Source organism: Gilliamella sp. CG22 (genome assembly GCF_046635725.1).
GTDB classification, from domain to species: domain Bacteria; phylum Pseudomonadota; class Gammaproteobacteria; order Enterobacterales; family Orbaceae; genus Gilliamella; species Gilliamella apicola_I.
Genome location: NZ_JBIDFK010000006.1, coordinates 1 through 57,671 on the forward strand (window position 1 = coordinate 1; position 57,671 = coordinate 57,671).

General features: G+C 35.6%; 50 protein-coding genes and 1 pseudogene (1 of these 51 running past the window's edge). 24 read left to right on the forward strand and 27 right to left on the reverse strand.

Features of this window, described 5'->3' with window-relative positions:
• Window positions 1-85: 85 nt before the first annotated feature.
• The 6 genes from ACGH46_RS06720 to ACGH46_RS06745 form a co-directional block, all read right to left on the reverse strand.
• Window positions 86-766 (reverse strand): hypothetical protein, encoded by a 681-nt coding sequence (locus tag ACGH46_RS06720; protein ID WP_411604918.1) that lies wholly within the window; start codon window positions 764-766, stop codon window positions 86-88.
• A gap of 9 nt (window positions 767-775) precedes the next feature.
• A complete protein-coding gene (locus ACGH46_RS06725) occupies window positions 776-1,468 on the reverse strand; it encodes a hypothetical protein (RefSeq protein ID WP_411604920.1) in 693 nt (230 codons plus the stop codon).
• A 19-nt stretch (window positions 1,469-1,487) separates the two neighbouring features.
• Complete coding sequence (locus tag ACGH46_RS06730; protein WP_411604923.1) at window positions 1,488-5,801, reverse strand: toxin VasX; 4,314 nt, start codon at window positions 5,799-5,801, stop codon at window positions 1,488-1,490.
• A 449-nt stretch (window positions 5,802-6,250) separates the two neighbouring features.
• The gene (gene mnmE / locus ACGH46_RS06735; protein WP_267361478.1) at window positions 6,251-7,612 is read right to left on the reverse strand and encodes a tRNA uridine-5-carboxymethylaminomethyl(34) synthesis GTPase MnmE; all 1,362 of its coding nucleotides are present in this window, start codon (window positions 7,610-7,612) and stop codon (window positions 6,251-6,253) included.
• A gap of 124 nt (window positions 7,613-7,736) precedes the next feature.
• On the reverse strand, window positions 7,737-8,324 hold the full coding sequence (locus ACGH46_RS06740) for a YdcF family protein (protein WP_411604926.1): 588 nt from the start codon (window positions 8,322-8,324) through the stop codon (window positions 7,737-7,739).
• A 12-nt stretch (window positions 8,325-8,336) separates the two neighbouring features.
• The gene (locus ACGH46_RS06745; RefSeq protein ID WP_411589896.1) at window positions 8,337-8,900 is read right to left on the reverse strand and encodes a DNA-3-methyladenine glycosylase I; all 564 of its coding nucleotides are present in this window, start codon (window positions 8,898-8,900) and stop codon (window positions 8,337-8,339) included.
• A gap of 234 nt (window positions 8,901-9,134) precedes the next feature.
• Between ACGH46_RS06745 and ACGH46_RS06750 the strand changes: the two genes are divergently transcribed.
• Window positions 9,135-10,487, forward strand: coding sequence for an MFS transporter (locus ACGH46_RS06750; protein WP_411604929.1), 1,353 nt, complete (start codon window positions 9,135-9,137; stop codon window positions 10,485-10,487).
• 68 nt (window positions 10,488-10,555) lie between these two features.
• On the opposite strand, the gene gorA is transcribed toward ACGH46_RS06750, so the two are convergent.
• The 10 genes and pseudogenes from gorA to ribE form a co-directional block, all read right to left on the reverse strand.
• Window positions 10,556-11,908: a glutathione-disulfide reductase gene (gorA, locus tag ACGH46_RS06755; protein WP_411604931.1), complete on the reverse strand. Its 1,353-nt coding sequence runs from the start codon at window positions 11,906-11,908 to the stop codon at window positions 10,556-10,558.
• A 429-nt stretch (window positions 11,909-12,337) separates the two neighbouring features.
• Window positions 12,338-13,084: a twin-arginine translocase subunit TatC gene (tatC, locus tag ACGH46_RS06760; RefSeq protein ID WP_267352306.1), complete on the reverse strand. Its 747-nt coding sequence runs from the start codon at window positions 13,082-13,084 to the stop codon at window positions 12,338-12,340.
• Window positions 13,084-13,419: pseudogene (gene tatB, locus ACGH46_RS06765) on the reverse strand (Sec-independent protein translocase protein TatB); the annotation flags it as partial. The pseudogene tatB and the gene tatC, both read right to left, overlap by 1 nt.
• A gap of 3 nt (window positions 13,420-13,422) precedes the next feature.
• On the reverse strand, window positions 13,423-13,644 hold the full coding sequence (tatA, locus tag ACGH46_RS06770; protein ID WP_267352308.1) for a twin-arginine translocase TatA/TatE family subunit: 222 nt from the start codon (window positions 13,642-13,644) through the stop codon (window positions 13,423-13,425).
• Between the two features lie 69 nt (window positions 13,645-13,713).
• Entirely contained in the window at window positions 13,714-15,255 is a 1,542-nt protein-coding gene (gene ubiB, locus ACGH46_RS06775; RefSeq protein WP_411604934.1) for a ubiquinone biosynthesis regulatory protein kinase UbiB, read from the reverse strand.
• 13 nt (window positions 15,256-15,268) lie between these two features.
• A complete protein-coding gene (gene ubiE / locus ACGH46_RS06780) occupies window positions 15,269-16,045 on the reverse strand; it encodes a bifunctional demethylmenaquinone methyltransferase/2-methoxy-6-polyprenyl-1,4-benzoquinol methylase UbiE (protein WP_220216630.1) in 777 nt (258 codons plus the stop codon).
• Window positions 16,046-16,106: 61 nt separating this feature from the next.
• Window positions 16,107-17,042, reverse strand: coding sequence for a multifunctional transcriptional regulator/nicotinamide-nucleotide adenylyltransferase/ribosylnicotinamide kinase NadR (nadR, locus tag ACGH46_RS06785; RefSeq protein ID WP_411599029.1), 936 nt, complete (start codon window positions 17,040-17,042; stop codon window positions 16,107-16,109).
• A gap of 161 nt (window positions 17,043-17,203) precedes the next feature.
• Window positions 17,204-18,262 carry a TrmH family RNA methyltransferase gene (locus ACGH46_RS06790; protein ID WP_267352311.1) on the reverse strand — a complete coding sequence of 353 codons (1,059 nt, stop codon included), beginning with the start codon at window positions 18,260-18,262 and terminating at the stop codon, window positions 17,204-17,206.
• A 21-nt stretch (window positions 18,263-18,283) separates the two neighbouring features.
• Window positions 18,284-18,703, reverse strand: a complete 420-nt coding sequence (gene nusB, locus ACGH46_RS06795; protein WP_065558858.1) for a transcription antitermination factor NusB — start codon at window positions 18,701-18,703, stop codon at window positions 18,284-18,286.
• Between the two features lie 4 nt (window positions 18,704-18,707).
• Window positions 18,708-19,178 carry a 6,7-dimethyl-8-ribityllumazine synthase gene (gene ribE / locus ACGH46_RS06800; RefSeq protein WP_411589901.1) on the reverse strand — a complete coding sequence of 157 codons (471 nt, stop codon included), beginning with the start codon at window positions 19,176-19,178 and terminating at the stop codon, window positions 18,708-18,710.
• A 384-nt stretch (window positions 19,179-19,562) separates the two neighbouring features.
• Between ribE and lpcA the strand changes: the two genes are divergently transcribed.
• The gene (lpcA, locus tag ACGH46_RS06805) at window positions 19,563-20,141 is read left to right on the forward strand and encodes a D-sedoheptulose 7-phosphate isomerase (protein ID WP_267352312.1); all 579 of its coding nucleotides are present in this window, start codon (window positions 19,563-19,565) and stop codon (window positions 20,139-20,141) included.
• A complete protein-coding gene (locus tag ACGH46_RS06810; RefSeq protein ID WP_267352313.1) occupies window positions 20,142-20,921 on the forward strand; it encodes a class II glutamine amidotransferase in 780 nt (259 codons plus the stop codon).
• Between the two features lie 427 nt (window positions 20,922-21,348).
• Here the strand turns inward: ACGH46_RS06810 and ACGH46_RS06815 are convergent, their stop codons facing one another.
• From ACGH46_RS06815 to pncB, 5 genes are all read right to left on the reverse strand, one after another.
• Entirely contained in the window at window positions 21,349-21,807 is a 459-nt protein-coding gene (locus ACGH46_RS06815) for a methylglyoxal synthase (protein WP_267352314.1), read from the reverse strand.
• A gap of 134 nt (window positions 21,808-21,941) precedes the next feature.
• Complete coding sequence (locus ACGH46_RS06820) at window positions 21,942-23,084, reverse strand: porin (protein ID WP_267352315.1); 1,143 nt, start codon at window positions 23,082-23,084, stop codon at window positions 21,942-21,944.
• A gap of 293 nt (window positions 23,085-23,377) precedes the next feature.
• The gene (locus tag ACGH46_RS06825; RefSeq protein WP_267352316.1) at window positions 23,378-24,505 is read right to left on the reverse strand and encodes a porin; all 1,128 of its coding nucleotides are present in this window, start codon (window positions 24,503-24,505) and stop codon (window positions 23,378-23,380) included.
• A gap of 287 nt (window positions 24,506-24,792) precedes the next feature.
• Complete coding sequence (asnS, locus tag ACGH46_RS06830; RefSeq protein WP_065558865.1) at window positions 24,793-26,196, reverse strand: asparagine--tRNA ligase; 1,404 nt, start codon at window positions 26,194-26,196, stop codon at window positions 24,793-24,795.
• A 163-nt stretch (window positions 26,197-26,359) separates the two neighbouring features.
• Window positions 26,360-27,553: a nicotinate phosphoribosyltransferase gene (gene pncB, locus ACGH46_RS06835; protein WP_411604937.1), complete on the reverse strand. Its 1,194-nt coding sequence runs from the start codon at window positions 27,551-27,553 to the stop codon at window positions 26,360-26,362.
• A gap of 251 nt (window positions 27,554-27,804) precedes the next feature.
• On the opposite strand from pncB, the gene pepN reads away from it, so the two are divergent.
• Window positions 27,805-30,441, forward strand: a complete 2,637-nt coding sequence (gene pepN, locus ACGH46_RS06840; RefSeq protein WP_411604940.1) for an aminopeptidase N — start codon at window positions 27,805-27,807, stop codon at window positions 30,439-30,441.
• Window positions 30,442-30,578: 137 nt separating this feature from the next.
• Window positions 30,579-30,908, forward strand: a complete 330-nt coding sequence (locus ACGH46_RS06845; protein WP_411605098.1) for a rhodanese-like domain-containing protein — start codon at window positions 30,579-30,581, stop codon at window positions 30,906-30,908.
• A gap of 33 nt (window positions 30,909-30,941) precedes the next feature.
• Here ACGH46_RS06845 and ACGH46_RS06850 read toward each other — a convergent pair whose 3' ends face one another.
• On the reverse strand, window positions 30,942-31,790 hold the full coding sequence (locus ACGH46_RS06850) for a MetQ/NlpA family ABC transporter substrate-binding protein (protein ID WP_411604943.1): 849 nt from the start codon (window positions 31,788-31,790) through the stop codon (window positions 30,942-30,944).
• A gap of 182 nt (window positions 31,791-31,972) precedes the next feature.
• On the opposite strand from ACGH46_RS06850, the gene ACGH46_RS06855 reads away from it, so the two are divergent.
• The 19 genes from ACGH46_RS06855 (at window position 31,973) to ACGH46_RS06945 (ending at window position 52,868) form a co-directional block, all read left to right on the forward strand.
• Window positions 31,973-33,109: an amidohydrolase gene (locus tag ACGH46_RS06855; protein WP_411604946.1), complete on the forward strand. Its 1,137-nt coding sequence runs from the start codon at window positions 31,973-31,975 to the stop codon at window positions 33,107-33,109.
• 13 nt (window positions 33,110-33,122) lie between these two features.
• Window positions 33,123-34,166: a methionine ABC transporter ATP-binding protein gene (locus ACGH46_RS06860; protein ID WP_411604949.1), complete on the forward strand. Its 1,044-nt coding sequence runs from the start codon at window positions 33,123-33,125 to the stop codon at window positions 34,164-34,166.
• Window positions 34,167-34,865: a methionine ABC transporter permease gene (locus ACGH46_RS06865; protein ID WP_267352323.1), complete on the forward strand. Its 699-nt coding sequence runs from the start codon at window positions 34,167-34,169 to the stop codon at window positions 34,863-34,865. It abuts the gene before it with no gap.
• A gap of 263 nt (window positions 34,866-35,128) precedes the next feature.
• A complete protein-coding gene (gene mlaF / locus ACGH46_RS06870; RefSeq protein ID WP_267352324.1) occupies window positions 35,129-35,941 on the forward strand; it encodes a phospholipid ABC transporter ATP-binding protein MlaF in 813 nt (270 codons plus the stop codon).
• A gap of 3 nt (window positions 35,942-35,944) precedes the next feature.
• A complete protein-coding gene (gene mlaE / locus ACGH46_RS06875) occupies window positions 35,945-36,724 on the forward strand; it encodes a lipid asymmetry maintenance ABC transporter permease subunit MlaE (protein ID WP_065558871.1) in 780 nt (259 codons plus the stop codon).
• Between the two features lie 11 nt (window positions 36,725-36,735).
• Complete coding sequence (gene mlaD, locus ACGH46_RS06880) at window positions 36,736-37,320, forward strand: outer membrane lipid asymmetry maintenance protein MlaD (RefSeq protein ID WP_267352325.1); 585 nt, start codon at window positions 36,736-36,738, stop codon at window positions 37,318-37,320.
• Window positions 37,321-37,332: 12 nt separating this feature from the next.
• On the forward strand, window positions 37,333-37,977 hold the full coding sequence (mlaC, locus tag ACGH46_RS06885) for a phospholipid-binding protein MlaC (protein ID WP_065558873.1): 645 nt from the start codon (window positions 37,333-37,335) through the stop codon (window positions 37,975-37,977).
• Between the two features lie 6 nt (window positions 37,978-37,983).
• Window positions 37,984-38,256, forward strand: a complete 273-nt coding sequence (locus ACGH46_RS06890) for an STAS domain-containing protein (protein WP_065558874.1) — start codon at window positions 37,984-37,986, stop codon at window positions 38,254-38,256.
• An 86-nt stretch (window positions 38,257-38,342) separates the two neighbouring features.
• Window positions 38,343-38,600 carry a BolA family protein gene (locus tag ACGH46_RS06895; RefSeq protein WP_220216609.1) on the forward strand — a complete coding sequence of 86 codons (258 nt, stop codon included), beginning with the start codon at window positions 38,343-38,345 and terminating at the stop codon, window positions 38,598-38,600.
• An 89-nt stretch (window positions 38,601-38,689) separates the two neighbouring features.
• Window positions 38,690-40,717: an oligopeptidase A gene (gene prlC / locus ACGH46_RS06900; protein ID WP_411589910.1), complete on the forward strand. Its 2,028-nt coding sequence runs from the start codon at window positions 38,690-38,692 to the stop codon at window positions 40,715-40,717.
• Complete coding sequence (locus tag ACGH46_RS06905) at window positions 40,704-41,441, forward strand: class I SAM-dependent methyltransferase (protein WP_411604951.1); 738 nt, start codon at window positions 40,704-40,706, stop codon at window positions 41,439-41,441. The genes prlC and ACGH46_RS06905 overlap by 14 nt, the downstream gene beginning before the upstream one ends.
• Window positions 41,442-41,454: 13 nt before the next feature.
• Window positions 41,455-42,147, forward strand: a complete 693-nt coding sequence (rsuA, locus tag ACGH46_RS06910; RefSeq protein WP_411589912.1) for a 16S rRNA pseudouridine(516) synthase RsuA — start codon at window positions 41,455-41,457, stop codon at window positions 42,145-42,147.
• Window positions 42,148-42,270: 123 nt separating this feature from the next.
• A complete protein-coding gene (locus ACGH46_RS06915; protein ID WP_411604954.1) occupies window positions 42,271-43,518 on the forward strand; it encodes a Bcr/CflA family multidrug efflux MFS transporter in 1,248 nt (415 codons plus the stop codon).
• Complete coding sequence (locus tag ACGH46_RS06920; RefSeq protein WP_411589914.1) at window positions 43,515-44,036, forward strand: gamma carbonic anhydrase family protein; 522 nt, start codon at window positions 43,515-43,517, stop codon at window positions 44,034-44,036. Before ACGH46_RS06915 ends, ACGH46_RS06920 begins: the two co-directional genes overlap by 4 nt.
• A gap of 102 nt (window positions 44,037-44,138) precedes the next feature.
• Window positions 44,139-47,102, forward strand: coding sequence for a DNA translocase FtsK 4TM domain-containing protein (locus ACGH46_RS06925; protein WP_411604956.1), 2,964 nt, complete (start codon window positions 44,139-44,141; stop codon window positions 47,100-47,102).
• 125 nt (window positions 47,103-47,227) lie between these two features.
• Complete coding sequence (gene citG / locus ACGH46_RS06930; protein WP_267352332.1) at window positions 47,228-48,112, forward strand: triphosphoribosyl-dephospho-CoA synthase CitG; 885 nt, start codon at window positions 47,228-47,230, stop codon at window positions 48,110-48,112.
• Between the two features lie 102 nt (window positions 48,113-48,214).
• Complete coding sequence (locus ACGH46_RS06935) at window positions 48,215-50,659, forward strand: autotransporter outer membrane beta-barrel domain-containing protein (RefSeq protein ID WP_411604959.1); 2,445 nt, start codon at window positions 48,215-48,217, stop codon at window positions 50,657-50,659.
• Between the two features lie 242 nt (window positions 50,660-50,901).
• Window positions 50,902-51,033: a hypothetical protein gene (locus ACGH46_RS06940; protein ID WP_411589918.1), complete on the forward strand. Its 132-nt coding sequence runs from the start codon at window positions 50,902-50,904 to the stop codon at window positions 51,031-51,033.
• 215 nt (window positions 51,034-51,248) lie between these two features.
• Window positions 51,249-52,868: an ATP-binding protein gene (locus ACGH46_RS06945; protein WP_411604961.1), complete on the forward strand. Its 1,620-nt coding sequence runs from the start codon at window positions 51,249-51,251 to the stop codon at window positions 52,866-52,868.
• 102 nt (window positions 52,869-52,970) lie between these two features.
• Here the strand turns inward: ACGH46_RS06945 and yfbR are convergent, their stop codons facing one another.
• From yfbR to ACGH46_RS06970, 5 genes are all read right to left on the reverse strand, one after another.
• Entirely contained in the window at window positions 52,971-53,564 is a 594-nt protein-coding gene (gene yfbR, locus ACGH46_RS06950; RefSeq protein ID WP_411599046.1) for a 5'-deoxynucleotidase, read from the reverse strand.
• A gap of 81 nt (window positions 53,565-53,645) precedes the next feature.
• On the reverse strand, window positions 53,646-54,560 hold the full coding sequence (gene lpxC / locus ACGH46_RS06955) for a UDP-3-O-acyl-N-acetylglucosamine deacetylase (protein ID WP_267352337.1): 915 nt from the start codon (window positions 54,558-54,560) through the stop codon (window positions 53,646-53,648).
• A 67-nt stretch (window positions 54,561-54,627) separates the two neighbouring features.
• Entirely contained in the window at window positions 54,628-55,767 is a 1,140-nt protein-coding gene (gene ftsZ, locus ACGH46_RS06960) for a cell division protein FtsZ (RefSeq protein WP_065558885.1), read from the reverse strand.
• 81 nt (window positions 55,768-55,848) lie between these two features.
• Complete coding sequence (gene ftsA / locus ACGH46_RS06965; protein WP_065558886.1) at window positions 55,849-57,102, reverse strand: cell division protein FtsA; 1,254 nt, start codon at window positions 57,100-57,102, stop codon at window positions 55,849-55,851.
• A 21-nt stretch (window positions 57,103-57,123) separates the two neighbouring features.
• Window positions 57,124-57,671, reverse strand: the 3' portion of a protein-coding gene (locus ACGH46_RS06970) for an FtsQ-type POTRA domain-containing protein (protein WP_065558887.1). The gene runs 286 nt beyond the window's last position; only the last 548 of its 834 coding nucleotides appear in the window; the start codon falls outside the window, past its right edge; it ends in the stop codon at window positions 57,124-57,126.

Here is a 57,671-nt window from a genome sequence, read left to right on the forward strand (position 1 = left end):
GTTTTTCTTTGTTATAACAACCCAATAGTGAACAGGTGATTAATGTCAGTAAGGTGAATTTAGTTAATGTTTTCATTGCATACTTCTAAGGTTTAATCATTAAATGAGTTAAGGGTTCATGATATAATTCACCGTCATCGCCTTTGATAAAAGTGATCTCATCAATATAAGTTTTTCCGGGTACTTTTACCTTTATAGGATCATACAAAGCATTGAGTTTATCTTCCCCATTTAATGCCCAATCAGGGGTATCCAATACTTGATAATCGATATCGACATACACATTTGTCTGATTTTTTCGATATAACCCACTTTCATACGTTTTTTCTGTTATATCCGTTACTTTTACTATTTTTTTGGGGCCATAACAAAAAGAGCTATAGTAAATAGTTTTCTTACCATTATTATTAATATATTGATACCAATATTCACGCCCCAAATCGGTTAAATCATAGCGATAAATGCCTGATTGCCCTTCTACTGGCATTTGGTTTAATAAACCTAATTCAGCAAACAGTGGTAAGGTTTTCGCTAATTTACCTTTATTCCAACTCGCCCATTGAGTATCACTTTCTAATACCGGTTCATCGGTATACGGAAATTTAACCGCGCCTAAATAATAACAAAAATTGCCTTTGGTTTTGGTTAACGACATTGACCTTTCATATTGTTTTTGAATGAGCTCCCTTAGTTTTTCTTTGTTGTAGCAACCTAACAGTGAACAGGTGATTAATGTCAGTAAGGTGAATTTAGTTAATGTTTTCATTGTGTGCTTCTAAGGTTTAATTAGTAAATAGGCTAAGGGTTGATGATATAATTCACCGTCATCACCTTTTATAAAGACAACAGTTTCAGGATAATTTTTTCCTGGCAATTTCACATCCACTTGTGTATATAAAGCATTGAGTTTATCTTGCGCATTCAACGCCCAATCAGGGGTATCCAATACCTGATAATCGATTTTTACATTAACTTGTGTTTCCTTTCTTCCTGTAAAACGACCTTTTTCATACGTTTTTTCTGTTATATCTTTTACTTTTACTATTTTTTTAGGACCATAGCAAAATGAACTATTGTAAAAAGGTTTCCTTCCGCTATTCCCTCTATTATCAATAAATTGATGCCAATATTCACGCCCCAAATCGGTTAAGTCATAGCGATAAATGCCTGATTGCCCTTCTACCGGCGTTTGGCTTAATAAACCTAATTCAGCAAACAGTGGTAAGGTTTTCGCTAATTTACCTTTATTCCAACTCGCCCATTGACTGTCACTTTCTAATACTGGTTCATCCGTATACGGTAGTTTTACTGAACCAAGAAAATAACAAAAGTCGCCTTTAGCTTTATTTATGGCTCGTGATTCATCATATTCTTTTTGAATATGCTCCCTTAGTTTTTCTTTATTATAACAACCCAATAGTGAACAGGTGATTAATGTCAGTAAGGTGAATTTAGTTAATGTTTTCAATGTGGTTCTCCTGATATTCTTAAAATCCGCCCAATTTGGAGTGATGATGTTTGTAACTGTCAATAAACACCAACGGTTTATTGGTGACGGTTTGATTTTTGCTATTTGTCGACGTTTTGCCCTGTGGCCAGTAATTAATTTGTAAATAAAGCTCTTCAATGCCGTCATAACAAAACTCGCCCATTTTATAAAAAATTTCAAAATAACCAAGATTTTCACGGGTTTCTTTATTTATTGCATCACCATAGGCTTCAACTTTACCTATTTGGTTTATTTCTAATTTATCTTCATCTGTTTCAGGCTTTAATGGGACTTCCCGTTTAATTAATAAATCCGTGGCTGAGCTATCGGCAAAGGTTAAAATCGGGTATTCCTCTCCTTTGCTTATATGCAAGGTAATGGGCTCTTGATAGTCATAATTATAAGTGCGAAGCACCCCTTCGTAATGGCTCACGTCAGAATCATAATGAGGCAATGCCACCGACAGATAAATTTCGCGACTTCTGGCTTTAACACCCATTGCTTTTATTCCTGCAAGGTCAGGACAATCTTTATTTTTATATATGACTTTATATTGGTCTTTATATTTGTCTTTAATTTTGTCAATAATGTTGACACCTTCTAAATATTGACGCATTTTTTTGACATAATAAATCTTCTCTTCTTCTAACTGAATAGCAACATTAGCACCAAACATGGCAACCATAAAGTCATTAATTGCCATTGCCATACTGTCAAACGTAGGTAAATAAGGTAGACCTTTATCCGGGTGTTCATTTAAACCCAATAAACAGCGGTTAAACCAAAGTTGCATTTTATCCCATTTGTCTGATTTATCTTCAAAGATAATGAGTAAAATGACTGATACTACCCCCGCAATTAAACCTAACACAAAAATCCCCACCCCTAGCGGCCCTAAAAAAGCGGTTATTTGTAACCACGTACCTATCGTGCCGGCTAAGCTTAATACACCAGCCAGTACCTGAAGCCCTCCTGCTACACAATACGCTGTTTTGGTTGCCCCACTTTTTTGTTGTCCTTTGGCAATTAAGAAAATACCCTCCATTATCGATATCGCACTACCTAATACACCCACGACACCCGCCACCATGGCAGAGGTTTTAAACACCCCATTGACTAAAAGACTGAGATTGGCTCGGTTTGCAATAAACGACCCGGCTAAATGAGGTAACCCCATATTGATAAAGGTTAAAACTTCGTTGACTAACAGTGCAAAACTTGCTCCAACTTTATATATGCCAAACTGTAAATCGCGTTTAATTTCATAACGCAGGGTTTCGCTTAAGTTTGCATCTTCCAGTTTTTGCAAGTTTTCTTTGTAGTTGATGTAGGTGGCGGCTGATTGTAATCCGGCTGAAATCGATTTAACAAAAGCTATGCTACCGCCAAATGCCGTCATTTTAGCCGTCGGGTCAAAACCGGCATTTTTTATACTGTCTAAGATTGACTCGCCTTGTAGTTTGGCTATCCGATTATATATTGACACACCGGTATTTTTTAATGTTCGGGCAGGAAATATTGAATTCGAATTTATGCCTGAAAATCTATCGAGTATATAGTTTTCTAATCGTTGAAATAATACCGAGCCATTTCTCAGCACGGTACGGTCATTGATGACATCGACTAGTTTTAAGCCAATATCGATATAGTCGTTGGCTGTTATCACAAAATTCCAATCAACCACCCCATTTTGACTTTCTTCTGTTTGCGAATAAGCCGGATAAGGTGAACTTGTGCTACTGTATCGCAACGGTTCGAAATATTGATTAAATTCACGTAACTCTAACACCGGAATATTTTTCATTTGAAAATGAAAAATCAATTCGCCATTTATCACCAACCCGCTTTCAGTAATCAACTGTGATAATCGTTTTTGAATAACCAGATAAGATGATAGGGCTAGGTCTTTTTCTGTAAAGTTGGAATGCCATGAAAGTACACGTGATATGAGTATCGAATAAAGCTTCAACATAAGCTCGCCTTTTTCACAGAAGAATTTTTTATCTAATTGGTTTGTCTTTGTTTCCGCTTCCAGCTCTTGTAATATCGTTTTGGTTTCCTGCAATCGCTTCGCTTTCGCCTTTAATTCTTTTTCTTCCGCTTCGCCTAGATATTGCGCTATTTGTTCGTCGGATTTGTCTTCTATCGGCGAGTATAAATTACTGTGCGCTTCCAGCTCTTGTTTCATGATGTTAAGGCGTTTTTTTATGATTAACTCCCAAAAACTGTTACTTCGTCCATCAAGCAGATGATAAAAAATACCATCGTCATACTTGATTAAGTTCTCCCATAATGCTATTTGTATTGGGTTCGTCACGCCACCTATACATGTAAAATCAATGATTGCTAAAAAATCTGAAAGATAACCTACATGGTTGTTAGAGCAATTTGTATCACACTCTATAAACCAAAATTTGCAACTATTAAATCGGATCATTTTGTCCGGAGTATGTTTTGACAAGATTGGATATCCCAATAACCATAGCAAATAATACAAATAGTCCTGCGAAAAATGATTAATCGAACTGATTATAGCGTTATATCTGTTTTTTTCTAAATTGGTAAATTGAGTTTCAGCACCCGGTTTTAATAGTTTTTCATATTTTTCCAAATGTTTGCTGGTTCTCATTAAAGCATCGAGTTCGGCACGACCATTTATTATGCTGTTATGTTTAAAAGCTTTGACATCGAAATATTCAGCTTTTTTAAAAAAACCATCCTTTTTATTAATTTTTTTCAGATGGTTAATTTTTTCTTCAGCTGTCATCGGAACTTCAAAATATCCCTTTGATAGTAAGTATTCTGTTTTTGGCCAAACACTAGTTTGCCTGTTAATTCCTATCCTGGATTCTGATATATAGTCATACTCTAGCTCTTCTCGTGCTTTTGATAATTCTATTGCTTTGATTTGATTGCGATATTCATTTATCAATGATAACGTTTTACGTTTATGCAGTGTTTTTTCTCTAAAATAATCTGCATTTACTCCCGCAGCCAAAGTCGCATTGTAATAGTAATTATAATCTTGGCTTATCATTATGTTATTTGAATTTGGGGTATTTTTGGGTTGATTGACATTTTCATCATTGTCATCTTCATGACTTGGTATATCCACACGTTTAGATCCCAAGATTTTATTGAAATGTTCATCAATTTTTTGGTTATAAATCTCTTCGGATTTGATCACCAGTTGCGCTATGGGCTCAATCCTTAATTGTCGTTGTAAGCTCAGTTCTTCCGCTATACCAAACGTATCTTCCAGAACCACAACAGGGACTTTGTATTCACGCGTTTGTTCTAATTTCTCAATTTGCGCATCTAATACAAAGCTTGTCGCTAAAAACTCTTTATTATTTGCGTTTGACCTGTCTCGTAATGAGTTAAATTTGTGGGCTGTGATAAAGTTTTTCGAACTTAACAAACGTTTTTTACCGTCATGTGTGATGATAAATCGTGGATCAGCAGCCAGCTCTAATAATGAATTATCGGATTTGAGTTTTTGAAACTCAAAACTTCGCTTGCCCCCGTCAGTTAATTTGCTTGGATCTTTGTATGCTTCTTGATTCAGGTTAATTTTAGTAAAACGTTTAATCGCTTCTTCTAAAAGAATATCTCTCTCAAAATGTTCTTTTGTCGAAGAATCACCGGTTGTCGAAGAAGATCTTTTTCTAGAAGGTACTTCAATTGTGATCGACGATTCATTCATTAATTTTAGGTATTTTTCTATTGTACTGTTTTTACCTTGAGACCAGGCTCGACGAGTGTAAGCAATGTAGGCTTCGCCTTCATATATTGAGGTGTCAATATTGATAAAAGAACCGGGTATATGGTGATTGCCGTCTTTGGTACAACTTTCTGGGATCTCTTTAATGTTTCGCTCTTTTAAGTCAGTAATGGTTTTATGGCGAAATACGCCTGAAGGCGTCACTTCATATCCTAAAAACTCCCACCCTTTCGTTTTATGTTTGACTAAGATATAAACGTAACCCACGCGTAAGGTTCGATAGACATATTTGTGGGTGACTAAATCAATGGGTGGCTCTCGATTGTCTTCCAATAATTTAATGGTTTCACCCATTTTTTGGGCTAAGTTGAAATTTTTACTAATCGGCGCTTTTCTGACCAGAAAAATGGGAAATCCTTGACGTTCGCAAACGCCACAACCACCATTTGCTAAAGCTGAACGAGAATCTTTGCCATCCTTGTTTGCTTCAGCATAAATAATGCGATCTTCGAGTTCAGCGGCTTGCTCTTCTTTTTGTTTTTGAAGTTGTTCTTCTTTTGTGGTTTTGGTGGTTGTATGCTTTTCCATTTAATTCATTCCAATTTTTTTTTAATATTCCTTTTAACTCAACTTGGTGTGAGTTATTTCCATGTGATAAATATAAAAATATTTATTTTGCGATATTTTGAATAAGATATTGTTAAAATTGAAGCGATGAGTGTGAAGTTTACAATGTGGCAGGTTTTTACCTATTAATATATCTGACCTTAAGGCAAGATATTATGATTTATTTTGTATTCACAAATTAAGCTTAATTGATTTAATATTAGTTAAAAAATCAATAATCTAAAAATTTTTCTAGTTTTTCAGTTACTGCTTTCAAATTTATACAATTTTATATTTTAAATATTCTTTAAAAATTGTTAACAATATCTAAACGTAAAATTACCCTTTTTTTGAACATTTTGCAATAGTTAATTTTAAAGAGTAACACTATGAAAATTCATTAAATTTAAATGCAGTAACCTAGTTAAGTCTTATTTTCCAATACAAAACGAACTGAAGATACGACCTAATAAATCGTCTGAAGTAAATTCGCCAGTGATTTCGCTTAGCGCTTCTTGGGCAAGTCTGAGTTCTTCGGCAAGAAGTTCACCAGCATGGAAAGCCGTCAGTTGGTACTTACCATTGTTGAGGTGTTCTGACGCTTTTTCGAGTGCTTGCAGGTGTCGTCGACGTGCTAAAAAGCCGCCTTCAGTACTACTGGTAAAACCCATGGCTTGTTTTAAGTGATCACGAAGTAACGTTACCCCTTCCCCTGTTCGTGCAGAAAGTTGGATAAGTGAGTAACCATTGACTTGATTGTAACCTAATGCTTCACCAGTTAAATCTGCTTTGTTGCGTATGACTGTAACAGGCATATTTTTGGGTAGCCGTTCTATAAATTCTGGCCATAACTTTTCGGGATTGGTTTCGGTTGTGGTGGTGCTATCGACCATAAATAGTACCCTATCTGCTTGTTCAATTTCTTGCCAAGCTCGTTCAATACCAATGCGTTCAACTTCGTCACTGGCATCACGTAAACCCGCAGTATCAATAATATGTAGGGGCATACCATCGATATGAATATGTTCACGTAATACGTCACGCGTTGTGCCTGCAATATCGGTAACAATCGCCGCATCACGACCCGCCAGCGCATTCAGTAAGCTTGATTTACCGGCATTTGGACGACCAGCTATCACCACTTTCATCCCTTCTCGTAACAGTGAGCCTTGTTTTGCTTCTTGGCGAACTTCGTTTAAGCGAGTAATCACTTCATTAAGTTGTGCTTCTATTTTGCCATCTGATAAAAAGTCGATCTCTTCTTCAGGAAAGTCTATTGCGGCTTCGGTAAAAATGCGTAAATGAATTAATGATTCAACCAATTCATTAATTTTTTTCGAAAACACGCCTTGCAAAGATGAAATCGCTGATTTTGCAGCTTGCTCAGAACTTGCATCAATTAAATCGGCTATGGCTTCGGCTTGGGCTAAATCTAATTTATCATTCAAAAAAGCACGCTCTGAAAATTCACCCGGCTTTGCAATACGGACGTTAGCAATCTCTAATACCCGTTTTAAAAGCAAATCTAAAATGACAGGCCCACCATGCCCTTGTAACTCTAGTACATCTTCGCCCGTAAAAGAGTGAGGATTAGGAAAAAATATCGCTATTCCTTCGTCTAAGGTTGTGCCGTCAGAAGCTAGAAAAGGAAGATACTCCGCATAGCGAGGTTTTGGTATTTTACCGAGTATCGCTTGCGCAACGGTTTGCGCCTGTGGCCCCGAAATTCGCAAAATGCCCACACCACCTCGACCGGGTGGCGTTGCTTGTGCAACAATGGTATCTGTTTTCATATATGTTTGTAGCTGATTTAAATTTGAATGCCTAATAATAGCATGGACGCACGGCAAAAACAGTAGTGACTATGGGTTTTGCCGTTATTCATTGATTATTTAAGTGATAGAATCAGTCGGCTGATTATTCATCTTTCTTTGGATGATCGAATAACCAAGAATTTGCCAATGCTAGGGGTTCTCGGATTAATGCGACATATTTTTCTTCATTTCCCCACCCTAATGGTGCCGATAAACCAGATATTTCGTTAAAGCCTGAACGTTTAGCCAGCATTAGCGAACGCAGTATATGAAAATCATTAGTTACCACAACTGTCTTGCCTAACGGCAATACACGATTGGCATACACAAATTGTTGAGCTGTTCGCGTCGATTTATCTTCTTGGTATACCCGTTTTGGATCAATACCTTTATTAATTAGATATTGTGCCATCACACTTGCTTCGGTCGCCGACTCATTATTACCTTGTCCCCCACACACAACAACTTTCGTTCGTGGATTACGTTGTAAATAATCGTAGGCAACATCTAATCGTTGGGCTAAGGTGTAATGAGGAACAGCAGGCTTACCTACAACAAGTGCGCCTAATACAACTAAGGTGTCGGCATCTGGCTCTGGCTTTTGTTTAGAATAAAGATAAATAACGATGTTAGTGATAACAAAATAAGTCAAGATTAACGCTAAGCCATACTTAAATAATTTGGCGATCATTTCTTTTAACTCCTATTTTTTATAACAATGTTCAAAATGGTCATTGACTAATCCCATTGATTGCATAAAAGCGTAACAAATTGTTGACCCAACAAAAGAAAAGCCTCGTTTTTTTAATGCCTTTGATAGTTTATCAGATATATCGGTACTGACAGGCACTTCACTAAGGTCTTTGTAGTGATTGATAATTGGTTTACCGTCGACAAAAGACCAAATAAATGTCGAAAAATCTTCATTATTACTTTTCATTGTTAGATAAGCTTGTGCATTTTTTATAATACTATTTAGTTTTAATCGATTTCGAATCAGTCCTTTGTTTTCGAGTAAACGTTCAACATCTTTTTGGGTTAACGTAATAATTTTTTCAGGGTTAAAATCAAAAAAACAGCGCCGATATTCTTCACGTTTTTTCAATACGGTGATCCAAGATAATCCCGCTTGTTGTCCTTCTAAACAGATTTTTTCAAATAATTTTAGACTATCATACTGGGCAATTCCCCATTCGTTGTCGTGATAATTTATGTATAAAGGATCGTTTGAAACCCAGTCACAGCGTATTTTTGTTTTAGTCATCATCCCCAAATTCATCCTTAGTTAAAATAGTTTATTGATAGTACAACATAAAATAATTAAATGTTTTAATTATTATAAATCAAATGTTCAGTTTTACCGCATTCATTAAATTTTTTTATGATGAAATTAAATACAATTTTTTATGGCAGAATGTTATTTTTATAACAAGTTTTAGTTATAAAAGAGTCATTTTCTTTATTTTCTATTTTATATTAACCATACAATTAAGGTTTTTTCATGAGTCAATCTGAAATTAACGCAGAATGGCAGCCTGCTACAAGGCCATTAAACAGTAAAGATTTAAAAACATTAGTTTTGTCTTCTTTGGGGGGAACGTTAGAATTTTATGATTTTGTCATCTATGCCCTGTATATCGATACGATTGTCAAACCTCTTTTTTTACCTCATACGTTATCACCTTTAACATTAGATCTTTTTGCATGGGGAATTTTTGCTGCTGGCTACTTGGTTCGCCCTGTTGGCGGTATCATTATGGCTCATTTTGGCGATAAAGTCGGTCGCAAAAAAATGTTCACACTTAGCGTGGCAATGATGGCTTTACCCACATTTATTATTGGTATTTTACCCACCTACGAAACCATTGGAATTTTTGCACCGTTGTTATTATTAGTGATGCGTATGTTGCAAGGAGCAGCCATTGGCGGTGAAATGCCGGGCGCTTGGGTTTTTATTGCTGAACACGTGCCAAAACAACGTTATGGCTTTGGTGTCGGAACCTTAACTTCGGGTATTACTGGGGGTATTTTACTTGGTTTTATTGTGACCATTATTATTGATCTTTGTTTTAGCCACCAAAATATTTTAGATTATGCTTGGCGGATCCCTTTTATTGTTGGTGGTATTTTTGGTGTCATTTCGGTTTATTTGCGTCGGTTTTTATCCGAAACCCCTATTTTCAAAGAATTAGCTGCCCGTAAGGCAATTGAAAAAAATATTCCTGTCATCTCTGTTTTAAAAAATCATAAAACGGCGTGTTTGATTGTAGCACTTTTAACTTGGTCATTATCCACTGCGATTATGGTGGGTATCTTAATAACGCCTGGTCGTATTGTTGGTGGGATGTATCATTTTGCTAATCTGGATTGGCGAATTGGTGGTTGTATTGCAGCATTAACCTTAACTATCGGTTGTGTTATTTCTGGTTGGTTAGAAGACAAACTGGGGACAACAAAAACAGTGATCATAACATGGGGTGGTTTGGCTGTGATGAGTATCTATTTTTATAGTACTTTGTCACCAACAATTTCACTTACTGAATTATATTTAACTTGGGCAATATTTGGTTTATTTATTGGCGCTGTCGCCATGACACCAATCATTGGTACAAGAACTTTTCCACCTGCGATTCGTTATTCGGGTTTATCGTTTTCTTATAATTTAGCCTACGCTTTATTTAGTGCCATTACACCCACTTTAACTATTTATCTTTTAAGCCCCGACCATTTACTGGGTCATTATAGTTATCTTGGTGCAGGTATTTATATCTCGTTTGTCGCGTTAATTGCAGTTGCGGTGGGTTTTTATCCGTTAGCAAAAAAAGGTTGGTCAAATAAAGCCAATAATAAATAATTCTATCAATAAAAAAGCAGGATGTTTCCTGCTTTTTTATTCTATTTTAAATCCAGACAAATCGACATTTACCGCATGGTGACAAATTCTTCTGCGGCGGTTGGATGAATGGCTATGGTGTTATCAAAATCTTTTTTGGTTGCGCCCATTTTGAGTGCTACCGCAAAACCTTGTAATATTTCATCCATACCATAACCGATACCATGAATACCGATAATTTTTTCTTCATCACCAACACAGACTAATTTCATTCGACAAGGTTGGCGATGCTGTGTTACAGCTGTATACATCGCGGTAAATGTTGATTTGAAGACTTTAACGTTTTCTTGTCCATATTGCAAAATCGCTTCAGGTTCTGTTAATCCAACAGTACCAATTGCAGGATGCGTAAAGACAACAGTTGGAATATTGTTATAATCTAGATGTTCATCAGGTTTATTATTAAATAACCGTTCAGATAAACGACGTCCTGCAGCCACAGCAACAGGGGTTAGGGCTGTTGCGCCTGTATCATCGCCAACCGAGTAAACACCGGCAACATTAGTGTTTTGGTACTTGTCTACAACAATAAATCCATTATCGTTAACCTTAATACCTGCCGCTGCTAAATTCATATTTTGTGTTGCAGGTTCACGACCAATTGCCCAAATTAGACAATCAACAGTATAACTTTCTCCATTTTCAAGGTGTAATGTTAACGAGTTATCACTATTTTTAGTCACTGATTTTGGTATCGCAAACGTGTGGAGTTGTTGACCTTCGCTGGCTATGACTTCCATTAAGGTTTCAATGATGAGTGGATCAAAACTGCGTAATGGTGTCGCTTGGCGTATAAATTGATGAGTTTGAGAACCTAATGAATGTAATACGCTGGCTATTTCACAAGCAATATACCCAGCCCCCACGACAGCTACACGTTTAGGTAAAGCTTTGAGTGCAAAAAAACCATCCGATGTAATACCATATTCCGCACCAGGAATATTTGGTATACTCGGTTTTCCACCAACGGCTATTAATATGTGATCGGCGGTATATTGTTCGCCATTAACGTCAATAGTGTGAGAATCAACAAATTTGGCATAACCATAAATGACATCAACTTTATTATTAGTTAGTACACGGTCATAAGATTGATGTATTCGGTCGATGTAGGCGTTTCGGCTAGCCAGTAGTTTATCCCAACTAAATTGATTGATAGTCGTATCGAATCCATAATCAGAACCATAATGATTGATTGCTTCAGCAATTTGAGCGCCATACCACATGATTTTTTTGGGCACACAACCCACGTTCACGCAAGTCCCACCTAAAGATTTTGCTTCGATGATTGCGCATTTTTTGCCATATGAAGCCGCTCGGTTTACCGATGCAATGCCACCACTACCACCACCGATTGCAATATAATCATAATGTTTAGTCATTAAATTTCCTTCGTGCTGATTACTAAAATTAGCTATTAGCTTTGCATAAAGTGAAAAATAAAAAAAGTATTTATTTTAAAATTTAACAATAGTTATTAACGATTAATAATCATAATTATTAAATTTTTATTTAATAAATCATTTTTCTAATGGGTTAATTTTTAATAATAATTTATTGGTTTTAAATGATTTTTTAACAGCGTTGTTTCCCAGTTATTGTGATAGGTTTTTTAGTAATACATAAAAATATCAAAAATTAGGGACTATGTTAAAGCGTTCGTTTTTTGTCGGTATTGGTCGATGCCGCCCTTAGGATCGGTTTATAGAAGGGACAAGTGTTCCCATTGTTGACGTAATTTTATGCCAGTCTCAATATTTGTATTTTTGTGCTTTCTTTGCTTGCATCAAAGCCCGTATTTATTGTGTTTGTTATTCATTATTTTCGTCTTCATCATGTTTACGGGGTTGATAAAAACGGGCGAAAAAAGTCCCAATTTCGAAAAGTAAACAAATTGGTATCGCTAATAATATTTGTGAAAATACATCAGGTGGGGTAACAAACATAGCAACGGCGAACACAGCCACAATGATGTAAGGTCTTTTTTTCCGTAAACTTTTTGGTGTGGTCACGCCAGTCCAACAGAGTAGTATAATGGCGACAGGGACTTCAAAAGCGAATCCAAATACCACAAACAAAGTCATGACAAAATCTAGATATTTTGTGATATCGGTATTGATTGCAACATCAATCGGTGCTGTGTGGATAAAAAAGTAAAATGCAAGTGGGAATACCACAAAATAAGCAAAAGCAATACCTATATAAAATAGCACTGTGCTTGATATAATCAGTGGCACGACTAAACGTTTTTCATTTTGATATAACGCGGGTGCAACAAATCCCCACACTTGATAAAGTACATAGGGAATAGAAATAAATATCGCCACCACTGCCGTTAATTTAATGGGTGTAAAAAAAGGGGCTGCAATATCAGTTGCAATCATGCTACTACCTGTAGGTAATTGACTAATTAACGGATTAGCAACGATGTGATAAATATCATTAGAAAAGTAAAGTAGACAAATTAAAACCAATAAAATGCAGATAATACAACGTAAAAGTCGTGTTCTAAGTTCAACAAGATGTCCAATTAAAGGTTGAGATGCGTCGTCTGTCATGGTTTGTCTTTATTTGGGTTTTCAATATCGGTTTGGGTTGCTGAATCAATCTCTTTTTGTAACGATTCTGTCACACGTTTTAAATCATCAATTGATTCTTGAATTTCAGGTGTTAAGTTGGTTAAACCACTTTGTTCTGCTTTTTTTAAACTATCTTGTAACTCTTGCAGTTTTAGCTCTTTGTTGAGTTCAAGTTGGACCGTTGCCGACATTCGTCGTAATACTTTAATCCAACCTGCAACGGTTTTAATTGCAATAGGCAAACGCTCTGGCCCTAATACCACCAGTCCAATAATTAAAACTAATAATAATTGACCAAAGCTGATATCGAACACAACCTACTCTTTTTTTGTCGTTTGTTCATCGTTAGAGGAGTCTACAGTTTCAACTTTATTTGGTTGTTCTGTTGATGTTTTTTTATCATCATCCTCATTCATTGCTTTTTTAAAGCCTTTAATTGATGCACCAAGATCCGAACCTAATGAGCGTAATTTTTTGGTTCCAAACAGTAATACAATAACTGCAATTAATATGAGTAATTGAGGCCAACTTGGCATCATGATAATTATCTCCGACGTCATTTGTGATTTGATTATACACTTAAATTATCAGATTCCCAAATAACTCATCTAATGAATAATTAGCATAGAGATAAATAATATAATGAGTATTCCTATTGCACTGTATAAAATTCGTTCTCGTTTTTTTCGACACGTTAGTTCGTGATTAATCTGTCTAATTTGATGATTCATCTGTTTTGTCATGCGTGCGTAATCATTAAGTTTTGCAGGCAGTTCAGGCAAAAGTGTTCGCCATTGTGGTAATGAAGCCCATGCTTGCTGAATAATAGTTTTAGCACTATATTTGTCTTCATACCATTTTTCTAAGAATGGTTTAGCGGTTTGCCATAAATCGAGTTCTGGATATAGTTGACGCCCCAAACCTTCAATATAAAATAGCGTTTTTTGCAACAAGATTAATTGTGGTTGAATTTCCATTTCAAATCGTCTGGCAACATCAAATAGTTTTAGTAAAATTTGTGAGAATGAGATTTCAGCCAACGGTTTTGCAAATGCAGGTTCACATACGTTGCGCATAGCCATTTCAAAAGCAATCGGATCGGTAGATTCAGGAACCCAACCCGATGCAATATAGGTTTCAGCTATTTTGCGATAATCTTGATTAAAAAAGGCAAGGAAATTTTCAGCAAGATAGTACTGATCATCTTCTGTTAAAATTCCAATAATAGCGCAATCAATTCCAATGTAACGGGGGTTTTGTGGCTCGGTAATGTCAACAAAAATATTGCCCGGATGCATATCAGCATGGAAAAAATTATCTTTGAAAACCTGCGTGAAAAAAGCTTGAACACCTCGTTCAGCTAGCAGCTTCATATCAATGTTGTGTTGTTTAAGTGTTTGGCTATCACCAATTGGCACACCTTTAATGCGTTCCTCAACTAAGATGTTTTCTCGACAGAGTTCTTGATAAATGTAAGGTATATATAATATGTTACTATTAATAAAATTGTCACGTAAGCGTATGGTATTATAAGCTTCTTGTTTTAAGTCTAACTCTTTCATTAAGGTAAGTTCATAATCACGTACGATTTCAATTGCTCGCAACTTTGCACCGAACTTAATGCGTTTAGTAAACTGTTTGGCAAGCCAATACATTAAGCCAATATCCGCTTTGATGACTGGTATAATGTTAGGACGCAATACTTTAATGACAATTTCAGCTTGGCTGCGTTTTAATATGGCTGTATGAACTTGTGCAATCGATGCCGATGCCAATGGTTGTTCATCAAAATCTGAAAAATAATGATCAATTGGCTGACCTAGTGCTTTTTCGATTAATTGTTTTGCCACCTTCCCGTCAAAAGGATCAACTTGGTCTTGTAATTTAGCTAAACTGTCTGCAATATCTTTAGAAAGCACATCTCGACGAGTTGATATCATTTGACCAAATTTTATCCAGACTGGCCCAAGCTCTTGCAATGCTTGACGTAATCGCTCGCCAATTTCTTCATGTTTTGCTTTCGGCCTTATCCAAAATAAACATGATATTAAAATTGGTAACCACTTTGAAAATCGATTAGTTGGCAATAATTCATTTAATTGATATGCACGAAAAACGGTTAATATTTTATAGAGTCTGAAAAATGTCATTAGATTTCATCGCTTAAAATTTAAAACCAGTATGTAACGCCACAATACCACCTGTCATGTTGTGATATTTGACATCTACAAATCCTGCATCTTCCATCATTTTTTTCAATGTTTTTTGATCAGGATGCATTCGAATTGATTCGGCTAAATAACGGTAACTGTCAGCATCATTCGCAATAACTTTGCCCATTAACGGTAACATAGTAAATGAATAAAGATCATAAGCTTTATTTAAAATTGGGTATTGCGGTTTGGAAAATTCAAGAATTAATAAACGACCACCAGGTTTTAATACTCGCCACATGGATTGTAATGCTTTATTTTTGTCAGTCACATTACGTAGACCAAAAGAAATGGTAATACAGTCAAAAAAATTGTCCGCAAAAGGTAACTCTTCAGCGTTAGCTTGCACATATTCAATATTTTTGAATAATCCTTTGTCTCGAAGCTTTTCGCGTCCAACTTTTAACATGGATTCATTGATATCAGCGAGCACCACTAATCCGTCATCGCCGACTAATTGTGAGAATTTTGCAGTTAAATCTCCAGTGCCACCAGCAAGATCTAATACTTTTTGACCTTTACGCACACTGCTATATTCAATGGTAATTTTTTTCCAAATACGATGAATACCAAATGACATTAAATCATTCATTACATCATATTTGTCGGCAACGGAATGAAAGACATCCGCAACACGTTTTACTTTATCTTGTTTTAAAACTTGCGTAAAACCAAAATCTATTTTTTCTTGATTATCGTTATTTTGTTTGTCAGAAGATTGAGACATAAAATTTACCCATCACAAAGATTTAGGCTATTTTAGCATAAGCCAGAATAAAAGTGATGAACTAAATCAACAACCTTTCGACCATATTGGATACGGTTTCAAAATATTCTAATGATGAAAGATTTGGGTCAAAATCTTTTTCATGGATGACCAAATCAAAATGATAATTTTCTTTTAATGCGTTTAAAACTTGATGTTCTTTATCAAACACTTGCTGATAATAATGTGCTAACGTATCAAAATCGATTGAAGCAAACAGTAATTTATTAGCCTGTACTTCAGCACTCGATATCCGTTCAACATGTAACATTGCAATTTTAAGGTAATCAGCCTCACTCAAATAACGCTTATTATGTGAGTTTGTTAATTCCCGCTCGATATAATTAATATAGCCATTTGATACGTATTGCGTGTTATAAATATTAGCGAGCTGTATTGGGAGTTCTTTAAATATTTTTTGTCCTATAATCGCCACTTTTCTGACAAAAAAAGGCTTGGCAGCTTGTGCAATAAAAGACCAATTTTGGTAGGGGTTTTCGCGTATTTGAGTAGCACTAATATTTATAAAGTTGCGATCAGCATCAATAATAATTGCTGGGCAACCGAAATAAAGCTCATGATTTTTTATATCTTGAGGTTCACTGGTAAATATAACCGTTGGTTTGATTTTATATTCATTCAAAATAAGTTTGACACGATCACTCCAGTCTTTCCAGCCATTTGGATAAGACTGGATTCCAGCTTCATCTAAAACATGAATATGAATATTATGACGGTCTTTGAAGGTTTCTTTCAGCCATGTGAATCGATCACTGACTTTAGGTTGTTTTGATAAATGGCTTTTGTCAAACAGTTGTTGATCACGTGATGGTTCACAGCCAAGAAAAATATGTAATTCATTGACCTGACTCATCGCTTTTTCAATTAAATATATATGTCCACTATGTAGAGGATAAAACTTACCAAAAATTAAACCAACTTTATGTTTAGACTCCATACCACTTACCAATGCATTTAAAACTTGTTAACAATCTACAGAAAAAATATTCATTTTCTAACCAATTGATGCTATTTAACATATACTCTATTTTATCAAATCCCATTAACCTTTATAGGTATTAATGTTTTGAGCAAAAATAAAGTAATCATATTTTTTAATTATAATGTTGATAATAAGATACCTGTAGCAACAGAAATATTTAGTGCCGCCATATTATCATTACCGTGTAAATGTACAACTACATCTGCACATTCTACCAGTTTTCGATTAATTTGTTGAAAAATAACGATAGCGACTTTTTTATTAAATTTAATTTGGTGTAATTCACTCGATTTAATTGACTTAACCGGGCATGGTAATAAGGCAACAATCTGATAATCATGTTGTTTTAATCGTTCAAGCGAAGCAACAAAGTCATCACTCTTTATCGACTCAATCGCTTCGATTCCCCCTTCGGCAATACGCATTGCTGCGCCACTATTGAGTAAATTAGTCTGACGCAATATGACACCGTTTACACCATAAAATGCGGCACTTCGAATAATTCCACCTAAGTTATGGGGATTATTCACATCATCAATTGCTAAAACACAATCTTGGTTTTTGCCACTATTTTTTTCGAGGTAATCGACTAATGTAAGTGGTATACGTTTTTTAACAATTAAACAGATCCCACCATGATGCTCCGTTTGGGTTATTTTCGCAATTTGTTCAACCGATACGACATCGTAGCCTAAACGTTGATTGACTAACCAGCTAATTAAATCTTTAAACTGATAGGTCATATCTTGAGTAATAAATAATTTGACGATTGCTGAGCGTCGATGTTTGAAAACAGCTTTACAACTGTTTTCACTATAAACGAGGGTTTCTTCTTTACGTTGACGATATTCATCATAACCATAAGTAGGCGTTTGCTCATTATCACGAACTTTTTTCTGCCATGGAGAATCATGTTCGACAAATTGACCATACTTAAAATTTGATTCTAAATTACGATTCAGTTTTTCTGTCCCAGGTTTATTGGTTTTAGGTTTAAATACTTCAATACGGTCATTTACTGATTGTCTAATTTTGGTTTTAGACTGAAATGAATCTTTTTTAAAATTGTCTTTACGACCCGTCATTTTCTGCTGAGTTGAGCGAGAACGTTTCTGAGGTTCACTGTTCTTCGCATAAAAAATGGTTGGTTTATTTTTTTCAGAATTGTTGTTCATTTCAATCTCACTTTTGGTCAGTTATCGTGTACGAATGGTTGGAGCTATTTTATCTAATACACCGTTAACAAATTTGTGGCTATCAGCAGCACCAAACGTTTTTGTTAGATCGATTGCTTCATTAATCACGACTTTGTACGGTACATCTTGGCGTTTGGTTAATTCATATAGCGCAATTCGCAATATTGCTAATTCAATTAGACCTAGCTCTTCAACTGTACGTTCAGTGAGGTATGGCGCCATTTTATCATCTAACTCTGCTGTATTTTTACCCACCCCATTTAAGAGTTCTCGAAAATACTTGGAGTCAACGCCTTTCATATCTTGTTCTGCAATAAAACTGGTCTCAACATCGGCAAGATCATTTCGGGAAACTTGCCAAGAGTATATTGCTTGTACCGCACACTCTCTTGCTCGACGACGAGGATTGACTGATGCCACTAACTTACTCCTTAATTGCTTTAATAACGTTTAGCATTTCAAGCGCAGTTAATGCTGCTTCAGCACCTTTATTACCCGCTTTTGTGCCTGCACGTTCAATAGCTTGTTCTATAGATTCAGTTGTTAAAATACCAAATCCAACTGGGATCGAATAATCTAGGCTTGCACTTAATAAACCAGAACTTGATTCGCCAGCAACAAAATCAAAATGCGCCGTACTACCTCGAATCACGGTTCCTAATGCAACTATTGCATCATATTTTTTGGATTGTGCTGCAACTTTTGCCGCTAGTGGGATCTCATAAGCACCAGGTACCCAAATGACTGTAATGTTTTTATCATCGACTTGCCCAATACGTTTTAATGCATCGGTAGCGCCATTAACAAGACTATCATTTATAAAATGATTAAAACGTGCCACAATAATGGCAACTTTTGCTTTTGGTGCGATAACTTTAGCTTCAATAGTTTGCATACTAATTCCTTATCAATTGATTTTTAAATGCAATTTCACTATCTTTATTCGTGAAAAAATAACTGCCAAATTGTATCACAAACTGCAGACTTCTCCTATTAGCAAATAGCGCTACGAGCAAGATCTTTACATCAAATATCTAAAAATAAGACTGTACTATTTTTAAAAATAATTTAATTAAGCTCATATTGTAGATAATCAATTTAGAATAATTGATGTTTTAAGACTGATCACTCATTTTAGTTTTTATTTTCAAGGCGATGTTTTAATTGACCAGTCATGAAAAATAAAAAAATGAATGAGAATTAAATTTATTTTTTAGTACTTGCAAGCTATTTTGAAAGAATTACAATGGTGGCTAAATTTTTTATGAGGGTAAGATTAATGTATATTGATAATATTCGAAATGAGTTAAATGAAGCAGCTGATGTGTTAAATAAATTTATTTCAGATGATAAAAATTTAGAACATATTCAGCAAGCCGCTATATTATTGGCTGATTCGTTCAAACATGGTGGTAAAGTGCTATCATGTGGGAATGGCGGTTCTCACTGTGATGCTATGCATTTTGCAGAAGAGTTAACAGGACGTTATCGCAACAATCGCCCTGCTTATCCTGCAATAGCGATATCTGATGTTAGTCATATTTCGTGTGTAGGTAATGATTTTGGGTTTGATTCGATTTTTTCTCGGTATATCGAGGGTGTAGGTCAAAAAGGTGATGTACTACTAGGTATTTCTACCTCAGGTAACTCTGCTAATGTGCTAAAAGCAATTGAAGCAGCAAAACAAAAAGGGATGAAAGTGATTACGTTAACTGGTAAAGATGGCGGTAAAATGCATGGTCTTGCTGATGTGGATATTCGAGTTCCTCATTTTGGTTATGCTGATCGTGTTCAAGAAATTCATATTAAAGTGATTCATATTTTAATCATGCTAATCGAAAAAGAGATGAGCAAGTAAATGTGCGAATTATTGGGCATGAGTGCGAATGTGCCAACAGATATCTGTTTTAGTTTCACCAGCTTAGTCAAACGTGGTGGTGATAAGGGCCCGCATAAAGATGGGTGGGGTATTACTTTTTATGAAGGTAAGGGGTGCCGTACATTTAAAGATCCTGAACCTTGCAGTTATTCGCCTATTGCCAAACTTGTTCAACAGTATCCAATAAAGTCAAAAGCAGTCATAGCCCACATTCGCCAAGCAAATCGAGGAGGCGTAGCACTTGAAAATACGCATCCTTTTACGCGTGAGTTATGGGGAAAAAATTGGACTTTTGCCCATAACGGGCAGCTAACAGGTTATGAAGATCTTGATATGGGGATATTTGAACCTGTAGGTCTGACTGATAGTGAATATGCATTTTGTTATCTCATTAATCAACTTCACAAGAAATATCCGCAAAAACCCAGTAATGATCTGGAAGTATTCAGCTATATTAAGCAATGCGCTGACAAACTAAGCCAACTTGGGGTATTTAATATGTTACTCTCTGACGGTCAATATGTTTTTGCTTATTGTTCAACTGACTTACATTGGATAACACGTAAAGCACCTTTCGGAAAAGCAAAACTTCTTGACGAAGATGTTGAAATTGACTTTCAAAAACACACTACACCTAATGATATCGTCACAATCATTTCAACGTTGCCATTAACTTCTAATGAAACATGGTACAAGCTGAATACTGGAGAAGCGATTTTATTTAATAAAGGGGAAATTAATCCGTTTTCTTCATTTTAACTCACAATATTGAAACTTCATTTTAAATTAATACTGTAGAAAGCCGACAACTGTCAATTCGATTAGTATTAAAATTATTAAAGTTGCATATCAAAATCCGATTTTTATATCGAGCAACTTATATAAATAAACGGCGATAGGTATAAGCCAACAAACTTCGCCATAGCCAATTCGAATTAATTCAATCCCACGCAATAGTTTTACTTTTAAATTACTCTGATTTGTTGTTCAACATTTTCTTACAGGCTTGGCAATAAAAATACCTCATTTAAACAATGCAATTAAAAGTGGTACTACCAATAATGTTTTTGTAATACCAATAATCAGAATCCCAAAAGACATTAACAATAAAGCCGACATGTTAGACCCTGTTTCTGTGGCAATATTTGCCCTTTCTGTTATGTAGTATTTGGGATTATATTGGCAATCATTTTAATCTTTCAGCTAAATAACCTTGATAGTCAGGAATTTCAATTTCTATTTCTTGCGTAAAAATGGAGGATTGAATCAGTGCATTAGCGGTTGCTTGATTAGTCGCAACCGGAATATTCCAGACCGTTGATAAACGAAGTAAAGCTTTGACATCAGGATCGTGTGGTACCGCATTGAGCGGGTCCCAAAAAAAGATAAGAATATCAATTTTTCCTTCGGCAATTAATGCGCCTATTTGTTGATCGCCACCCATAGGGCCACTAAGCATAGGTGTAATATTTAGACCTGTTTCTTGTTTAATTAATGTTCCCGTAGTTCCTGTACCACATAAATGATGATGAGAAAGCTCTTCTCGATTTTTTTTACACCAATTTAATAATGACTCTTTTAAGTGATCATGTGCGACTAAAGCAATATTTTTTTTGGCAGCTAACTGACGAGTGGTATAACGCATAATGTTGTCCTAATCTATTATTATTGCTGATGTTTTTAACAGAGTATCAATTAAAATTCAAGTTTTATTTGATTAAATTAGGGACAATAAAAAAGGCACCGAAGTGCCTTTCAAAAATATCAAATTGCAATTAATTAGAATTGATAGATTAAACCAAGTGCAACAGTATCTTTTGTTGTCGCTTTAATTTCTGATTTGCTAAATGTGCTGCTATCATATAATGCACGACGTGCACCGATATCATCTTTATCTAACAAGTTGATTTTATAATCTACAATAGCTTGTAAGTTTTTGTTGAATGCATAAGTTAAACCAACATCAACATATTTAACAAGGTCATTACCTTTAAGCCCTGCATCGCTAGAATAGCTAGAAGCATCTTTAACTTTGTGTTGGATATAAGCAACAGATGGAGTTAAACGACCAATATCGAAGTCGATTCCGTATTGAGCAACAATTTCAATACCTTTGGTTTTTAAGTCATCTGCATTGTGATTAGATGATGCATTATCCCAACCATATTTTTGTTTACCTTGAATATATAGCGCAGCTAAATAAACATTGTCATTGTCGTATTTGATACCTGCTGACCATGCTTTAGCATTTTTGTGACCACTAGTTTGAGTGTAACCAGCACCAACAGATAAACCAGTATCAAGCACATCCCAATCGATAACAGAACCCCATGCTTCCGCACTATCATGACCGTTGTTACGATTCACTGCATTGAAATGGCTAGTTGAGCTGTTATCACCGTTATCAGCATATTGAACAGCAAAGCGTAAACCATCAACTAAACCGAATAGATCAGTATTACGATAAGTTGCTACAGCTTTAGTACGTGCAGATAATGCATAAAGATCATTATTTGAAGCATCACCACCAAATTCTGGTAAAACGTCTGTATAAGAAGTTAAAGTTTTTAGCACACCGTCATTACGACCATAATCGAATGAACCAAAATCACCAAAATTCAAACCAGCAAATGCATAACGAGTTTCGTTGTCAGCATTTTTACCAGTTTTAGCTTCGTATTCCCAACGTCCGTAACCAGATAACCAGTCAGTAACTTGAGTTTGACCTGACATACCTAAACGTGCAGTCGTTTTATCACCTTCGCCTGTTTGGTTGTTTCTGTCAGTAATATAGTTTAATGCATAAACTCGACCATAAAAATCGACTTTATTGCCGTCTTTATTCCACACTTCAATAGAAGCGTTTGCAGTACCTGCAATTAAAAGAGCAGGAATAGCGATTGCTAATAGATTACGTTTCATTTTGTTACCCTCATAGGTATTTATATTTTTAAAGATGCAAATTACTTTGCTCTCGGTTAATAAATAACTGCAAAATTAAGCAATTATATTATTACTGTGATATCTTGTATTAGATATAAGATTTCTGCTTACATTGCAGATAAACAATGCAAATAAGTAAATTTCTACGAAATTTAGTTTATTTTAGTACCTACAATAAATTTTTTTAAGCATAAAATGTTTTTTTGGGCGGGAATAAATTCAAAAGGCGATAAAAAAGACACCTAAGTGTCTTTTTTATAATTTAAGAAGAATTAGAATTGGTAGATTAAACCAACACCTAACACATCTTTTGTACCTGGAGTATTTGCTTTCTTATGACCACGATTATTAGTCGTATTCATCGCTGCACCAATGTCTTTATGGTCAAGTAGATTAAATTTATATTCTACGATAGCGCTGAAATTTTTGTTAAGATCATAAGTTGCACCTAAAGATACGTATTTAGCCATAGGTGAGCTATGAGATCCTGAACGGTAATGCGCTTTATTATCACCATCATAACCACTTGTTAGTTTATGTTGAACATAAGCTAAAGATGGAGTTAAACGACCAACATCTAATTCAATGCCATATTGAGCAACTAATTCGATACCTTTAACTTTTTCATCTGCAATATGACCTTTATGATCGATATAACGATTTTTTAACTTGCTTTGGAAATAGTTAGCAGCTAAATATAAATTATAGTTATCGTATTTAATACCAGTAGCCCAAGTATTGTGACGTTGATCACTTGAAGTTGATTGAGCATAACCAATACCTGCAGTTAAGCCTGTGTCAAAAATGTTCCATTGAACGTTTGTACCCCAAGCTTCTCTTGATTCACCACGAATATTATCTTTAGTAAGTGAGTTATCACCATTATCAGCATATTGTACTGCAAAGCTGATATCATCATTTAAACCAAAGAAGTTATTGTTACGGTAAGTTGCTACAGCTTTAGTACGAGCAGAAAGCACGTTCCAATTGTTGTTTGCAGCGTCACCACCAAATTCTGGTAATACGTCAGTATATGCTGTAATTGCTTTTAATACGCCATCATTACGACCATAATCAAATGAACCGAAGTCACCAAAATTTAATCCAGCAAATGCATAACGAACTTCGTTATCTGAATTTTTACCAGATTTAGCTTCATATTCCCAACGACCATAACCAGATAACCAATCTGTGATTTGAGTTTGACCTGACATACCTAAACGAGCAGAAGTATCGTCACCTTCATCTTTTTGACCACGATCAGTGATGTGGTTAGCTGCTTTTACACGACCGTAAAAGTCTACTTTATTACCATCTTTGTTCCAAACTTCAATAGATGCATTTGCGCTAGCTGCAACTAAAAGTGCAGGAATAGCGATTGCTAATAGATTACGTTTCATTTCTTACCCTCATGGTTATTTATTAAAAGACACTAACTGAAAAGTTTAGTGCCTATTTATGTACAATGATTATTCATCCAAAAATAATATTACTATTATTTTCTTCCACTTTTTACAGTAGTGTAAATTATGTATAAAAATTTTTTAAAAGCAAGTGAACTTTTCGTTAATTTTGATGTCTAACCCCAAAAACGAAACCGTTTGATTATAATTTATACATATTTGCTAATTATCACTAATTTGCGTTTTATCATAAACATCCAAAAATGTTTGTTTATTTATACCAGTTAAAAATTTGCATTTCGTGGCGTTCTTGGGAAAGGAATCACATCCCTTACGTTTTGTACGCCAGTGACATAAACAATTAAGCGCTCAAATCCAAGACCGAATCCAGAATGAGGAACAGTACCATATCGACGTAAATCACGGTACCACCAATAATCTTCTTTTTTAAGCCCCATTTCGTCCATGCGCTTATCTAACATATCTAAACGCTCTTCACGTTGCGATCCGCCAATGATTTCGCCAATGCCTGGCGCTAACACATCCATTGCAGCAACCGTTTTACCATCGTCATTCATACGCATATAAAATGCTTTAATATCTTTTGGATAATTTTTAACAACGACAGGCGCTTTAAAATGCTGTTCAGCTAAATAACGTTCATGCTCTGACGCTAAATCGATTCCCCAACTCACTGGATTTTCAAATTTGGCATCACAGTTTTGTAAAATAGTAATGGCATCGGTGTAATCAACTTGAGCAAAATCGGCATTAATAAAGTTTTCTAAACGATTGATTGCTTCTTTATCAATATGCTGAGCAAAAAATTGCATATCATCAGCACGTTTTTCAAGCACGGTTTTAAAGACATACTTCAACATATCTTCTGCAAGTTTTGCATTATCATTTAAATCAGCAAACGCAACTTCAGGTTCCATCATCCAAAATTCAGCTAAATGGCGTGTTGTATTGGAATTTTCAGCTCTAAAAGTTGGTCCAAAAGTATAAACTTTAGACAATGCACAAGCGTACGTTTCTGCATTTAATTGTCCTGACACCGTTAAAAAAGCTTCTTTTCCGAAAAAATCTTTATCAAAATCGACTTTCCCCTTGTCAGTTTTAGGTAGATTTAACATATCAAGGGTGGATACACGGAACATTTCACCTGCACCTTCAGTATCTGATGCGGTAATAATTGGCGTAGAAAGCCAAAAAAAGCCTCGTTCATCAAAAAATTGGTGAATGGCTTGCGCTAATGTATGACGTACACGAGTAATCGCACCAACAATGTTGGTTCTTGCTCTTAAATGAGCAACTTCTCGTAAATATTCAATTGAATGACGTTTAGCAGCCATTGGGTAAGTTTCAGGATCATCAACAAATCCATAAACCTCAACTTGTGTTGCTTGTAGCTCGTATTTTTGTCCTTGTCCCGGAGATTCAACAACTTTACCTGTTACTTTAACTGAACAACCTGCCGTTAACCGTAAAATATCTTGTTCATAATTTGGTAGATCTTTTTCTATAACAGCTTGAATGGGATCAAAGCACGAACCATCATAAACAGCTAGAAATGAAATACCGGCTTTCGAATCACGGCGTGTTCTTACCCAGCCTTGAACAGAAATAGTGCTACCAACAGCAATTTTGCCTTGTAACACATCAACAATAGGAGCAACTGAATTCATTTTAATTATCCATCTCTATATTAATTAAGTTAAATAGTATTAAAAATAATACAAGTATATTCTAAATGCCACTTAGTTACCTAACTTTAGTCTCAGTTGGCATTAAATTAAATTTTTAAATAAAACATTTATAATTTGATTTACGTTTTTTATAAAAATAAGTTTAATGATTAACGTTAAACGTTCTTTTTAATTCATTAATAAAAGCTAAATCTTGCGATATTGTCTTACCTGGACTGTCTGACAATTTTGCAACAGACTGATTATTGCATTGCGTCAATTTCAATACGATATTTAAGGCTTTGGTATTTGCTTCAGTAGACGGAATATCACACGCTAAAAAGCCCCCGATACCAAAAGACAATTTTACTCGATGGTGAAAATGTTGATAAATCTTTATCGCTTTGTCAAAAGTTAAACTATCGGAAAATACTAACATTTTTGTTTTAGGATCAATCCCTAATTGTTGGTAATGGGCAATCGCCTTTTCACCCCATTCAATCGAATCACCCGAATCATGGCGTAATCCTTGATAGTGATTAGCAAAGTAAGTATCAAAATCACGCAAAAATGCGTCCATGGTAATACAGTCTGTTAGGGCTACCCCCAAATCTTGAGGATATTCCTCTAACCAAACCTTAAGCGCTGTTTTTTGGCAATCTTGCAAAGTTGGGGTTAATCGCTGATGAGCTTGAAACCATTCATGTGCTTGAGTACCAACAGGGGTAAGTCCTAGTCGATAAGCCAGTAAATAGTTACTGGTACTATGAAAATTGTCAAAATGGTTTTTTAGGTAATCGACAACAGCTGATTGTACGGCAAATGAGTAACGTCTTCGGGTTCCAAAATCCATTAAATTAAAGCCCGACATATCCATATTTGCAGTTTGCTCGTTAAATCTTGTCAATTTATTTTTGAGTTGGGCTATAGCTTCCGACACGCCAATATTAGGAGAACGATCTCTATGTGCTATTTCGCTAATAACTGCCAGTAATGGGACTTCCCATAAAATTACATCCAACCACTTTCCTTCAATTCTTATATCAAGTCTTCCTTCTTGATTAGTTATCGTCAATAATTGACTATTAAAACGCCAATTCTTGAGCCAGTTTAAATAATCAGATTTAAAAAAGGAGATGCCAGATAGATATTGAAATTCATCATCGGAAAGCGTTAATGATTCCATTAATTTGACTTGATGTTTTATTTCATCAGCATATTGACCTAATAAATCATAACTTCTACAACGAAACTCCGCAACGACAGTGGTATCTGGGTAATGATGAAAAACGGCTTGCTGCATATGCAACTTATAAGCATCAGTATCTAAGATTGATGTAATTATAGCTGGTAACATGTCTTTTTGTTGTTAATACTCTAAAAAAATTCTAGAGATTATAGCAGAATAATATTGAAGATATAGATTAAATATATAATAACCTATCTTCATTAGGCTATAATATTAATAACAAACCAGATTAAATAATATAACCTAACTATGCTCAAAAGAATTAATTAAACATCATCAATAACGATAAGTGCAGTTGTGAAAATCATGCAATATTTATCGAATTTTAATTATTTATAAAAATAAAAGGCACAATAACTATGACAACGAATAATACCAAAACACAACCAACTGCAAAGTATCGACTGGACTATAAAGCACCCGATTTTACCATTACGGATATCGATCTTGATTTTAACTTATCCGCAGAAATCACAACAGTCACGGCTCGAAGCCATATTATACAAAAAAATGCTAAAGCCTCAGACTTAGTTTTAGATGGAGAAGACTTAACATTAATCGCTATCAATATCGATGAACAGCCTTGGCAGGATTATCACATTACCGACTCAGGCATTATTATCCACAATGTTCCATCAGATGAATTTACACTAACCATTGTCAATGAAATAAAACCGATTGATAACACTGCACTAGAAGGATTGTATGTTTCTGGAGAAGCACTTTGTACACAATGTGAAGCTGAAGGTTTTCGTCATATCACATACTATTTAGATAGACCCGATGTTTTAGCGCGTTTTTCAACTCGTATTACCGCCAATAAACAACAATACCCATATCTGCTTTCTAATGGTAACCGCATTGCACAAGGAGAACTTTCAGACGGTCGTCATTGGGTACAATGGCAAGATCCATTTCCTAAACCCGCCTACTTGTTTGCATTGGTTGCCGGAGATTTTGATATTCTTAAAGATCAGTTTATAACTGGTTCAAACCGTAAAGTTGATCTGGAGATTTATGTTGATAAAGGCAATTTAGATCGTTCACATTGGGCAATGACCAGTTTAAAAAATGCTATGCGCTGGGATGAAACTCGTTTTGGATTAGAATATGACTTAGATATTTTTATGATTGTTGCCGTTGACTTTTTTAATATGGGCGCAATGGAAAACAAAGGTCTGAATATTTTCAACTCAAAATATGTTCTTGCCAAACCAGAAACGGCTACTGATGATGATTATTTAGGTATCGAAAGTGTTATTGGTCACGAATACTTTCATAATTGGACAGGTAATCGTGTTACTTGTCGTGATTGGTTTCAACTTAGCTTAAAAGAAGGTTTGACGGTTTTTCGTGATCAAGAGTTTAGCGCAGATATGGGCTCTAGAGCCGTTAAGCGAATTGATGATGTTAAAATCTTACGTAGTGTCCAATTTGCTGAAGATGCAAGTCCGATGTCCCATCCTATTCGTCCTGATCAAGTCATAGAAATGAATAATTTCTATACGGTAACTGTGTACGAAAAAGGGGCTGAAGTGATACGAATGATGCATACCTTGTTAGGCGAAGATAAGTTTCAAGCTGGCATGAAACGCTATTTTGAACGTCATGACGGAAGTGCAGCAACTTGCGATGACTTTGTCGCTGCGATGCAAGATGCTTCAGGCATTGATTTAACACAATTCAAATTATGGTACAGCCAATCAGGTACACCAGAATTAACCATTACAGATAGCTATGATGAAAAAAGCAAACACTATTATTTAACTATCGAACAAAACACGCCTGCAACCTTAGATCAAGCTGAAAAGAAAGCTTTGCATATACCTGTTGATATTGAATTATATCAACATAACGGCGAAATCATTAAACTTGAGCATAACCAACTGCCAATTCATCACGTTTTAAATTTAACACAAGCAAAACAACAATTTGTTTTCGATAACGTGAATGAAAAACCGATTATTTCATTATTACGTGATTTTTCTGCACCGGTAAAAATGACCTATGATTATCAAGATAGTGATTTGATTTTTTTGATGCAACATGCAACCAATGCTTTTAGTCGTTATGATGCTGCGCAAATGCTATTAATTAAATATATTCGGGAAAATGTTAAAAATTATCAAGATAATCGACAACTAAGCCTTCCTGATTCAGTTATCGATGCATTTAGAGCAATATTATTATCCGAATCAACAGATCCCTCTCTTATTGCCCAAATCATCACTTTACCTTCGGAAAATGAACTAGCCAATTTATTTAGTGTCGTTGACCCAATAGCCATCTATCAAGTCCGCCTGTTTTTATTAACGTGTTTTGGTAATGCACTTTATGATGAATTAACCGCAGTTTACCGTCACAATAAAATCGAAAATTATCGGATTGAACATGAAGATATTGCTAAGCGCTCATTAAAAAATGCCTGTTTGATGCTTTTAGCCCATGCCGATGAGAAATCACAAGCAAATCATCTGGTTCATCAACAATATTATCAAGCAGACAATATGACAGATACCATCGCTGCATTAACAGTTGCTGTTAAAGCTCAGCTTGATTGTCATCAAGAACTTTTAGCCGATTTTGATAATAAATGGCATCAAGACGGATTAGTGATGGATAAGTGGTTAGCTTTGAATGCATCGAGTCCAGAAAAAAATGCACTTTCAACGGTGAAAAAACTTTTAACTCATCGATCCTTTTCGCTCAGTAATCCCAATCGGATTCGCGCTTTAATCGGTGCTTTTGTTAATAATAATCCTGTAGCTTTCCATGCAACTGATGGGAGTGGATATCAATTTTTAGTCGAAATATTAATGGAATTAAATCAAAAAAATCCGCAGGTTGCGGCAAGATTGATCGATCCATTAATAAGATTAAAACGTTATGACCAACAACGTCAGCAACAAATGCGTCAAGCACTTGAAACCTTATTAAAACTGGATCATTTATCAAAAGACTTATATGAAAAAATTAGTAAAGCTTTAGCTGCATAACACTCAACACATCATCCTGTTTTCCTCGAACGGGATGATGTTAAAATTATTTGAAACTTGATATGTTTTTGCTTTATATTCAGACACAAATAAAACATCAAACTTTTTAACATTACTTAACAGTATTAGAAATCATGATCAACATAAAATCTATTACACCGACAGAACTTGCAGAAAAATTAAATCAGAAACATCCTCTATTTTTGCTTGATGTACGAGAATCTAATGAAGTAGCAATATGCCACCTTGAAAATTCCGTCCATATTCCAATGAATCTTATCCCACTTTGTTTAGATAAAATACCCGATGAAATCGACATTGTACTTTACTGTCACCACGGAGTTCGAAGCCTTAATGTTGCCAATTATTTAGCTGAAAATGGTTTTGATACTGATTATCTTTATAATCTTAGTGGTGGGATTGATGCTTGGGCATTAACCGTTGATACGCAAATGCCAAGATATTAAATGCCCGCCTCCACAACGGGCACATTTTGGATTTTATTCTTGTGGCATCACCCAATAACCATTTTGATTGTGAGCTTGCATATAATCCTTAAATTGTTGGGATTGATAAATACGTTTAACATCCTGCGCCCATTGACTGTTTTCATTACCTTCATTCACCACAACCATAATTTCTAAATCGGGGACAATGGTTTCCAAAAGCAATGCTTTGCTTGAATCAATATTGGCCGAATAAACAATACTCCCCGGAATGACAGCAAAATCAAGCTCATTAAGAACTCTAGGAATATTTGCCGAATCCATTTCAATAATATCGATGCCCTCTAAGTTTTCAGCAATATCATTTTTACTCGCTAAAATAGGATTCGTATTTTCTTTCAATTTAATCCATCCTGCTTTTTCAAGTAAATTATAAGACCGTGCAGCATTTGAAGCATCTTGAGGAATCGCCACTTTAGCCCCTGAAAAAACCTTATCTAATGATTGATACTTATTAGAGAAAATCGCCGCGGGTACGGATGGCACATGCACAACTGGCTTTAAATTAGCTTTGCGTTGGGCATTAAATACATTCATATAAGCAGTATGTTGTGCAACGGTTAAATCAATGCTTCCTTCACTCAATGCCACATCCGATTCTAATAAATGTGGAAAATTAACCAATTTAACTTTATATCCTTCTGATTCAAGAATAGGTTTTACCGCATCTCTAAAAAGATCATTATATGGACCGGGTGATACCCCCATACTAATCTCTTTTTTGGTTTGATTATTGGCTGATTGAGAGGAATTATCGCAAGCGCTCATTAAACATGCAGAACTAAATAAAACCACAATAGCAATATGTTGTAAGAATTTATGTTTGATAAAACCATTTTTCATTTGAGTTACCCTTTATCGGCTATCGACATTTGTTTTACTCTAGCACAGAAATAATGGTTTATTTATTCCAAGTTATTCTATCTTATAACTTTTTGGAATAAGATATAAAAAACGATTATTAGGTTGAAAAATTAAGCTGTGCTAACGTTAAAAACATCTCATAATCATTTTTTGGATATATTATGCATCAGCCCATTGCACAAACTATTCATCAGCTTTTTGTTACATTACATCAAAATCCTGAGCTTTCAAATCAAGAATTCGAAACGACTAAAATATTGAAAACGTATTTAGAAAAAGCAAACATTAAAATAATAGAATTAGGTGCTAAAACGGGGGTCATTGCCGAAATTGGAACAGGCTCCCCTATTCTGGCTTTACGAGCTGATATTGATGCGTTACCCATCCATGAACAAACAAATTGTGATTATCGTTCCCAAAATAAAAATGTTATGCACGCTTGTGGGCATGATGTACATGCATCAATCTTAATGGCAGCGGCTTATCTTTTAAAAGAACACGAAAAAGATTTAACAGGGACCATTCGTTTACTATTCCAACCTGCGGAAGAAAACTTTAGTGGAGCTCTACAGTTTATCAAAATTGGGGCATTAAAAGGGATAGATGCCATACTCGGTTTACACAACAACCCTAATTTAACCATTAATCAAATGGCATCACGAGCTGGCCCTTTTTCAGCTAATGTTGATCGCATTGAAATTACCATAACTGGTGTTGGAGCACATGCAGCAAGACCTGAATCGGGTATTGATCCTATTGTTATTGGTGCACAAATTGTAAACGCCATACAAACTATTTCAAGTCGTTCTGTAAGTGGTCTTGATGCTGTAATTGTCAGCATTACTAAATTTGAAGGTGGAAATACTTGGAACGTGATACCTGAAAAGGTTGAAATGGAAGGCACGGTAAGAACTCTTACACCGCAAATCAGAGCTAAAGTCAAACAACAGTTAAGGTCTATTATTGAACATATTGCTATTGCAATGGGCGCAAAAGCTGAATTAAAATGGTTCGAAGGCCCTCCATCAATCATAAATGTAGAAAAATGGGTCGAGCTTGCAAAAAATATTGCGAGACAAGAGGGTTATGAAATCATTGATTTTCAACCTCAATTAGGCGGTGAAGATTTTGCCCATTATTTACATCATGTACCGGGCGCATTTATTAACCTTGGTTCTCAAAGCCCTTATGCACTTCACCACCCTAAATTTCAAATTAATCCTTACATGATAATACCTGCAGCAAACTATTTAGCTAAACTTGCCAAACAAGCGCTTATCCAAATAGACCAAAGTTAATAGGGACGCAAGAATGATTAGATTTGAAAATGTATCCAAGCAATATGAGCGAAACGGCATCACCACTCAAGCCTTAGACAAGATCAACTTAACCATTGATAAAGGGGATATTTTTGGCATCATTGGTTATAGTGGTGCAGGCAAAAGCACTTTAGTTCGTTTAATTAATTACCTTGAAAAACCGACACAAGGTCAAGTGATCGTACAAAATCAAATTTTAAATCAACTATCCAGTTCTGATTTACGCCAAGTTAGGCGAAAGATCGGCATGATATTTCAGCACTTTAATTTACTTGAATCAAAAACCGTTTATGAAAATATTGCTATTCCTTTAATTCTAATCAAAAAAGATAAACATTCAATTAAACAAAAAGTAAATGAATTATTAGAATTTGTTGGATTAAGTGACAAAGCAGATAGTTATCCTAAAGAGCTGTCTGGCGGACAAAAACAACGAATCGGCATAGCAAGAGCGTTAGCTAACGATCCGGATATTTTACTTTGTGATGAAGCAACTTCAGCGCTTGATCCTCAAACTACACGAGCAATCTTAGATTTAATCAAAAAAATCAATGAAAAATATAAAATAACGGTAGTATTAATCACGCACGAAATGCATGTTATTGAACAAATTTGTCATAAGGTAGCCGTAATGGAAAAAGGTAAAATTATTGAACAAGGCAACGTGCTGGATGTATTTGGACACCCACAACACCAAACAACTCGAAATTTTGTCAATTCAGTCATTAGCAATCAAATCCCAAAGGGTGTTGTTGAAAATTTGTTAGAAGTAGAAGGTAAAAAAGACAATATTAAACTATTTAAACTTGAATTTTTAGGTCGCTCAGCTTCAGAGCCTGTTATTAACTCACTCATTTTAAAACAAATTGTTGTGGTTAACATTTTATTTGCCCATATGTCAGAAATTGAAAAAACAGTTTTAGGCAGTATGTTTATTCAGCTAAAAGGTAACGATAGCAATATCCAAGAAGCTGTACAATTCCTTCGAAAACATGGCGTACAAGTTACTGAAATAAACCACTGGGAGGAAAACTAAATGCAAATTTTCACCGATATCCTTGAATATTTCAAAGCTAATATTTCAACCACCGTGACAGTTGAGCAATTTATCCAAGCGAGTTATGAAACATTTTATATGGTGTTTTTCGCTTTAATACTGGGTTCATTAATTGGTATTTCACTCGGTGTTTGTTTAGTGACAACTCGTCCAGGAGGATTGCTTGAAAATAATCGAATATATCGGATTATGAATCCTATTATTAATTTAGTTCGTTCGCTACCTTTTATTATTTTACTAGTGGCAATTGTCCCTTTTACTAAATTTATTGTGGGTAGTTCGATTGGTACAACAGCAGCTATCGTGCCTTTAACATTTTATGTCGCCCCTTACATTGCTCGCTTAGTTGAAAATTCTTTACTTGAAGTAAACAGTGGTATTATTGAAGCCGCTGAATCAATGGGGGCAACACCAATCCAGATCATTTGGTACTTTATATTACCTGAAGCATTTAGTTCATTGATTTTAACCCTAACCACTGCCACTATCGGCTTAATTGGAGCGACAGCAATGGCAGGTGCAGTTGGCGCAGGCGGCATTGGTGACTTAGCCATTTCATATGGTTATCAACGTTTTGATACCACAGTTACCTATATTTGCGTGGTCATTTTAGTTATTGTGATTCAATTGGTGCAAAGTACAGGTAATTTTTTAGCTCGCAAAGCAAGGCATGAATAAATCAGAATATGTGATTATTATTTGAACCGATTAGAAACGCAGCTTAATGCCAGACTAAAAAATGATTTAACACGCTAAAAACCTTATTTAGTTTTTTTGACTATTACAAATCAAGATTCAGTGATTTTTAATTAAAAAATGCTTTTTACCTTAAGCATTACCATAATATAAGGATTGACAATATGTTTTATCGATTTCTTTATTTGCCATTATCAAGTAAAATAACGTTAATTTTAATTAATTAAGGTAGTGTAGGAATCATAGTGACTGACTCATTACAGCAAAATTTGGTTGAAATTCATGATATGTCATTTTATCGAGGAACAAGACCAATTTATAAAAATATGAGCTTGAATGTCCCAAAAGGCAAAGTGACAGCGATTATGGGGCCTTCAGGTATTGGTAAAACCACGCTACTGCGTCTAATCGGTGGTCAATTAAAACCTCAATCAGGAAAAATATTATTCGATGGTGAAGATATTCCAAGTATGTCTCGCGCCCGACTCTATGAAGTTAGAAAACGCATGAGCATGCTATTCCAATCTGGCGCACTATTTACCGATCTTTCTGTTTTCGATAATGTTGCCTACCCGATTCGTGAACACCTTGATTTACCTGAGCCTGTATTACACAATTTAGTATTGATGAAACTCCAGTCTGTTGGACTTCGAGGCGCCGCCCGTATGATGCCGTCAGAATTATCCGGAGGTATGGCAAGGCGAGCTGCGCTAGCCAGAGCCATTGCCCTTGACCCTGATTTAATTATGTTTGATGAACCTTTTGCCGGTCAAGACCCAATCTCAATGGGCGTCATTGTTAAATTAATCTCAGAAATCAATCAATCGCTTGGATTAACCTGTATTGTTGTCAGTCATGATGTGAATGAAGTCCTTAGTATTGCGGACTATGCTTACATCGTTGCTGAACAACACATTATTGCAGGCGGAACATCACAGCAATTACGCGAAAATGACGACTTGCGTGTAAAACAATTTCTTGAAGGCTTAGCTGATGGACCAGTCCCTTTTCATTATCCCGCTGATGACTATAAATTAGACCTAAGCCGAGGTATATAACATATGTTTAATTTACTTGAAAGATTGGGAAAATGGTTAATTAATCTTATCGCTTTAATGGGGCGTTCAGGGATGATGCTTTTTGGAGCACTCATTGGACGTCCACAATTTGCGAAACAGTTCCCATTACTGGTCAAACAATTTTATTTTGTTGGCGTACAATCTTTAACGATTATTATTGTATCCGGACTTTTTATTGGTATGGTGCTTGCACTACAAGGTTATTTTATCTTAACCACATTTGGTGCTGAGGCAAGTTTAGGTATGATGGTTGCGCTCGCTTTATTGCGTGAACTAGGCCCTGTTGTTGCTGGATTATTATTTGCTGGACGTGCCGGCTCGGCGTTAACAGCTGAAATTGGTCTCATGAAAGCTACCGAACAACTATCAAGCATGGAAATGATGGCAGTCGATCCATTACGGCGTATTATTGCACCCCGTTTCTGGGCTGGATTTTTCTCTATGCCGTTTTTAACGGCTATTTTTGTCGCAGTTGGTATTTTAGGTGGTGTATTAGTTGGCGTTGATTGGAAAGGTATTGATGCAGGATTTTTTTGGTCTTCCATTCAAAGTAATGTTGACTGGTGGCATGATTTAGGCAACTGTTTTGTAAAAAGTTTTGCCTTTGCAATTGCCAGTACTTGGATTGCACTTTTTAATGGTTACGATTGCGTACCAACATCTGAAGGAATTAGTCGAGCAACTACCAATACAGTTGTTTATTCATCATTAGTTATTTTGGGGTTAGATTTTATTTTAACCGCATTAATGTTTAGTCATTGAGGTCATTAAACATGAGTCGTAAAGTCGAAATTACAGTTGGATTATTCATGGTACTAGTCATTTGCTCAGTACTATTTTTATGTTTTCGCGTTACCGATCCTACATCTTTTACTAGCCATAATTCATATCGAGTATACGCCGTATTTGACAATATTGGCGGATTAAAAGTTAGATCACCAATCAAAATTGGTGGGGTGGTAATTGGTCGAATAACCAATATTAGCTTAACATCATCAGGAAGTGATATTTATAAACCGTATGTAACAATGGATATCGATAGTCAGTACAATAAAATTCCAAGCTCCAGCTCACTATCAATCAAAACCTCAGGAATTTTAGGTGAACAATTTATTGATATCAATTTGGGGTTAGATCAATCGACCGAATTCGCCATTGACGCATTAGATGCCCCTGATGCCACTAATACAACGGCTCAAAAAAATGACAAACCACCTTATTTTCAAGAAGGATTTGTTGTTAGCAATACTAAACCAGCAATGGTGTTAGAAGATTTAATTGGTCAGTTTCTTTATAGTATGGGTGATTCATCAAATAAAGAAAAGAAACAAAATACGCAAGATACAAATGAACAGTAAGGAGTTGTCATTATGTTAACCAAATTTAAGCAAACTATTTTTTTAATTTTCGCTTTAGCAGTTAGTATGTCAGCTTTTGCTGAAAATAATCCTTATGATGAAATGCAAGTGGCCGCTGACAAAATTTTTAGTACCATGAAAGCACAACAATCAGCAATCAAATCAAATCCTAATTTGCTCAAAGATATTGTGAGATCTGACCTATTGCCTTATGTACAAGTCAAATATGCGGGTGCGCTAATTCTAGGCAACGCCTATAAAGATGCGACCGATGCGCAACGTACAGCCTATTTTAATGCTTTTGAAAACTATCTCGTTCAAGCTTTTGCGCAAGCATTATCTATGTATAATGGGCAATCTTACCAAGTTGAAAAAGCGAAAGATTTAACTGGAAAAACATTAATTTCTATTCGAGTATTATTAAATCAACCAGACAAAGGTCAACAACCATTACGTATTGATTTTCAATGGCGAAAGAACTCGGTGACGGGTGAATGGAAAGCTTACGATTTAATTGCCGAAGGGGTAAGTATGATTACTACCAAGCAAAATGAATGGTCAACTATTTTAAGACAAAATGGTATTGATGCATTAACGAAGCAATTAAATGATCTTTCCAATCGTAAAATAGACCCGAATCAAAAACCTAAAGGTTAACTTAACATGTCACGAATCACAACCGAAAAGCAACAAGATATATTATATCTAAAGGGTGAGCTTGATGCTCACTCCTTAAGTGATATATGGTCAATACAAAATACACTATTAAAAGAGGTGAAAAAAATTGATGTGGCACAGCTGATTCGTGTTGACTCTTCGGGACTTGCCACACTTGTCTATTTTTGTAATAAATATAATGTTACTTTAGACAGTGTGAATCCTCAGTTACTTACTTTAATTGCGCTTTATGATTTACAACCAGTGATACTAAAATAAGTTACGCTCATCTTTAATCAAAAGACAAATTAAGATAATATGAATAATATTCAACATAAAATCACAAAAAATAATGAGTTTTAATAATGGACAAACAGCAAATAATAGATAAATTAAAAAGTTCACTTGATCTTGAGGAAGTGCATGTCATGACTAATGATGGTAGTCATTTTCAGGTCATTGCTATTGGTGAATTATTTGCAGATCTAAGCAGAGTAAAAAAGCAACAAGCTATTTATGCTCCTCTCGCAGAATTTATTAATGATAACCGTATTCATGCCTTATCAATTAAAACTTATACTCCAACAGAATGGCAACGTGAGCGGAAATTAATGGGATTATAGCGCCCTCTTCATCAAAACTAAATGAATGGCTATTTCCATAACCTGATGTTCTATAAAACAACAATATCATTGTACAAAGGTATCGCAACATGACAAACCCATTACTAAAAACTACACCACTTCCTTTATTTTCACAAATCAAGCCTGAACATGTTTTACCTGCAATTCAAGAGGCTTTGAAAAATTGTCGTCATACGATTGAAACCGTATTAACTAAAAATAGTCAATACACTTGGGATAATTTAATCCAACCCATTGATGAAATGGACGAAAAATTTAGTCGAGCATGGTCTCCTATTAGCCATCTTAATTCTGTAAAAAATAGCCCTGAACTTAGAGAAGCCTATGAAGCTTGTTTGCCATTATTATCAGAATACAGCACATGGGTTGGACAGCATAAACCGCTTTATCAAGCCTATAAACAGATTAAAGAAAGTGAAGAGTATACCAAACTGACTAAAGCGCAAAAAAAAGTGATCGATAATGCATTACGTGACTTTGAGTTATCCGGAATCGGATTACCGGAAGATAAACAAAAGCGCTATGGTGAAATCGTTGCTAAACTTTCGGAACTCTCCTCTAAATATAGTAACAATGTTTTAGATGCGACCATGGGGTGGACAAAATTAATCACAAATTTAGATGACCTTAAAGGCATGCCAGAAAGTGCATTAGCAGCAGCTAAAGAGCAAGCCAAAGCCAAAGGTCAAGAAGGCTGGTTACTCACCCTTGATATCCCAAGTTATTTACCTATTATGACTTACTGTGATAATCGTGATCTGCGTTTTGAGCTTTATCAAGCTTATAATACAAGAGCATCAGACCAAGGACCCAACGCGGGTAAATGGGATAATACTGAAATAATAAAACAAATTTTATCATTGCGTGATGAGCTAGCACATTTATTAGGCTTTGAGACTTATGCCGATAAATCCTTGGCAACTAAAATGGCTGAATCTACACAGCAAGTCATCGAATTTTTAACTGATTTAGCAAGTAAGGCAAAACCGCAAGGCGAAAAAGAACTAGCCGATTTAAAACGTTATGCTTACGAATTTTTTGGCGCTAGTGATATTAAACCTTGGGACATAGCTTATTACAGTGAAAAACAAAAACAATATCTTTATACCATCAATGATGAAGAGTTGCGCCCTTATTTCCCAGAGCAAACTGTTATAAATGGTCTATTTGAAGTTGTTCATCGTGTATTTGGCATTACAGCAAAACAACGACAAGGCGTCGAAGTTTGGGATCCTGAAGTTAAATTTTATGACCTTTATAATACAGATGGTGAATTAAAAGGTAGCTTTTACCTTGACTTATATGCTCGTGAACATAAACGAGGAGGCGCATGGATGGATGATTGTATTGGTCGTATGCGTTTTGCTGATGGTCACGTGCAAAAACCAGTTGCTTATTTAACCTGCAATTTTAACCGCCCTATTGGCGATAAACCTGCACTATTTACACATAATGAAGTCACAACGCTATTTCATGAGTTTGGACATGGACTTCATCATATGCTGACTGAAATTGATGTCTCTTCTGTTGCAGGAATCAATGGTGTGCCATGGGATGCAGTTGAATTACCAAGCCAATTTTTAGAAAACTGGTGCTGGGAACCCGAAGCATTAGCGTTTATTTCTGGACATTATGAAACAGGTGAACCTTTACCTGCTGAAATGCTTGAAAAAATGTTAGATGCTAAAAATTATCAAGCAGCGCTATTTATTTTACGTCAGTTAGAGTTTGGACTGTTTGATTTTAAACTTCACATTCAAAAAGATCCTGATATTTTAGAAACATTAAAGCAAGTTCGAGAATTAGTCGCTGTGGTTCCAACTGTTGAATGGGGACGATTCCCTCACGCCTTTAGCCATATTTTTGCAGGGGGCTATGCCGCAGGTTATTACAGCTATCTCTGGGCTGAAGTATTATCTGCTGACGCCTTTTCTCGTTTTGAAGAAGAAGGCATTTTTAATACAAAAACGGGAAATGCTTTCCTCGACAATATTTTATCGCAAGGTGGAAGCGATGAACCTATGACACTGTTCAAAAACTTCCGAGGTCGCGAACCCCAACTAGAGGCTTTACTACGTCATTATGGTATCCACTAGTTCTCATTGCGCTCAGCTAAGCCAATTAGCTGAGCAGTGGTTATCCACACATGCAGATCTTCCTTTTGTCCTACTTAATCAAAATGATCAGCTAGCGCTACAAAAAACAGATGAGCCTAAATTAGGTGCCATCTCTGTTGATTTTACCTCTGGCGCCATGGCGCATCGCCGTCAATTTGGTGGAGGACGCGGTGAAGCGATAGCAAAAGCTGTTGGGGTAAAAGGTGATTACTTACCTACCGTCGTGGACGCAACGGCTGGGCTTGGACGTGATGCATTTGTATTAGCCGCTATAGGTTGTCATGTTACTATGTTTGAAAGACATCCTGTCGTTGCGGCTTTGTTAGACGATGGTCTACAACGTGCCTATCAAGATCCCAATATAGGTAGTTGGCTTCAGCAGCATTTACATCTTATCTATCATTCGAGTATTACTGGACTTGAGTCCTATCCAGAAAAACCAGATGTTGTCTACCTTGACCCGATGTTTCCACATCGTCAAAAAAGTGCGCTAGTCAAAAAAGAAATGCGTATTTTTCAACAATTGGTGGGGAGTGATAGTGATGCTGATAGTCTACTTGAACCGGCAAGGCGCTTAGCTAAAAAACGGGTTGTCGTAAAAAGACCAGATACTGCACCTTTTCTCGCCAATGAAAAACCAACCGCTGAAATTAAAACCAAAAATCACCGATTTGATATATATACCCCTGTCAGTGCACTATAGGAATGTTAATATTATGCGATTAGATAAATTTCTCGCTCATCATTTAGGCATTAGCCGTACAATTGTTAATAAAGAATTAAAAGCGAAAAAAGTTACCGTGGATGGTGAAATCATAAAATCAGGAGCTTATCAACTTAGTCCAGAACAACTTGTCGAATACGATGGTTATGAAATCATACCCATCACACAAAACCGCTACTTTATGTTGAATAAACCTCAAGGCTATGTCTGCTCGACGGATGATCCTGATCATCCAACAATTCTCTATTTTATTGATGAACCCATGTCTGAAAAACTTCATGCAGCAGGACGACTGGATCTAGATACGACTGGACTTGTGTTATTAACCGATGATGGTCAGTGGTCACATCGCATTACATCTCCTAAGCACCATTGCGAAAAAGTATATCAAGTGACTGTTGAACACCCATTAACCGATAATTTAATTGAAATATTTCACAATGGCATCCAGTTAAAAAGTGAAAAAACACTGACAAAACCGGCTAAACTGACAATTATCGATGAATTTCATGCGGAATTAATAATTAGTGAAGGACGTTATCATCAAGTTAAACGAATGTTTGCGGCGGTAAATAATCATGTTATTGCATTGCATCGCAAACAAATTGGCAATATTATTCTCGATGTTCCTGAAGGCGAATATCGTCCGCTTACGGAAGATGAGATTAAATCATTTTGTAAATAGCCAATATAAAGCCTTCATTAATAAGTGAATTTAATGATCAAGCTAATTTAATCGAGCCATTATTATCAAAAAATGAAAAGTTAATAATTAATGAAAGCCAACAATCCATGAAGGAATCGCTACGTGCAGCCCTATGACAAACCAATAGAGATCAACATCTCGAAAAAAGCACTTATTTTTATTCTTGGATTATTATCTATGTTAATGCCACTATCCATAGATATGTACTTACCAAGTATGCCAACCATCGCCGAAAATTTTCATGTTTCTGATGCAACAGTACAACTCACCATTAGTTGTTATTTATTGGGATTTTCATTTGGTCAACTCATTTTTGGTCCTTTAACTGATAGCTATGGGCGCCGTTATGTCTTAATTTTTGGGTTAATTATTTTCATATTAGCTTCTATAAGTTGTGGAATTGCGGCCAACATTCATCAATTGATTACGGCTCGATTTTTTCATGGTATAGCTGCTGCTGCAACAGCTATCGTTGTGAACGCATTAATGAAAGACATTTATCGTGATCGTGATGAGTTTTCTAAAATGATGTCTTTTGTTATGTTAATCTCAAATGTCGCTCCGCTACTTGCACCGATTATTGGCGGATTTGTATTATATTGGTTTAATTGGCAAGCCAATTTTTTTGCCCTTGGATTAATTGCATTGTTGTGTTTGGTATTCGTTTTTACGGCTATTCCAGAAACATTAAGTCAATCTAAACGAGATAAATTTAGTTTAACGCGCATTCTCAGTAATTTCATAACGTTATTTCGGCATAGACAAGTATTGATGTATATGATGATCGGCGCATTTTCAGGGGCTGGATTATTCTCATTTCTTAGTTTAGGGCCATTTGTCTATATGAACTTGCATGGTGTCGAATCGATTCATTTTGGTTATTATTTTGCCCTCAATATTACCGTAATGATTATAATGAATACGATTAATAGCCGTTTTGTTAGCCGTGTCGGTTCAATCAAAATGATGCAATTTGGGCTTTTAATTCAATTTATCATGGCTATCGCACTTACAGTGGTAACTATAACCAATTTAGGGTTTATCTATTTAGTTATCTGTATAGCGGGTTATATTGGTTGTATATCAACCATTGGCGGAAATAGCATGGCGGTGGTGTTAGATTTTTATTCTCATATCGCAGGCACGGCATCTTCGCTGGCAGGCACGCTTCGATTTGCGGTAGCGGGGGCTATTGGTGTAATACTTTCTACGTTAGTCGCTGCTCATCCCCAGACAACCGTTAATCATAACATGAGCGAATGGTTCATGGTTGGTTCAATGGTAATCTGTAACTTTATTGCGGTCAGTTTATTTTTGCGTATAAAATCTTTCAGAAGGAATGAACAATGATCTATCAATTGGGTGATTTAAAACCACAAATTCATCAACGCTGTTTTATAGCTAATTCGGCGGATATCATTGGTAATGTAGTTTTAGAAGAAGGTGTTTCAATTTGGTTTAATGCCGTTTTACGAGGTGATATCGCACCCATTCTCATTGGCAAAAATAGCAATATACAAGATAATTCAACGATACATATTGAAACGAATATTCCGTGTATCGTAGGTGAAAATGTCACCGTAGGCCATAATGTTATTCTTCATAGCTGTACCATTGACAATAACGTTCTAATTGGTATGGGCAGTACCATTCTAAATGGGGCTAAAATTGCCAAAAACTGTTTAGTCGGTGCCAATTCCCTTGTTACGCATAGCTTACCCTATGAAGAAGGTTGCTTAATTCTTGGCTCCCCAGCTAAAATCGTACGTAAATTAACGCAAGCAGAAATCGCAGCCAATATTGAAAATGCACAACATTATGTTCAAAATGGCGAAAGATTCAATAAAACGCTCAATCTTGTCGATTAATCGTAGCCCAATAAATTGTGATTTAAACATATTCACTCTGTGAGAGATTGCAATTTATGGTAAAATACCAACCATTTACTGCGATATTTTTAAGGTACATGTTTGAAAAAGCAAAAAATCACAGGAAAACAGATAATAATTGAACTTATTCTATTAGCGTTAATAGGATTATCCGTTTGCTTGTTTTTATCACTATCGACTTATAACTCATCGGATCCGGGTTGGTCACGTACGGCTTGGCATTATCCTGTCAGTAATTTTGGCGGTTTAATTGGTGCCTATGCTTCCGATATTTTGTTCCAATTTCTAGGCTATATTGCATTTAGTTTACCTGTCATTATTGCATTAATTTGTGTACAGTTAGTTGGTTATTTTTATCGACATGCTAACGAACCGATTAATTATTTCAGTGTCTCTTTTCGGATAATTGGTATTTTAGCCTTTGTTTTTAGTAGTACGGGTTTTTTTGCATTAAATATTAGTGATCCAAGCGAATTTGAAGCTGGTGGTTATCTTGGTTCAATCGTCATAGAAAATCTTTTACCTATGATGAATAACTTTGTTCTTTCTTTGATTCTTCTTGCTGTTTGTTTTGCTTGTGTAACTTTATTAACGGGGCTATCTTGGCTTTACATAATTGAAAAACTTGGTGCTTTTGTTATGGTTTTGCTTACACCAGTAAAATGGTTATTGCTATCCCGTCGTGTCAATCACGTTAATCAAATCGATACTGAACCCAAAAATCAAAAATTATCTCAAGACCAAGAACCTCAAATAACACTGTCAATCAATTCAAATAGTAGTCAATTAGATACTATGGATGATTTTCAAACAAATATAGGCAGTAAAAATAGTGAGCCGTCATTAGAAACAAGCATTAATAAAAAATCTGATAATTCAACAACCTCTTTAGCGGCTAACGATAATGAACAACTCATCAAAACAGCAGCAGAGCTACTACAAACATTAGAAACATCAAAACAAACGCAATCATCTAAAAAAACATCGAGCAAAAAGAATAGCACTGAACTTAATCAAAGTGATATCTTAGCTCGTATGGAATTGATTTTGAAAAACATCAATGAACAACAAAATCAAGACCAGATAATTCAAACTGACGGTCAAGACTTTCAAGCTAAAAAGCTTGAAATAACAGAGCCTTTTGAAGAAGATAAATACACGATCACCGATGCACCGATCAAACCGTTATTTACCTTAACGCATAATGCGCACGAAGCTAATCCTGATAGTCCAATCGTTGCAACACAAGATGAACTAACGAGAGAAATATCATATTTCAAAGAAATAAATACACCTTATAACACAAAAGTTGAAACTCAGCATAATTTTGAGGTTGAAAACCAAGTAACACAACCACCTGAAGATGTCGATATAGACATTCTTAAACAAGAAAACCCAATTATAGATGACATTTATCCAGAAGAGGTAAGGCTAGAGGAGACTCAAGTACACACTTTAACATTGCGTGATAGTGACAGCGAAGAGGAAGAAAATGATGATGGAGAAAGTTTGATTCACCCATTATTAAGACGTGATGATAAACCACTACCAAAACCAACTACACCGCTACCGTCATTAAACTTACTTACTGCACCACCAACAGCACGCATTGAAGTGGATCATGCAGCCTTAAATGCGATGTCAGAATTGATCGAAAAAAGCCTTTCTGACTATCGAGTCAAAGCGAAAGTTGTCGATTATATGCCGGGTCCGGTTATTACTCGTTTTGAAATTGAACTTGCACCGGGTATCAAAGCTGCTCGTATTTCTACGCTAGATCGGGATTTGGCACGTTCGCTTTCAATGCCATCTGTACGTGTGGTAGAAGTCATTCCAGGCAAACCTTATGTTGGCATAGAGTTACCGAATAAAAATCGACAAACAGTCTACTTTAGAGAAGTTTTAGACAGCCCACAATTTAGAAATGCTCAATCGCCACTTACGGTTGTGTTAGGTAAAGATATCTCAGGGCAATCTGTGGTTGCCGATTTAGCAAAAATGCCACATTTATTGGTTGCTGGTACCACAGGGTCAGGTAAATCCGTTGGTGTCAATGCTATGATTTTAAGCATCTTATATAAATCATCGCCAGAAGATGTTCGCTTTATTATGATTGACCCAAAAATGCTTGAGCTGTCAATTTATGAAGGGATCCCGCATCTATTAACACAAGTCGTCACCGATATGAAAGACGCCGCTAACGCCCTTAATTGGTGTGTTAATGAGATGGAAAAGCGTTACCGACTTATGTCAGTTTTAGGTGTACGCAATATTGCCGGTTATAATGAAAAAATTAAACAAGCTGAAGAAATGGGTAGACCGATTCCCGATCCACTTTGGAAACCAACCGACAGTATGGATCTCAATATGCCGACATTGGAAAAATTACCTTATATTGTCGTCATGGTTGATGAGTTTGCCGATCTTATCATGGCGGTGGGTAAAAAAGTCGAAGAATTGATTGCAAGGCTTGCTCAAAAAGCACGGGCTGCGGGTATTCACCTTGTATTAGCAACGCAGCGTCCATCCGTAGATGTAATTACAGGTTTAATCAAAGCCAACATTCCTACGCGTATTGCTTTTACAGTTTCGAGTAAAATAGACTCACGCACTATTTTGGATCAAATGGGGGCAGAATCGTTACTTGGTATGGGAGATATGCTATATCTTGCGCCTAATAGTTCAATTCCGATACGTGTTCATGGTGCATTTGTCCGTGATGAAGAAGTCCATGCGGTCGTTCAAGATTGGAAAGCGCGTGGTACGCCAAAATACATTGAAAATGTCACCGTAGCCACCGATGACGGCGAAAGCGTTAGTTCAGATAGTCTTGACGAAGAACTGGATCCCCTATTCGATCAGGTTGTGGAATTTGTTGTTGAAACTCGCCGAGCTTCAATTTCAAGCGTTCAACGAAAATTTAGAATTGGTTACAACCGAGCAGCAAGAATTGTGGAGCAAATGGAAGTTGAAGGCATAATCAGTGCGCCTAGCCACAATGGAAATCGTGAAGTACTTGCTACATCATCGCATAATGATTACTAGTTCTTTAATTACCAATCTATTTTTAAATAGATTGGTAATGTACCGGTTTAATTCATTCAGTTACCTTTTCTAACAATTTCAAAAAGACAAGCAAGTTTGACATTTCATATAGGTATTAATCAATAATGAACGATTATTCAAAGCAAGTGGCATTCATAGAATCAAAACTGATTAAAGATCAGCAATCTTTACCAGTACAATTTGCCATTAAAGCTTTAATCAGAGAGATATGCTTATCACCCAAACCCGGGCTGGTTGATATGAATAATAACGGTGCGCACCATGATATGAATTTTCAAACTTTTATTGCCAGTATTGAGGCAATATCATGTTGGTTTGAACCCTTCTATCAGTATGGAATAGATTCAGCTAATAAAGATCCTCATCTTTTTTTAACTGATATAAGACCTATCGGGATACAGTGTGAACAAGCGATGTACCATGCTACACATCAAATTAATACCCATAAAGGTGGGATTTTTGCTTTTGGTTTGTTACTTGGCGCTATCGGTAGATTAACGAAACAACAACGACAAATCAATATTCAAAGTATCAACCACGAAGTGTCGACAATTTGCCAAGGCATTGTTGATCATGAGCTTAAACAAAATCATCAAATAAAATCCGTGGGTGAAAAGCTATTTAAACTACACAACCTATCTGGCGCACGAGGAGAAGCAGAATCAGGTTATGCTACAGCAATAAATATCTCACTCCCTATTTACAAACAGATGCAACATAATGGTTATAATGAAGAAGATTCCTTATTACAAGCATTGCTATACTTGCTTGCCTATAATCAGGATACCAATTTGGTATCAAGAGGTGGGCTTGAGGGTTTAAACTTTGTCAAACAACAGGCTAAGCAGATTATTTTGCAAGGTGGCATTACACACCCAGATGGCATTCAGCTATTAACTCAACTTGATGATAAGTTGATTGAACGCAATTTAAGCCCTGGTGGTTCTGCTGATCTTATTGCAATAACCTGGTTTTTATCTCATTACTAGCAAAAAATGATATTGATCAAAAAAAATTAAAAATAATATTGATTATCATTACTAATAATATATTATTTCACCCCCAAAGTATTAAATTAACTTAAAAAAACAATGAAATTGAAATCAATATCTTTATTAGTAATCAGTGCTTTTAGCGCCAATTGTGTACAAGCTTACAATCATGATGTGACTACAGACATCATTTTACCTTTCAACCAAATCGATGAACGTTATTTTTTAACAAATAGCAGCACTACCCCAGTGAATATTATTGCAGAAAATGGTTTAACGATTAAAGATGATGCATCTTTCCATTTGGGTTTTAGTGGCAAAACAGCTACCGAACCCGCCTCAAATGCACAAGGTGACATTAACATATTCATCAAAGGCAATTTTCAAATCTATAATGACACGTGGATTGGTAAATTTGATACCAAATTCTTTACCCAATATTTAGGATTACACAGTGATTTTCCTTTTGATCCTATAGAGCACGATATTAACGTTCATGTTTCGGGTGATATTAATGTTGAGTTAGGTGCAGATAAACAACGAGGTGGTTTGATGATTTTAGCCGGTAACGTAATGCGCACCGGCCCAAATTCTACAGGAAAAACAACGGTTATTGTTGACGGTGATACGAATATTCGTAGTGGCGATAATCATCTAGCTGGCACCGCCTCTGCCCCTGCAAGACTGACCACCCGTACCTTTAATTTAACGGGCGGAGACATTGAAATCATTGGTGCAAAAACAGTATTAGAAACGACAAACAAGGATTCTAATCGTTCTTCTGTTTTAATAGGTAAAACAGGCAAAATGATTGTCATGCGAGAGGGAACGGTTGATGTCAGCCGTGGTGGTAATTTCGATGTTGTAGATCAAGGAATCTTGAGTGCCAGCCGAGGTAATGGTTTTATAAAACTCGCACCAAATGGACAAGTAAATGTTGGTAAAAATGCGACAATCGAATCCTCTAAGGGTTCACTGTCAATTAGCGATCAAACCAATAAAACATCTCAACTCAATATTGATGGTATCGTTAGCTTTGGTATTTCTGATACCAAACAGGTCAATGTGATACGCGGTGATAACATCAATCTTTCATCTAATGCCAAATTTTCAGTAACAGATGACTTTATCAAAAATGGATTGAAATATACGACAACCGATGTAAATGCGACAGTTTTAGCCGCAAATAATAAATTAACGATACACTCTATTCAAGACGGTCAACTAAAACCACTTGTTCAAAATATTTATGGGGACTTGAACTTTAAGCAATCGGGAAATGAACTTGTATTTGTCAATGCGAGCAATGTCACCAATTTCGATGATGTAAAAAATGCACAAAATGCAGCTAAACGCCAAGTCTCACGTTATTATCAACAATCAGGTATTTCTTCAAAAAATGTCGCAAAACGATTGACCGATAATTTGGTAAAAGTCGCTTATGAATCAATGTATAACACAAATAATAATGAAATGATAAGTAAAACTAATACCAAAGCTGGGGAATTAAATTGGCAAATACTCAGCAATATGGCACGTGGTAATTTAGCCATTGAATCAAAAGGAACGACACTATTTTTTAATCAAAATATCGCTGGGCTTTATAATAACAATCATGGTTTACACTTAACTGAAATCGCAATGAATTCACTGAATGATACCAAAGCCATTTTAGATAAACGAGGTCACCAATTTCATCTAAACCAAGGTGAAGAAAATAATTTATGGGTTAACCTGACTCACCATTATGAAAATACCGATAATAATCAGGGCATTTCTGGATATAAATACACCTCTAATGGCTTTATGCTCGGGTTTGATAAAGAAGTTATCGATAATCTTTTAGTGGGTAGTGCCATTGGTTATTCCACAGGGAAATATAAGGATAAAGCGGCTTCATCAAATGATTCTGATATCCATCAATATCAAATTCAGTTATACAGCAGTTATAAATTTCCTAATAATATGCTTGGGTCTACGTTCGCAGGTTATTCCTTTGGAAAAAATGATTTAAAAACTCACGATAGTTTTAATACTATTAAGGAAAAATTTAATAATAGAACGTGGAATTTTGGTGGTGCTGTTGGCTATCATTGGCAAAATACCGAAGAATTTGCAATGATTCCAAGTATTGGTTTAACTTATATTTATACCGAAAATAGTGCTCACAATGTTAGCTATAATCAAATCAACTTGGTTAAATATGGTCAAGCGACAAATTCTGCGGTATTGATGCCACTTGATTTGACCACAACATATTCTTTCTTCAAAAATAAGGATAGTCAATTAACTTTAACGGGTCAAACCGGCTATACTTTTAATTTTAGTCGCAACAAATTTGATAGTGATATTACTCTTAATGGTATCAATGGTTTATCTAAAATGCGTAGCTATTCATCAAACAGGACTAAAAATCAATATAATTTAGGGGCTGGAATCAATTATCAATATCAGTTGATAAATTTAAATCTTGATTATCAATACTTTGGTCAAAGTAAAAAGAATAGTCATTATTTTACAGCAAGTGCTAAGATAGATTTCTAAAATTTCAAACTTGATTGTATTAAAGTTCGCAACATAAAACTATGGTGGTAAAATGTATCACCTTAGTTTTATATTAAATAATATCTTTCAATCGTTCTTGATATTCAGTATCATTCGTAAACTGCCTTTTAATGATAAAAACGTACATTTATCACTGATGTCTTTAATAAAAATTAGCTATTTACTTATTTACTCTTCTGATTTTAGCACTTAACACTATTATCAAACATAAGGAATGCGTTATGACAATCTTTGAAGAAAAAGCATTAGCATTAAGTACAAAACTGCAGTGTAAATTTCATCATGCTTTAGATAATCAGCCTCAATATACCACTTTAGCCACGGATAAGGTTTTATTTAAGATCCAATACTGATGATAACCTTGCTTCTAAATCTATTTTACCGAATGCATTTGAATCCAAGTTTACTAACGTATTGATGAATAAATCAACAATACAACCCATAGCCAAAAAATCATTAATTAAATCGATAGAGTATGAAATCTGTAAATAGCGTATTTAATTAATAACTTTTATCTCATCTGCATTCATATTGTTGAACCATCAATTTTATTGCTGAAGAATAAAATATGAAATCTATGATTAATCAATTAACGCTTAAAACTAAGCTTATCAGTTTGATTTGCGCTGTATTTATATTTTCAGTTGTTGTTCAATATATTTATATTATCTATGTGATAAACAAAGAGTATTTTTATCTGTCTTCTCAACGATTTAAAGATATTGCCGAATTAGTATCAACTAATCATAATCTCATTGATCAAGTCAGTAATCCCACGTCAGACAATTTACAAGCAATCCAACATTATACCGAACAAGTTCGCCAACTTTCTTTAGTCGATTTTATTGTCATTTTTAATATGCAAGGTGTACGGTATTCGCATCCCGATATAAATAAAATAAAAGAACCTAGAGTAGGTGGCAATGAACAAAAAACGTTACAAGAAGCGCCCCATCAATCCTCATCAACAAGAACATTTGACGATTCAATTAGCGCAATGAGTCCGATATTCAATGATAAACGTCAACAAATTGGTATGGTTTTAGTTGGACAAACACGACAAAAAATTAATTATCTGGCTTCAAAGTCAAGCCAACCAATCGGGTTATCATTATTTGTATCCTTTACGTTAGCTGTTATTTTAGCTTGTTTGTTATCGCGTCATATTTCGAAACGATTGTATGGCTTTAAACCTACCCAAATGGCTCAACTTTTTGAAGAACGTAATGCCATTATTAGAACCGTCAAAGAAGGCATAGTGGTAATTAACCGAAATGGATTAATTTCACAAATTAATGATGAAGCCGTTAGAATATTACATATGGATAAGAGTAAGGAAAATATTATCGGCAAGCCCATTAGCACCCTGATTCCTAATACACGTTTAAATGAAGTTATGAACAAGGGGATTGCTGAATATGATTGTGAGCAAAATATTGATGGTGTGGTAATTTTGATTAATCGTATTCCATTATATGTAAAAAATAAATTAGTTGGAGCCATTGCTTCTTTTCGTGATATAACTGAAATACGCCAGTTAGCAGAGAAATTAAAAGGTATTAATCGTGATGCCGACACATTACGTTCTCAATCACATGAATTTAGTAATAAATTGCATGTAATTTATGGGCTAGCATATCAAAACAATAAAAAGGAATTAGTCAATTATCTAGAAGGTATTATTGGCAATAAACAACCAGAATTAGATGAGATTAGTCAGTACATTAAAGACCCCATTATTGCTGGCTTTCTCAATAGTAAATTGAGTCGAATAAAAGAATTAGGGGTATCGTTAACTTTTAACATTAATGGAATGCTCGCCCCTATTTCTAATCACTTAGTCATTCATAGTTTAATCACTATTCTTGGCAATCTAATCGATAATAGTTTAGATGCCATTCATAGTTTAGCTGATAAAAAAATAGAGATAAATTTTACTGTCCAAAACGGCTATTTTTACATCGAAATCATTGATAACGGGATAGGTATTTCTGAAAAAGAGATACAGCATATCTTCCAAAAAGGCTATTCAACCAAAGGAGATAATCGTGGTATGGGATTATATTTGGTTTTATCTTGTGTTAATGAACTTGGCGGTAATATTCAGTTATTCAATCTTGGTAAGAAAAAAGGAACATGCTTTAAAATATCACTGCCATTAGCAGTCCTTTATCGAGAAGTATCATAATTGTAATGACCTGATAATTCATAAATATGTCTCATGAAAATGAAATTAAATAACATATAAGTTACCTAATTGTAGTTAACCACAATTAGGCTTTAACATTTATTATTTATCTAACGTGATTTCATCCAACGATAAACTAAAACTTGGCACAAATATTTCTAAAAAATAATTCATTTCAGGACTTCCACGTTCAGACAATGTCTTTTTCAAACGCTGCTCAGCCAATCTAAACTCATTATTACCAGCACTAAGCTCTTCAATCGTCTTAAGATAAGCACATAACGCATCAGCCTGTTTGACAATGTTTTTTTCTGTTTCATCATAAAAGTCATCATCAATGAGCGTTCTAAAATCATCTTGTAACTCTTGCGGTAACATATTAATTAGCTTGTTTTGGGCAATTTTTTCAATCTTTTTGTATTCTGTTGTAATTTGAGGATTATAGTATTTAGTCGGTGTAGGAAGGTCTCCAGTAATCACTTCAGATGCATCATGATACATAGCTAATAAAGCGATTCTTTCAGGATTAACTTTTCCATCAAAATGTTTGTTTTTGATGATTGCTAACGCATGTGCAACAAAAGCAACTTGAAGACTATGCTCCGATACATTTTCTATTCTAACATTGCGCATTAACGGCCAACGATTAATTAATTTTAATCGTGAAAGATGAGCAAAAAAATGGCTTTTATTCATATCATCATCTCATGAGTTATAAAAACAAAAACGCTTCCATTAAAAAATGGAAGCGTTTAAATTCATTTTTAAAACAAATTGTTAAGCTAAAACAAGCTGTTTTGTACCCAATGCGAGCGGAACAGTTTGATCATCAGCAAATGTAACATATTCCCATGCACTTTGTTTAGCTAACAACGCTTGTAATAATTGATTATTTAATGCGTGTCCTGATTTGTAACAAATCACTTCACCTATCATGTTGTGACCACTCATATACAGATCGCCGATAGTATCTAGCATTTTATGGCGAACAAACTCATCCTCAAATCGTAAACCATCTTCATTGAGAACTTTATAATCATCCACCACAATGGCACAATCTAAACTACCACCTAAGCACAAACCTTTAGATTGTAATGCTTCGATATCTCGCATAAAACCAAACGTTCTCGCACGGCTAATCTGACGAATGAAAGATTCAGATGAAAAATCCAACTGATAACGTTGAGAACTATTATCAATTGCTGGGTGATGAAAATCGATTGTAAAATCCAATCTGAATCCACTATATGGTCTCACTTCAGCCCATTTATCCCCATTTTCAACACGTACCGTCTCTTTGATGCGTAAAAACTTTTTAAGCGCATTTTGTTCAACAATGCCAGCATCAAGCAGCAAATAGACAAACGGGCTTGCGCTACCATCCATAATAGGAATTTCTGGTGCATTAACCTCAATAATAATATTATCAATACCCAGTCCTGCTAATGCTGAATTGATGTGCTCAACCGTCGAAATACGCACATTATCTTCATTAACCAGACAGGTACAAAGCATTGTATCGCGAACCGATTTAGCATCCACAGGAAAATCAACATAAGGATTCAAATCAGTTCGACGATATATAACACCCGTATTTTCAGGAGCAGGACGCAACGTCAAAGTAACTTTTTTGCCAGTATGTAAACCGACACCAGTTGCTTGAATTGTCTTTTTTAATGTTCTTTGTTTCATTAGCACCTACTGTTTTTTTATTTGTTTCTATTGAACTATGACAATAAAAAATCAAATAAGTTCACTTTTAATTCGCTTGTTTACGAATAAAAGCAGGAATATCTAAAATCTTATTTTCTTCAAGCGGAGAAATTGCTTGTTCATTCACTACTTTAGCTAATTTCTCTTCTTGTTGACCCAAATTGTTATTTTGGCTAAACAATGAGTTTTGTTGAATTGGTTTGGTTATTTTCGCTTCAGGACGTTTATCCATACCAATACCCGTTGCAACCACAGTAACACGAATTTCATCTGACATATCTGGATCGAAAGTTGTACCAACAACTACTGTTGCATTATCAGAAGCAAAAGCTCTTACCGTGCTACCCACTGTTTCAAACTCTTCCAAACCAAGATCTAAACCAGCGGTTACATTAACTAATACACCACGCGCACCAGATAAGTCGATGTCTTCAAGTAGTGGACTTGAAATAGCCATTTCAGCCGCCTCTTCAGCTCGATTATCGCCACTTGCACGTCCAGAACCCATCATAGCATATCCCATCTCTGACATCACTGTTCTAACGTCAGCAAAGTCAACATTGATATGTCCTGGTTTGGTGATTAATTCTGCGATACCTTGCACAGCACCTTTTAATACGCCATTTGCTGCGGCAAATGCATCTAATAGTTTAACACCACGACCTAAAACTTTTAACAATTTATCATTTGGTATAGTAATAAGTGAATCGACGTGTTTTGCTAACTCAGCGATGCCTTGTTCAGCAAAAGCCATACGCTTTTTACCTTCAAATCCAAATGGTTTAGTCACAACAGCAACCGTCAAAATACCCAATTCTTTAGCAATTTCGGCAACAACTGGAGCAGCGCCCGTACCTGTGCCACCGCCCATACCAGCGGCAATAAACACCATATCAGCACCTTCAATTGCACTGCGGATGACCTCACGATCTTCCTCGGCAGAGTTTCTACCCACTTCCGGATTAGCACCTGCACCAAGACCTTTAGTCACATTCGTGCCGATTTGGATAGTTTGACCTACCTTAATTCTTTTCAATGCTTGCGCATCAGTATTTGCCGCAAAAAATTCAACACCTTCAATATGCTCAGCAATCATATGTTCGACAGCATTACCACCGCCACCACCGACACCAATAACTTTAATGACTGCTGCTGGTTCATCATCTGCAACCATAGGCTCAAACATAACTTATCTCCAAATATACGATCTAAGGACATTGTACATATAACCGCCAACAATGTCCACGAAGTTCTTGAAATATATTAGCTAAAATTCTTTTTTAAACCAACCGGTCAATCGTTTAGCTATCCCTTTTAATGATGACTTATGATTATCTTTGCCATCATCACTTAATAAACTTTGTTTCCCGTAATGTAATAATCCTACTGTCGTTGAACAATAAGGCTTTTGTACATAATCAGTTAATCCTGAAATATTTAACGGCTGTCCTACACGAACTTGATTTTGAAAAACTTTTTCAGCACACTCCACCATTCCTTTTATTTGTGCTGCACCACCAGTTAATACTATACCTGCAGCTAATTGATATTTTACATTTTGTTTTTTCAATTCATCTTGTAAAGATAATAATTCTTTTTGTACTAACGATAATAATTCTGAATAGCGAGGTTCAATTACGTCAGCCAGTGTTTGACGTTGTAAAGAACGGGACGGTCGACCACCGACACTTGGCACATCAATAACTTCATCTTTACCGATTAATGAACCAACAGCACATCCATAACGAATTTTGATATTTTCTGCATCCATTGGAGGAGCACCAAATGCATAAGCGATATCACTCGTCACGACATTTCCTGCATAAGGGATGACAACTGAATGGCGTAATGCTCCGCCTGTGTAAACTGTCACATCCATCGTTCCACCACCGATATCAATGACACAAACCCCTAACTCTTTTTCATCATCAGTTAATACTGCATAGCTTGATGCTAACCCCGAAAAAATAAGCTGATCAACTTTCAATCCACAACGTTCAACTGCTTTTACTATATTCCTTGCCATATCATTATGACAAGTGACTAAATGCACTTTCGCTTTCATCCGAACGCCAGATAATCCTATTGGATTTTTAATTCCTTCTTGCAAGTCAATGGAATATTCTTGCGCAATTACATGTAATATTCTGTGTTCATCTAGTATTCTTACTGATTTGGCAGTATGAACAACATTCTCAACATCTTCGGCAGTCACTTCTTCATCGGCAATTGGCACCATGCCTATCTCATTTTGACAACGTATGTGTTTGCCAGAAAGACTTAAATAAACAGAGGAAATCTGGCAATCAGCCATCAATTCAGCTTGATCAATTGCACGTTGGATTGATTTAACTACAGACTCAAGATCGTTTACACCACCTTTATCAACCCCCTTTGATGGGCAATGTCCAACGCCGATGATATTGACAATACCATCGGGAAGAACTTCGCCAACAAGAGCGAGTACTTTTGATGTACCTACTTCTAGTCCAACCACCAATTTTTTTTCTGTTGCTTTCATATTTCAGCCTTAAATTATTCCCTACTGAGCCATTTTTTCTCTTTGTACTGAAATGCCATTCTCATAACGTAAATCAGCGACCGTTATTCTTTCATCAGCTGGTATTCTTGATTGAATTTCAGGAAATAATTTGATAAATCGTTGATAACGTTGTTCGATATGTTCGTTACCTAACATCAATTTTATTTCATGATTTTCTTCACAAAAATCGGCTATACACTGTTTCACCATTAGCTGCCAAGCATTTCGCTCATCAGCTATCGCAGATTGAATATGTAAAGCTAATTGATTACTAGCTAATTTTTTTGAAAGATCATCTAATTTATAATACGTTTCTAATACTGGTTTTGCTTTACCTTCCGGACCATAAAGTCTGGGTAATTTTAACTCGCCAATACGATCTAGCGGCACACTAAATACATTTCCATTTTTATCTAGTAAAAATAAATCATTCCAATAAAAGACCGGTTTGTACTCTTCGACATAAACAATTAATTTATCTGGCCATTGCTTACGTACACTAACCTGCTTTACCCACGGAAATCTTAATATTTCTTGTTGTATATCAT

Coding starts and splice junctions, on each gene's coding strand:
- ACGH46_RS06720 (WP_411604918.1), bottom strand. CDS start 766: ATGAAAACATTAACTAAATTCACCTTACTGACATTAATCACCTGTTCA.
- ACGH46_RS06730 (WP_411604923.1), bottom strand. CDS start 5,801: ATGGAAAAGCATACAACCACCAAAACCACAAAAGAAGAACAACTTCAA.
- mnmE (WP_267361478.1), bottom strand. CDS start 7,612: ATGAAAACAGATACCATTGTTGCACAAGCAACGCCACCCGGTCGAGGT.
- ACGH46_RS06740 (WP_411604926.1), bottom strand. CDS start 8,324: ATGATCGCCAAATTATTTAAGTATGGCTTAGCGTTAATCTTGACTTAT.
- ACGH46_RS06745 (WP_411589896.1), bottom strand. CDS start 8,900: ATGATGACTAAAACAAAAATACGCTGTGACTGGGTTTCAAACGATCCT.
- ACGH46_RS06750 (WP_411604929.1), top strand. CDS start 9,135: ATGAGTCAATCTGAAATTAACGCAGAATGGCAGCCTGCTACAAGGCCA.
- gorA (WP_411604931.1), bottom strand. CDS start 11,908: ATGACTAAACATTATGATTATATTGCAATCGGTGGTGGTAGTGGTGGC.
- tatC (WP_267352306.1), bottom strand. CDS start 13,084: ATGACAGACGACGCATCTCAACCTTTAATTGGACATCTTGTTGAACTT.
- tatA (WP_267352308.1), bottom strand. CDS start 13,644: ATGATGCCAAGTTGGCCTCAATTACTCATATTAATTGCAGTTATTGTA.
- ubiB (WP_411604934.1), bottom strand. CDS start 15,255: ATGACATTTTTCAGACTCTATAAAATATTAACCGTTTTTCGTGCATAT.
- ubiE (WP_220216630.1), bottom strand. CDS start 16,045: ATGTCTCAATCTTCTGACAAACAAAATAACGATAATCAAGAAAAAATA.
- nadR (WP_411599029.1), bottom strand. CDS start 17,042: ATGGAGTCTAAACATAAAGTTGGTTTAATTTTTGGTAAGTTTTATCCT.
- ACGH46_RS06790 (WP_267352311.1), bottom strand. CDS start 18,262: ATGAACAACAATTCTGAAAAAAATAAACCAACCATTTTTTATGCGAAG.
- ribE (WP_411589901.1), bottom strand. CDS start 19,178: ATGCAAACTATTGAAGCTAAAGTTATCGCACCAAAAGCAAAAGTTGCC.
- lpcA (WP_267352312.1), top strand. CDS start 19,563: ATGTATATTGATAATATTCGAAATGAGTTAAATGAAGCAGCTGATGTG.
- ACGH46_RS06810 (WP_267352313.1), top strand. CDS start 20,142: ATGTGCGAATTATTGGGCATGAGTGCGAATGTGCCAACAGATATCTGT.
- ACGH46_RS06815 (WP_267352314.1), bottom strand. CDS start 21,807: ATGCGTTATACCACTCGTCAGTTAGCTGCCAAAAAAAATATTGCTTTA.
- ACGH46_RS06820 (WP_267352315.1), bottom strand. CDS start 23,084: ATGAAACGTAATCTATTAGCAATCGCTATTCCTGCTCTTTTAATTGCA.
- ACGH46_RS06825 (WP_267352316.1), bottom strand. CDS start 24,505: ATGAAACGTAATCTATTAGCAATCGCTATTCCTGCACTTTTAGTTGCA.
- asnS (WP_065558865.1), bottom strand. CDS start 26,196: ATGAATTCAGTTGCTCCTATTGTTGATGTGTTACAAGGCAAAATTGCT.
- pncB (WP_411604937.1), bottom strand. CDS start 27,553: ATGTTACCAGCTATAATTACATCAATCTTAGATACTGATGCTTATAAG.
- pepN (WP_411604940.1), top strand. CDS start 27,805: ATGACAACGAATAATACCAAAACACAACCAACTGCAAAGTATCGACTG.
- ACGH46_RS06850 (WP_411604943.1), bottom strand. CDS start 31,790: ATGAAAAATGGTTTTATCAAACATAAATTCTTACAACATATTGCTATT.
- ACGH46_RS06855 (WP_411604946.1), top strand. CDS start 31,973: ATGCATCAGCCCATTGCACAAACTATTCATCAGCTTTTTGTTACATTA.
- ACGH46_RS06860 (WP_411604949.1), top strand. CDS start 33,123: ATGATTAGATTTGAAAATGTATCCAAGCAATATGAGCGAAACGGCATC.
- ACGH46_RS06865 (WP_267352323.1), top strand. CDS start 34,167: ATGCAAATTTTCACCGATATCCTTGAATATTTCAAAGCTAATATTTCA.
- mlaE (WP_065558871.1), top strand. CDS start 35,945: ATGTTTAATTTACTTGAAAGATTGGGAAAATGGTTAATTAATCTTATC.
- mlaD (WP_267352325.1), top strand. CDS start 36,736: ATGAGTCGTAAAGTCGAAATTACAGTTGGATTATTCATGGTACTAGTC.
- mlaC (WP_065558873.1), top strand. CDS start 37,333: ATGTTAACCAAATTTAAGCAAACTATTTTTTTAATTTTCGCTTTAGCA.
- ACGH46_RS06890 (WP_065558874.1), top strand. CDS start 37,984: ATGTCACGAATCACAACCGAAAAGCAACAAGATATATTATATCTAAAG.
- ACGH46_RS06895 (WP_220216609.1), top strand. CDS start 38,343: ATGGACAAACAGCAAATAATAGATAAATTAAAAAGTTCACTTGATCTT.
- prlC (WP_411589910.1), top strand. CDS start 38,690: ATGACAAACCCATTACTAAAAACTACACCACTTCCTTTATTTTCACAA.
- ACGH46_RS06905 (WP_411604951.1), top strand. CDS start 40,704: ATGGTATCCACTAGTTCTCATTGCGCTCAGCTAAGCCAATTAGCTGAG.
- rsuA (WP_411589912.1), top strand. CDS start 41,455: ATGCGATTAGATAAATTTCTCGCTCATCATTTAGGCATTAGCCGTACA.
- ACGH46_RS06920 (WP_411589914.1), top strand. CDS start 43,515: ATGATCTATCAATTGGGTGATTTAAAACCACAAATTCATCAACGCTGT.
- citG (WP_267352332.1), top strand. CDS start 47,228: ATGAACGATTATTCAAAGCAAGTGGCATTCATAGAATCAAAACTGATT.
- ACGH46_RS06935 (WP_411604959.1), top strand. CDS start 48,215: ATGAAATTGAAATCAATATCTTTATTAGTAATCAGTGCTTTTAGCGCC.
- ACGH46_RS06940 (WP_411589918.1), top strand. CDS start 50,902: ATGACAATCTTTGAAGAAAAAGCATTAGCATTAAGTACAAAACTGCAG.
- ACGH46_RS06945 (WP_411604961.1), top strand. CDS start 51,249: ATGAAATCTATGATTAATCAATTAACGCTTAAAACTAAGCTTATCAGT.
- yfbR (WP_411599046.1), bottom strand. CDS start 53,564: ATGAATAAAAGCCATTTTTTTGCTCATCTTTCACGATTAAAATTAATT.
- lpxC (WP_267352337.1), bottom strand. CDS start 54,560: ATGAAACAAAGAACATTAAAAAAGACAATTCAAGCAACTGGTGTCGGT.
- ftsZ (WP_065558885.1), bottom strand. CDS start 55,767: ATGTTTGAGCCTATGGTTGCAGATGATGAACCAGCAGCAGTCATTAAA.
- ftsA (WP_065558886.1), bottom strand. CDS start 57,102: ATGAAAGCAACAGAAAAAAAATTGGTGGTTGGACTAGAAGTAGGTACA.